Annotated in this window: 49 protein-coding genes and 1 pseudogene (1 of these 50 cut by a window edge); 17 read left to right on the plus strand and 33 right to left on the minus strand. The window is 72.0% G+C overall.

Annotation, left to right across the window (positions count from 1 at the left end; genetic code table 11):
• A protein-coding gene (locus tag ACGFR7_RS24865; RefSeq protein ID WP_393323230.1) for an FGGY family carbohydrate kinase crosses the window boundary here: on the minus strand, nt 1–33 show its 5' end (the start). Its footprint begins 1,530 nt before the window's first position; the window shows 33 of its 1,563 coding nt (coding positions 1–33); it begins with the start codon at nt 31–33; its stop codon lies off the left edge, out of view.
• Nucleotides 34–46: 13 nt separating this feature from the next.
• The gene (locus ACGFR7_RS24870; protein ID WP_393323233.1) at nt 47–1,372 is read right to left on the minus strand and encodes an MFS transporter; all 1,326 of its coding nucleotides are present in this window, start codon (nt 1,370–1,372) and stop codon (nt 47–49) included.
• 320 nt (nt 1,373–1,692) lie between these two features.
• Here ACGFR7_RS24870 and ACGFR7_RS24875 point away from each other — a divergent pair, with 320 nt between their 5' ends.
• Nucleotides 1,693–2,475 (plus strand): DeoR/GlpR family DNA-binding transcription regulator, encoded by a 783-nt coding sequence (locus ACGFR7_RS24875; protein WP_393323235.1) that lies wholly within the window; start codon nt 1,693–1,695, stop codon nt 2,473–2,475.
• A gap of 94 nt (nt 2,476–2,569) precedes the next feature.
• Here ACGFR7_RS24875 and ACGFR7_RS24880 read toward each other — a convergent pair whose 3' ends face one another.
• From ACGFR7_RS24880 to ACGFR7_RS24930, 11 genes are all read right to left on the minus strand, one after another.
• Complete coding sequence (locus tag ACGFR7_RS24880) at nt 2,570–3,289, minus strand: hypothetical protein (protein WP_393323238.1); 720 nt, start codon at nt 3,287–3,289, stop codon at nt 2,570–2,572.
• Nucleotides 3,286–4,434: an NAD(P)/FAD-dependent oxidoreductase gene (locus tag ACGFR7_RS24885; RefSeq protein ID WP_393323241.1), complete on the minus strand. Its 1,149-nt coding sequence runs from the start codon at nt 4,432–4,434 to the stop codon at nt 3,286–3,288. The genes ACGFR7_RS24880 and ACGFR7_RS24885 overlap by 4 nt, the downstream gene beginning before the upstream one ends.
• A complete protein-coding gene (locus ACGFR7_RS24890) occupies nt 4,431–6,452 on the minus strand; it encodes a LodA/GoxA family CTQ-dependent oxidase (RefSeq protein WP_393323244.1) in 2,022 nt (673 codons plus the stop codon). The genes ACGFR7_RS24885 and ACGFR7_RS24890 overlap by 4 nt, the downstream gene beginning before the upstream one ends.
• Before the next feature lie 327 nt (nt 6,453–6,779).
• Nucleotides 6,780–8,150, minus strand: coding sequence for an acyl-CoA dehydrogenase family protein (locus ACGFR7_RS24895; RefSeq protein ID WP_393323248.1), 1,371 nt, complete (start codon nt 8,148–8,150; stop codon nt 6,780–6,782).
• Nucleotides 8,147–9,118 carry a 3-hydroxyacyl-CoA dehydrogenase NAD-binding domain-containing protein gene (locus tag ACGFR7_RS24900; protein ID WP_393323250.1) on the minus strand — a complete coding sequence of 324 codons (972 nt, stop codon included), beginning with the start codon at nt 9,116–9,118 and terminating at the stop codon, nt 8,147–8,149. Before ACGFR7_RS24900 ends, ACGFR7_RS24895 begins: the two co-directional genes overlap by 4 nt.
• A 27-nt stretch (nt 9,119–9,145) precedes the next feature.
• Nucleotides 9,146–9,883, minus strand: a complete 738-nt coding sequence (locus tag ACGFR7_RS24905; protein ID WP_393323252.1) for an acetoacetate decarboxylase — start codon at nt 9,881–9,883, stop codon at nt 9,146–9,148.
• Nucleotides 9,884–9,894: 11 nt separating this feature from the next.
• Nucleotides 9,895–10,761 carry a crotonase/enoyl-CoA hydratase family protein gene (locus tag ACGFR7_RS24910; protein WP_393323254.1) on the minus strand — a complete coding sequence of 289 codons (867 nt, stop codon included), beginning with the start codon at nt 10,759–10,761 and terminating at the stop codon, nt 9,895–9,897.
• A 69-nt stretch (nt 10,762–10,830) separates the two neighbouring features.
• Complete coding sequence (locus ACGFR7_RS24915; protein ID WP_393323257.1) at nt 10,831–12,000, minus strand: CaiB/BaiF CoA transferase family protein; 1,170 nt, start codon at nt 11,998–12,000, stop codon at nt 10,831–10,833.
• A gap of 146 nt (nt 12,001–12,146) precedes the next feature.
• Nucleotides 12,147–13,052 carry a LysR family transcriptional regulator gene (locus ACGFR7_RS24920; protein WP_393323536.1) on the minus strand — a complete coding sequence of 302 codons (906 nt, stop codon included), beginning with the start codon at nt 13,050–13,052 and terminating at the stop codon, nt 12,147–12,149.
• A gap of 103 nt (nt 13,053–13,155) precedes the next feature.
• Entirely contained in the window at nt 13,156–13,581 is a 426-nt protein-coding gene (locus ACGFR7_RS24925) for an acyl-CoA thioesterase (protein ID WP_393323539.1), read from the minus strand.
• Nucleotides 13,582–13,888: 307 nt separating this feature from the next.
• Nucleotides 13,889–15,118: a S1 family peptidase gene (locus ACGFR7_RS24930; protein ID WP_393323259.1), complete on the minus strand. Its 1,230-nt coding sequence runs from the start codon at nt 15,116–15,118 to the stop codon at nt 13,889–13,891.
• Between the two features lie 102 nt (nt 15,119–15,220).
• Between ACGFR7_RS24930 and ACGFR7_RS24935 the strand changes: the two genes are divergently transcribed.
• Nucleotides 15,221–15,763, plus strand: coding sequence for a cell wall hydrolase (locus ACGFR7_RS24935; protein WP_393323262.1), 543 nt, complete (start codon nt 15,221–15,223; stop codon nt 15,761–15,763).
• 64 nt (nt 15,764–15,827) lie between these two features.
• Here the strand turns inward: ACGFR7_RS24935 and ACGFR7_RS24940 are convergent, their stop codons facing one another.
• Complete coding sequence (locus ACGFR7_RS24940) at nt 15,828–17,195, minus strand: hypothetical protein (protein WP_393323265.1); 1,368 nt, start codon at nt 17,193–17,195, stop codon at nt 15,828–15,830.
• Nucleotides 17,196–17,398: 203 nt separating this feature from the next.
• On the opposite strand from ACGFR7_RS24940, the gene ACGFR7_RS24945 reads away from it, so the two are divergent.
• Nucleotides 17,399–17,959 carry a hypothetical protein gene (locus ACGFR7_RS24945; protein WP_393323268.1) on the plus strand — a complete coding sequence of 187 codons (561 nt, stop codon included), beginning with the start codon at nt 17,399–17,401 and terminating at the stop codon, nt 17,957–17,959.
• Between the two features lie 37 nt (nt 17,960–17,996).
• Here the strand turns inward: ACGFR7_RS24945 and ACGFR7_RS24950 are convergent, their stop codons facing one another.
• From ACGFR7_RS24950 to ACGFR7_RS24970, 5 genes are all read right to left on the minus strand, one after another.
• Nucleotides 17,997–19,157 carry an acyl-CoA dehydrogenase family protein gene (locus ACGFR7_RS24950; RefSeq protein ID WP_393323271.1) on the minus strand — a complete coding sequence of 387 codons (1,161 nt, stop codon included), beginning with the start codon at nt 19,155–19,157 and terminating at the stop codon, nt 17,997–17,999.
• The gene (locus tag ACGFR7_RS24955; protein ID WP_393323273.1) at nt 19,154–20,356 is read right to left on the minus strand and encodes an acyl-CoA dehydrogenase family protein; all 1,203 of its coding nucleotides are present in this window, start codon (nt 20,354–20,356) and stop codon (nt 19,154–19,156) included. Before ACGFR7_RS24955 ends, ACGFR7_RS24950 begins: the two co-directional genes overlap by 4 nt.
• A complete protein-coding gene (locus ACGFR7_RS24960; RefSeq protein WP_393323276.1) occupies nt 20,353–21,351 on the minus strand; it encodes an NADPH:quinone oxidoreductase family protein in 999 nt (332 codons plus the stop codon). The genes ACGFR7_RS24955 and ACGFR7_RS24960 overlap by 4 nt, the downstream gene beginning before the upstream one ends.
• Before the next feature lie 309 nt (nt 21,352–21,660).
• Nucleotides 21,661–22,143 carry a hypothetical protein gene (locus ACGFR7_RS24965; protein WP_393323279.1) on the minus strand — a complete coding sequence of 161 codons (483 nt, stop codon included), beginning with the start codon at nt 22,141–22,143 and terminating at the stop codon, nt 21,661–21,663.
• The gene (locus ACGFR7_RS24970) at nt 22,140–22,850 is read right to left on the minus strand and encodes a winged helix-turn-helix transcriptional regulator (RefSeq protein ID WP_393323281.1); all 711 of its coding nucleotides are present in this window, start codon (nt 22,848–22,850) and stop codon (nt 22,140–22,142) included. Before ACGFR7_RS24970 ends, ACGFR7_RS24965 begins: the two co-directional genes overlap by 4 nt.
• 115 nt (nt 22,851–22,965) lie before the next feature.
• On the opposite strand from ACGFR7_RS24970, the gene ACGFR7_RS24975 reads away from it, so the two are divergent.
• The 7 genes from ACGFR7_RS24975 (at nt 22,966) to ACGFR7_RS25005 (ending at nt 31,423) form a co-directional block, all read left to right on the plus strand.
• Entirely contained in the window at nt 22,966–24,177 is a 1,212-nt protein-coding gene (locus ACGFR7_RS24975; protein WP_393323284.1) for a pyridoxal phosphate-dependent aminotransferase, read from the plus strand.
• 342 nt (nt 24,178–24,519) lie between these two features.
• Complete coding sequence (egtA, locus tag ACGFR7_RS24980; protein WP_393323287.1) at nt 24,520–25,797, plus strand: ergothioneine biosynthesis glutamate--cysteine ligase EgtA; 1,278 nt, start codon at nt 24,520–24,522, stop codon at nt 25,795–25,797.
• Complete coding sequence (gene egtB / locus ACGFR7_RS24985) at nt 25,794–27,113, plus strand: ergothioneine biosynthesis protein EgtB (protein WP_393323289.1); 1,320 nt, start codon at nt 25,794–25,796, stop codon at nt 27,111–27,113. Before egtA ends, egtB begins: the two co-directional genes overlap by 4 nt.
• A 37-nt stretch (nt 27,114–27,150) precedes the next feature.
• Nucleotides 27,151–27,906: an ergothioneine biosynthesis protein EgtC gene (egtC, locus tag ACGFR7_RS24990; protein WP_393323292.1), complete on the plus strand. Its 756-nt coding sequence runs from the start codon at nt 27,151–27,153 to the stop codon at nt 27,904–27,906.
• On the plus strand, nt 27,903–28,865 hold the full coding sequence (gene egtD, locus ACGFR7_RS24995; protein ID WP_393323295.1) for an L-histidine N(alpha)-methyltransferase: 963 nt from the start codon (nt 27,903–27,905) through the stop codon (nt 28,863–28,865). The genes egtC and egtD overlap by 4 nt, the downstream gene beginning before the upstream one ends.
• A gap of 145 nt (nt 28,866–29,010) precedes the next feature.
• Nucleotides 29,011–29,940 (plus strand): phosphatidylinositol-specific phospholipase C, encoded by a 930-nt coding sequence (locus ACGFR7_RS25000; protein WP_393323298.1) that lies wholly within the window; start codon nt 29,011–29,013, stop codon nt 29,938–29,940.
• 343 nt (nt 29,941–30,283) lie between these two features.
• Nucleotides 30,284–31,423: a trypsin-like serine peptidase gene (locus ACGFR7_RS25005; protein WP_393323301.1), complete on the plus strand. Its 1,140-nt coding sequence runs from the start codon at nt 30,284–30,286 to the stop codon at nt 31,421–31,423.
• Here the strand turns inward: ACGFR7_RS25005 and ACGFR7_RS25010 are convergent.
• Nucleotides 31,395–32,429 carry a phosphatidylinositol-specific phospholipase C domain-containing protein gene (locus ACGFR7_RS25010; RefSeq protein WP_393323304.1) on the minus strand — a complete coding sequence of 345 codons (1,035 nt, stop codon included), beginning with the start codon at nt 32,427–32,429 and terminating at the stop codon, nt 31,395–31,397. The genes ACGFR7_RS25005 and ACGFR7_RS25010 overlap by 29 nt on opposite strands.
• 174 nt (nt 32,430–32,603) lie before the next feature.
• Here ACGFR7_RS25010 and ACGFR7_RS25015 point away from each other — a divergent pair, with 174 nt between their 5' ends.
• Nucleotides 32,604–33,143 carry a DUF2165 domain-containing protein gene (locus ACGFR7_RS25015; protein WP_393323307.1) on the plus strand — a complete coding sequence of 180 codons (540 nt, stop codon included), beginning with the start codon at nt 32,604–32,606 and terminating at the stop codon, nt 33,141–33,143.
• 152 nt (nt 33,144–33,295) lie between these two features.
• Here the strand turns inward: ACGFR7_RS25015 and ACGFR7_RS25020 are convergent, their stop codons facing one another.
• Nucleotides 33,296–36,472 (minus strand): bifunctional cytochrome P450/NADPH--P450 reductase, encoded by a 3,177-nt coding sequence (locus tag ACGFR7_RS25020; RefSeq protein WP_393323310.1) that lies wholly within the window; start codon nt 36,470–36,472, stop codon nt 33,296–33,298.
• Nucleotides 36,473–36,578: 106 nt separating this feature from the next.
• Here ACGFR7_RS25020 and ACGFR7_RS25025 point away from each other — a divergent pair, with 106 nt between their 5' ends.
• The 4 genes from ACGFR7_RS25025 (at nt 36,579) to ACGFR7_RS25040 (ending at nt 39,813) form a co-directional block, all read left to right on the plus strand.
• Nucleotides 36,579–37,304 (plus strand): PAS domain-containing protein, encoded by a 726-nt coding sequence (locus ACGFR7_RS25025; protein WP_393323312.1) that lies wholly within the window; start codon nt 36,579–36,581, stop codon nt 37,302–37,304.
• 64 nt (nt 37,305–37,368) lie between these two features.
• Complete coding sequence (locus ACGFR7_RS25030; RefSeq protein ID WP_393323314.1) at nt 37,369–37,830, plus strand: universal stress protein; 462 nt, start codon at nt 37,369–37,371, stop codon at nt 37,828–37,830.
• Between the two features lie 175 nt (nt 37,831–38,005).
• Nucleotides 38,006–38,221 carry a dodecin gene (locus ACGFR7_RS25035; RefSeq protein ID WP_350255780.1) on the plus strand — a complete coding sequence of 72 codons (216 nt, stop codon included), beginning with the start codon at nt 38,006–38,008 and terminating at the stop codon, nt 38,219–38,221.
• A 125-nt stretch (nt 38,222–38,346) separates the two neighbouring features.
• The gene (locus ACGFR7_RS25040; RefSeq protein ID WP_393323317.1) at nt 38,347–39,813 is read left to right on the plus strand and encodes an amino acid permease; all 1,467 of its coding nucleotides are present in this window, start codon (nt 38,347–38,349) and stop codon (nt 39,811–39,813) included.
• A gap of 109 nt (nt 39,814–39,922) precedes the next feature.
• Here the strand turns inward: ACGFR7_RS25040 and ACGFR7_RS25045 are convergent, their stop codons facing one another.
• The 5 genes and pseudogenes from ACGFR7_RS25045 to ACGFR7_RS25065 all read right to left on the minus strand — a co-directional run.
• Nucleotides 39,923–40,399 (minus strand): hypothetical protein, encoded by a 477-nt coding sequence (locus ACGFR7_RS25045; RefSeq protein ID WP_393323320.1) that lies wholly within the window; start codon nt 40,397–40,399, stop codon nt 39,923–39,925.
• 508 nt (nt 40,400–40,907) lie between these two features.
• Nucleotides 40,908–41,300 (minus strand): VOC family protein, encoded by a 393-nt coding sequence (locus ACGFR7_RS25050; protein ID WP_393323323.1) that lies wholly within the window; start codon nt 41,298–41,300, stop codon nt 40,908–40,910.
• A 281-nt stretch (nt 41,301–41,581) separates the two neighbouring features.
• A complete protein-coding gene (locus tag ACGFR7_RS25055) occupies nt 41,582–42,490 on the minus strand; it encodes an alpha/beta hydrolase (protein WP_393323326.1) in 909 nt (302 codons plus the stop codon).
• A gap of 416 nt (nt 42,491–42,906) precedes the next feature.
• Entirely contained in the window at nt 42,907–43,467 is a 561-nt protein-coding gene (locus ACGFR7_RS25060; protein WP_393323328.1) for a GNAT family N-acetyltransferase, read from the minus strand.
• 480 nt (nt 43,468–43,947) lie between these two features.
• A pseudogene (locus ACGFR7_RS25065) lies at nt 43,948–44,205 on the minus strand (GNAT family N-acetyltransferase); the annotation flags it as partial.
• Between the two features lie 260 nt (nt 44,206–44,465).
• On the opposite strand from ACGFR7_RS25065, the gene ACGFR7_RS25070 reads away from it, so the two are divergent.
• Entirely contained in the window at nt 44,466–46,850 is a 2,385-nt protein-coding gene (locus ACGFR7_RS25070) for a GH92 family glycosyl hydrolase (protein ID WP_393323331.1), read from the plus strand.
• Here the strand turns inward: ACGFR7_RS25070 and ACGFR7_RS25075 are convergent.
• The gene (locus tag ACGFR7_RS25075; RefSeq protein ID WP_393323334.1) at nt 46,815–47,462 is read right to left on the minus strand and encodes a LysE family transporter; all 648 of its coding nucleotides are present in this window, start codon (nt 47,460–47,462) and stop codon (nt 46,815–46,817) included. The genes ACGFR7_RS25070 and ACGFR7_RS25075 overlap by 36 nt on opposite strands.
• A gap of 97 nt (nt 47,463–47,559) precedes the next feature.
• On the opposite strand from ACGFR7_RS25075, the gene ACGFR7_RS25080 reads away from it, so the two are divergent.
• Nucleotides 47,560–48,483, plus strand: a complete 924-nt coding sequence (locus ACGFR7_RS25080) for a LysR family transcriptional regulator (RefSeq protein ID WP_393323337.1) — start codon at nt 47,560–47,562, stop codon at nt 48,481–48,483.
• A 19-nt stretch (nt 48,484–48,502) separates the two neighbouring features.
• On the opposite strand, the gene ACGFR7_RS25085 is transcribed toward ACGFR7_RS25080, so the two are convergent.
• The 6 genes from ACGFR7_RS25085 to ACGFR7_RS25110 all read right to left on the minus strand — a co-directional run bounded on the left by ACGFR7_RS25085 (nt 48,503) and on the right by ACGFR7_RS25110 (nt 56,313).
• The gene (locus tag ACGFR7_RS25085; protein WP_393323339.1) at nt 48,503–48,715 is read right to left on the minus strand and encodes an EF-hand domain-containing protein; all 213 of its coding nucleotides are present in this window, start codon (nt 48,713–48,715) and stop codon (nt 48,503–48,505) included.
• 82 nt (nt 48,716–48,797) lie between these two features.
• On the minus strand, nt 48,798–51,254 hold the full coding sequence (gene uvrA / locus ACGFR7_RS25090) for an excinuclease ABC subunit UvrA (RefSeq protein ID WP_393323342.1): 2,457 nt from the start codon (nt 51,252–51,254) through the stop codon (nt 48,798–48,800).
• Between the two features lie 34 nt (nt 51,255–51,288).
• Nucleotides 51,289–52,782 carry an NAD(P)/FAD-dependent oxidoreductase gene (locus tag ACGFR7_RS25095; protein ID WP_393323344.1) on the minus strand — a complete coding sequence of 498 codons (1,494 nt, stop codon included), beginning with the start codon at nt 52,780–52,782 and terminating at the stop codon, nt 51,289–51,291.
• Entirely contained in the window at nt 52,779–52,973 is a 195-nt protein-coding gene (locus tag ACGFR7_RS25100) for a ferredoxin (protein ID WP_152104349.1), read from the minus strand. Before ACGFR7_RS25100 ends, ACGFR7_RS25095 begins: the two co-directional genes overlap by 4 nt.
• Nucleotides 52,974–53,101: 128 nt before the next feature.
• Entirely contained in the window at nt 53,102–54,181 is a 1,080-nt protein-coding gene (locus ACGFR7_RS25105) for a protein kinase family protein (protein WP_393323346.1), read from the minus strand.
• A gap of 77 nt (nt 54,182–54,258) precedes the next feature.
• Entirely contained in the window at nt 54,259–56,313 is a 2,055-nt protein-coding gene (locus tag ACGFR7_RS25110; protein ID WP_393323348.1) for a restriction endonuclease, read from the minus strand.
• Between the last annotated feature and the right edge of the window lie 159 nt (nt 56,314–56,472).

Genomic DNA, 56,472 nt, shown 5'->3' on the forward strand with positions numbered 1-56,472 from the left:
CGTGGTGCCGACATCGATGGTCAGTACGGACATCAGTGGGGTCCTCTCACGCCGGGGAGGGGGCGGCGCCGGCCGCGGTGTCCTCCGGCGCATCGCCGCGCAGTACGGCGGCGTCGCGCGCCTTGGCCGCACCCGGCTCGTCCGGCAGCTTCAGGAAATGAGCGAGCACACAGCTCACGGCGTACATCCCCGCGAAGATCCAGACCACCCCTTCGACGCCGAGCGGTCCGACGAAGGCCGCGACGACGGCCGGGCCGACGAAGGTGCTGGCTCCCGCGCCCAGGTTGAGGGCGGCCAGCGCCTGCCCCTGGCGCTTCGGCTCCAGGGTGGGCACCAGCGCCGAAAGCGGTACATAACCTGCCAGCGTAGCGCCGTAGAAGGCGGCTACCAGGAGGGCGAGCGGAAAGTTCGGGCCCGCCGCGTCCGGGACGTAGAAGAGCAGCAGGGTGCTGAGCGTGCAGCCCGCACCGCCGAACCAGGCGATGGTGCGCCGCCAGCCGAACCGGTCGCCGACCACACCGAACAGCAGGTTGGCGAAGATGTTGGTGGCGAACATGGCGCTGAGCAGATGCAGCCACTGGGTGAGGCTGAAGCCGACGGTCCGGGTGAAATGGATCGGCATGATCACGAAGAAGCCGAACTGCGAGGCCGTATTGATCACCCGGACCACCGAGCCGGCCCCGACCCGGGGGTCGCGCCACAGGATCGTCACGCTGCCGACCAGGGTGGCCACCGGTCCCTCCCCCGCCCCGCGGGGCCGCCGTGCGCCGTGGTCGTCCCGTACCAGCAGCAGCGCGATCAGCCCGCCCACGGCCACCAGCACCAGCGCGGCCCACAGCGTGGCGTAGGCACCGATGTGCGGGATGAGCCCGCCGGCCACCAGCGAGCCGAGCGTGGGCAGGCCGCCGGTGAAGGCGAACCAGAACCACCCCATCGCCGTACCGAGCCGGGCGCGCGGCGTCACTCCGGCGACCCAGACGAGGAACCCGTAGGCGAACAGCGGATACCCCAGTCCGCGCAGCCCGTAGGCGAGCATCATCATCGGGTAGCTGGTCAGCGGAATGGCTGCCAGCAGGAAGAGCAGCTGGAAGGCGCCCCAGATGCCCAGGCCGGCCCACATGACGCGGCGCGGCCCCCACAGCTCGGAGAGCACGCCGGAGAGCCAGGCGGCGAGGCCCGCCGCGATCCCGTAGACGGTGAACAGCAGCGCGACCCGGGGCTCGGGGATGCCCTGGCCGGCGAGGTAGGGCGACAGATAGCCGGACTCGACCCCGTCTCCGATCATGAAGAGGAGGAGTCCGAGGTATCCCCGGGCGAGGGTCGGCGGGATACCCATGCGTGTGATCAGCGAACGCGGAGGAGAGTTCGTCATCGAAGCTCCCTTTCTGCGGCGGCGGGGCAGGAGGGGTGAACGCAGCGATGGAACCGCCGGGCGCAAACGGGCGTCAATGGCCGCCGGAATCTTCGCATCGGGGCCGCGACCTGCCATGTTGTGTCGTAGCGGAACCCGCATGTGGCCGCTGCCTTCGCCGCGCGCGCCATGTGAAGTCCGTGCGAACATAACGCGGCGAATTCACGCGGCGGAGCCGGTGCGGGTGAAGCCCGGTGCGGCGCGGTGGCGGCGCGGCGCAGGGGCGGCCCCCACCCCGCCGTACGGGCTCCGCCGCAAGGAATCCGGAAGGGAGCGGAGCGATGGACCGGGCCGAGGCCCAGGAGGAACGGCGCCGCCGGATGCGGGACGCCGTCATCGCCCGCGGTTTCGTCCGCACCGCGGACCTCGCCGAACAGTTCGGCGTCAGCCTGATGACCGCACACCGCGATCTGGACGCCCTGCAGGCGCAGGGCTGGCTGCGCAAGGTCCGCGGGGGCGCGACGGGGCTGCCGTCGGCGCAGTTCCACGGCAGCGTCGCGGAGCGGATGGCCACCATGGCGCAGACCAAGCAGCAACTGGCGCGGGCCGCCGCCACCCTGCTGGTCCCCGGGCAGTCGGTGCTGCTCGACGACAGCACGACATGTCTGCTGCTGGCCCACCAGGTCGCCGGGCACACCCCGCTGACGGTGATCACCAACTCCCTGCCCGCCGTCACCACCCTCGCCAAGGAGCCCGGCATCTCACTGATCACACTGGGCGGTGCGTACTTCCCGGCGTATGACGCCTTCATGGGCCCGCACACCGCGGAGGCGGTACGGGCCTTCCGCGCCGATGTGCTGTTCATGTCCACCACGGCCGTCACCAACGGCCGCTGCTACCACACCTCACCGGAGACCGTGCAGGTCAAGCGAGCCATGATGGAAAGCGCCGGCCGCCGCATCCTGGTCGCCGACCACACCAAGTTCACCAAGGGCGGCCTCTACGCACTGGCCCCCCTGACCGACTTCGACCTCCTGATCGTCGACGACGGACTCCCGCCGGACCAGGTACGGGACGTACGGACGGCCGGCACCGAGGTGTTGGTGGTGCCGGCCCGGGGCTGATACGGGAGTTGCCACCGGCCCCGACGGCCCGGGCCACGACGTCGTCGCGGCCCGGGCCGGGGGAGGCGAGGACGAACGAAAGGGTGCCGGGGGGTCAGCTGTTGAGGCTGGTGTGGTTCCACCAGGCCTGGCGGCCGACGGTGAAGTCGACCGTCGGACCGGTTCCGTCGATCTTGCCCTGGTACTGCTGGCCCTTCTTCAGGGGGCTCTCGATCAGCTTGTCGTGAGCGTCCTGGATCGAGTCGATGACGAGGGTCGGGACCTTCTTGAGCGTCGCCCGGTCGATCGGTGTCGCGGTGCTGATGGTCACGGCCTCGTCCCAGTGCGGGCGTTCCGCGAGCTGGTGGGCGAGGTGGATCTCGTCGTCCTCACCGAAGATCAGGTAGGTGAGGTATTCCGGGTAGGGCAGCTGTCCGAGCTTGCGGAAGGAGAGGACGTCTTCCCTCTTGCACTCCACCGGGGTCTCGGTGGTCGTCATCTGCTGGAAGTCGCGGCTGCCGTCCGGCTTCACGACGACCCGCTCCAGGTGGACGCGGAACTCCTTGCCCTGCTGCAGCTCCGGGAGCTCGAAGTGGTGCGGACAGCGCAGGGAGTAGAAGACCCGCTCGCTCTCGTGCTGCGCCAGATCCTTCAGGTACATCTCCCGCAGTTCACCGTTGTCCTTGATGGTGAAGGTGAACACCGCCTGGTAGTTGTGGCCGGACTGGGGGTTGTACAGCGCCAGGTGGTAGAAGAACAGCTTCTTCTTGCCCAGCAGCAGGAAGCGGTGGATGTGCTCGTGTCCGTCGTGGTCGGGTCCGGGTGTGGTGTTCATGCTGGGGTTTCGCCTTTCGTCGGGTGGGGGTTCGGTCGGGTGTGCCGCTGTCGCCGGGCCCAGAAGGGGCGGTCGGCCCAGCGGGTTTCCAGTGCGTGCACGGCCCGGTGGCCGTGCTGGTAGGCGGCGCGGGCCGTGGCGACCTTCGCCGCGTAGTCGGGCAGCGCCGCCGGGTCGCCGTGCAGCCGGCCGTGGACCGCCCGGCCCGCGCTCAGCCCGCTGTAGAGGGCGGTGAGGATGCCCTGGGAGCTGAGCGGGTCGAAAGCGGCCGCCGCGTCTCCGGCGGCGGTCCAGCCGTCGCCGTGCACCCGGTCCAGATGTGCGCTGTGCGCGGGGGCTCGGCGGGGCGGCTGCAGGACGGTGAGGCCGTGCGGGCGGGCCCGGCGGGAGATGTGCCGGGTGGCCAGCAGGCGGTCGTGAAACCGCTCGGCGCCGCGCGCGGCGGCGGCGGGCAGGTCGGGGTCGGTGAAGTAGGCGACCAGCCGGTGCCGGGAGGGCAGCAGGGCGGTGTACCACCAGCCGTCCTGGTCGGACTCGACCAGCGAACGGCCGTCGGTGGTGGCCTGCGGGGCCGGGTCGAGGGTGAGGTGGAAGGCGGTGAGCCGGTCCCCGGTGCGCCGCCGGGCACCGGAGCGGACGGCGATCGCGGCGCCCCGTCCGGTGGCGTCCACCACCCAGCGGCAGCGGACCGTCCGCTCCCGGCCGCCGGCACGATCGCGCAGGGCGAGCCGCCAGGTGCCGTCCGGCTGCCGGGAGGGGCACCGTACGCCGGTGTGCTCGGCGACCTCGGCACCCCCCGCGCGGGCGGCATCGCGCAGCCGCCCGTCGAAGAGCGGCCGGTCGAGGTGCCAGCCGTGGCCGTACGGGTCGTCGATGGAGTCCACGGCGTGCAGTTCGGCCGAGCCCCAGGCGGACAGGTTGCCGTGGCAGGGCAGATGGCCGCTGCCGAGGACCGGCTCCTCGATGCCGAGGTCGGCCAGGAGCAGCCGCCCCACGGACACCAGTGCCTCACCCGCCTTGGGCGGGCCGGTGCCCGCGTCGGCCAGCAGGACGCTGCGGCCGGCCTGTACGAGGGCGAGCGCGGCGGCGCAGCCGGCCGGGCCGCCGCCGGCGACCACCACGTCGTAGCCCGGGACGGGGCTCACTGCGCGCCGTGGAAGGGATCGAGCTTCTCCAGGTACCCGGCGGCGATCTCCACCTCGTCCCGGCCGGTCGCCTCCTTGATCTCCTGGACCGCCTGGTCCACGAGCATGGACTCGACGGTCTCGGCCGGGACCTCCCCGGTCCAGGCATCGGCCGCGCCGGCCCGTTGGGGCACACCCGCCTCGGGCACCTGGATGTTGATGAGGTTGGCGTGGTCGGCGGCCGGCGGATATCCGGGCTCGGACTCCACCTGGAGGTAGCGGGGGAACTTTGCGTCGCCGACGGTGTATTCGTGCGGCTCGATGATGCCGAACTTGAACCAGTCGTCGATCATCTGCCGGCGCTGAACATTGAAGTTGGTGTCCTTCAGGCCGCGCAGCCACACCGCGCGGTTCTCGAAGGCCTTCTCCCTGGCGCTGTCGTCGGAGCCGGTCGGCGGGGTGTTGACGACGGCGAAGTCCGACTGCTTGAGCACATGGTTGGGTATCTGGGCGGGCCAGAAGGTGGGCAGATAGGGGCTGTAGCGGGGGCCGAGACCCGACTGCACCTGGTAGCCGGAACGGCAGCTGGCCGTGTCGCACTGCCAGGGGGCGGCCATCCAGCGGGTGAGGTCACCCGGTCCCTGCGCGAAGAGCGGGCCGTTCTTGCCCAGGGCGTCCTGGAGGGTGAGTACCTCGCCGTAGTCGCGTTCCGGGTTCTCCGGGCCGCGGTGCAGGATGCGGAACGGCTCGGAGTACAGGGTCTTGTGCCGCATCGGCCAGGTGACCTCGCAGCCGGGGTGGAAGGCGTCGGCGGCGCAGTTCTCCAGCGCGGCCCGGTCCAGCAGGTGCGGCTGGTCGGCGGGCGGAGCCTGGTCCACGTCCGGGAAGCCGGTGCGGGGCGGGCCGGTGGTGAAGCGGCCGTCGGCCCACAGGGCCAGCATCCGGTCCTGGGCGGCGGAGAGCGTGATGTGCTGCCGGACGGAGGTGGGCTTGCCGCCGGACATGGCATCGCCGTAGAGCCAGGGCCAGGGCAGCGGGGACGTGCCGTCCCGGTCGTAGTCACGCATCTGGACGTAGACCTGGCGGCGGAGTTCCCGACTGGCCTCGCCCGGGTCGGCGAGCCGCTTGCGCAGGGCCGGGTCGAGGAAGTGGTTCGGGCCGTCCCAGCCGAACTGGGTGGCGAAGCCGTGGTTGACCCACTGCAGGTCGCAGAACCGCCGCAGGATCGGTTCGATGTGGTCGGGATAGGACACCTGCTGCTCGACCGGGAGTGTGTGCTCGGTGACGAACACGTCGTGGAGCACGTCGTAGAGGGTGCGGACGGTCTTCACGCCGGGCGCGTAGTGCGGCGGGGCGACCACGGCCCAGGCCGGGGTCGCGGTCTTCGTGACGCCCCCGATGGTGACCTCCGCCGTCACCGGGCCGTCGGAGACGTCGTCGTACCAGGTGTCGTTGTTGGCGACGCCCGAGATCGGCTGTTCGGGGGTGGCGTAGGAGGCGGACTTCCCGGCACCGCCGACGACCAGCAGGCGTCCGTCCGTCTGGGTGGCGATCGAGCCCAGGGCGACCGCCCTGGTCATGATCTTTCCGGCGAAGGTGGCGGTCTCGTGCCGGGAGGCGCGGACGGTCTGGCGGCCGGGGTCGATGACGAGCTTCTTGCGCTCCGCTCCCCTGACGCCGGGGTTGCGCCGGGTCCGCTGGCTGTCCGGCAGTCCGGTGGCCTCGGGGATGTCGAGCGGGATGTGGAACTGGTACCAGGCGGCCTTCTTGTTGGCCAGGTGCACCGACCACGTGATCTCGGTGACGTCCTCGTCGTCCAGCGTCAGCTCCCGGACGGCCTCGCCCGCCTGGTTGTAGCCGTAGATCCGGAAGCGGGCGGCCTGCCGGATGATCTTCCCCGAGCCGTCCTTGTAGGAGCCGGGCGGCAGCGGGGGCTGGTCGGGGGATTCCGGGCCGATGAAGGGCTGTCTGTCGCTGTTGCCGACCCGGGCTATGCCTATAGCAGGGTGGATCTTCACCTGTGCGATCCGTGTGTCCATCGAGGAGCCTTTCACTGGGCGGGCGAGGATGGCCCCCAAGGCCTCAAACGTAGGATCGCCGTCGTTCGTGCGGTGCCGTCGAGGCGTCGCAATGGGTGCACGAATTCACCCTTTCGAGAGGCCGGCACGCCGAGCAGCTTCCGGCTTGCTCACGGACCGCGGCGCCGGTCGCCGGACGGGCGGGAAGGGCGCACCCGGCCGAAAGCCGCGCCCGGTGGTGCCGGAGCACCGGGCGCGGCAGGGGGATCGCCGCCCGCAGCCGCGTGGCGCGGCAAGGGCCGGGGGCGGTCAGGGCGGTGACGGCGGTCAGCGACGGCCAGGGAACGGTCAGACGAAGGCGCTCTCGCCGGTGATGGCCTTGCCCACGATGAGGGTGTTCATCTCGCGGGTGCCCTCGAAGGAGTAGATGGCCTCGGCGTCGGCGAAGAAGCGGGCCACGTCGTAGTCCAGAACGATGCCGTTGCCCCCGAATATCTCCCGGCTCCAGGCGACGACTTCCCGCATCCGGGCGGTGACGAAGGCCTTGGCCAGCGAGGAGTGTTCGTCGCGGAAGATGCCGGCGTCCTGGAGGCGGGCCAGCTGGACCAGCATCCCCCAGCAGGCGGTGATGTTGCCGAGGCTCTTGACGAGGAGGTCCTGCACCAACTGGGAGCGGGCGATCGGGCGGCCGAACTGCCGGCGCTCCTTGGCGTAGGCGAGCGCGAGCTCATAGGCGCCGATCATGACGCCGAGGGCCTGCCAGGCGACGCCGCTGCGGGTGGCGCGCAGGATCTCCGCGACATCGCGGAAGGAGTCGACCCGCTGGAGACGGTTGGCCTCCGGGACCCGGACGTCGGTCAGGGTGAGGTCCGCGTTCTCGACGATCCGGAAGGCGGTCTTGTTCTCGATCCTGGTGGCCGAGAAGCCGGGGGTGCCCCGCTCCACGACGAAGCCCTTGACCTTGTCGTCGGCCTCGTCGCGGGCCCAGACGATGACCAGGTCGGCGAAGGTTCCGTTGCCGATCCAGCGCTTGGCGCCGTTGAGGATCCAGTGGTCGCCGGCCCGCCGGGCGGTGGTGCGCATACCACCCGCCACATCGGAGCCGCCGAGGGGTTCGGTCATGGCGAAGGCACCGATCGCGTCGAGGGCGGCCATCGCCGGCAGCCAGCGGTCGCGCTGCTCCTGGTCGCCACCGCGGTAGATGCTGTACATGGCCAGTCCGTTGTGGACGCCGAAGAAGGTCGCGGACGAGGCGTCGGTGCGGGTGTACTCCATCGCGAGCATGCCGACCAGCAGGTTGCTCCCGGCGGGCAGCGGATCGCCGTACCCCTCGTACGGGACGCCGGCGAGGCCCAGCCCGCGGAACCTGTCGATCAGTTCGCGGGGGAACTCCCCCTTGGCCCAGGCATTGTTGACCAGCGGCTTCACCTCGGTCCGCATGAAGTCGCGGGCCTGGAGGAGGAGTTTGCGCTCGTCGTCGGGCAGCAGGTTCTCGTAGCCGTAGAAGTCGGCGGTGAGGCCGTCGGTCAGGGCGGGCCCGGGGTGGCCGTCGGACAGGGCGGGCCCGGGGTGGCCGTCGGACAGGGCGGTCTCGGGGTGGCCGTCGGACAGGGCGGTCTCGGGGTGGCCGTCGGACAGGGCGGTCTCGGGGTGGCCGTCGGACAGGGCGGTCTCGGGGCGAGTGGCGGTCGGTGCGGTCTCGGCGTCGGTGGCGGTCATGACCGGGTCTCCTCGTTCTGCTCGTGGGCGGTGGCGTTCTCCAGGGCGCCGAGGACCGCGAGCTGCTTGCGGTCGCGCTCCTGGCTGAGGTCGCGGTACGAGCGGGAGCCGTACGCGTCCTCCACGGCCCTGATGAGCCGTTCGGTCTGTTCGGGGCCGTGCTCGGGGCGGCCGAGGGAGTCCCACATCCGCTGCATCGACGGGCCGATGTGCTCGGCCATGTGCCGGTAGCCGCCGGGGCCGCCGCCCAGGTGGGCGCCGAGGAAGGGACCCACCGTCGACCAGCGCAGCCCCAGCGAGTTCACCATGATCGCGTCGAGCTCGGCGGGGCCGACCACGCCCTGTTCCACCAGGTGGATCGCCTCGCGGCTGAGGGCGTTCTGCAGGCGGTTGCCGACGAAGCCGGGGATCTCCTTGCGCTCCACCACCGGGACCCGGCCGACCGAGCGGTAGAACTCCACCGCCCGGGTGACGGAGTCCTCGCGGGTGCGCCGGCCGGGCACCACCTCCACCAGCGGCACGAGGTGCGGCGGATTGAACGGATGGCCGATCAGGATGCGCCCGGCGTCGTCGAGCCCGTCGGTGAACGCGGTGGAGGGGATCGCCGACGAGGAGCTCAACAGGAGTGCGTGGCACGGGGATTCACGGACCAGTTGCGCGAAGAGCTCCCGCTTGAAGGCGGTGTTCTCCGGGCCGTTCTCCTGGACCACATCGGCGTGCCGCACGGCCTCGGTGACATCGCCGGCCAGGTGGACACGGCCGGCCAGGCCGTCGGCGTCCAGGCCCTGCCGGGCCAGTTGCGGGGCGGCCTCGGCCAGCGCCGCGTCCACGGCCTCGGCGAGGTCGGGCCGCGGGTCGGTGACCTGCACCTGCAGTCCGTGCCCGGCGAACAGGGCGGCCCAGGAGAGTCCGATGGTCCCGGCGCCGATCACGGCCACGGTGTGCGCGGTGGGGTGGGTGGTGCTCATGGCAGCTGCTTCCTTCGGTGCGCGGTTTCAGCGCGCGAGGTAGTCGTGCACCGGCTCGACCGGTGCCAGGGTGAGGTCGGTGAGGAGATGGCTCGCCGAGACGATCTCGCGGACCGGGAGATCGGCCAGCGGGGCCAGCGCATGCGCCTGCAGCTGCAGCCGGGCGGGGCCGGTCCAGGCGCCCTTGACCACCACGTCGCTGATCTCGGTGCGGACCAACTGGGCCACCTGCGGCGCTCCGTCGTAGCCCGGGACCAGCTTGAGCATGAAGGTGGGCACGGTGATCTGTGCGGCCGCCTCGCCGGGGTCCAGCTCGTGGTGCTTGTAGCCCATGGTGGCGGTCGCCACCCGGACCGTGCCGTAGTCGAGGACGCCGACGAGCGCGCCGTGGTCCACGTAGAGGGCGGGCGATCCGATCGTCTTGGGGTAGGCGCTCGCCTCGCGCCCGGAGGCCGTCGCCGCGAAGTTGTCGAGGTACATGGCGTGCAGGTACTCGCCCCGTTCGCCGTGGAGGCGCACCGGGATGGCCTGCCCGGATTCGGTGTACGGCCCGTATCCGGTGACATCGCCCATCCGCATCACCTCGAAGCGGACCAGCGGCTCGTCGATCTCCAACGGCTCGGGTACCACCGCCCGTAGGGCGTCGTGGTCCGTGCGGTAGACGATGTTGAGGTACTCGCGGTGGGTGAAGCGGGGGATGACGGGCGGATAGGCCGGGTTGAGCAGGGGGGTGGCATGGTGCCGGAGAACGTCGCTCTGCTTCATGGGTGCTGCTCCTACTTTCCCTGCCATACGGGGGCACGGCGCTCGGCGAAGGCCGTCATGCCTTCCCTTACGTCGGCCGATGCGGCGAGCGCGGCCATCTCGTCGCGCTGGGCGGCGAACGCGGCCTGCTGGGGCCTGCCGTCGGCGGCGTGGACGATCTTCTTCACGGCGGCGAGGGCGAGGGGCGCGTTCGCCGCGAGCAGTGCGGCCAACTCCAGTGCGGTGGTGACCGTTTCACCTGCGGGTACCACCCGGTTGGCGATACCGAGCAGCCCGGCCCGCTCGCCGGAGACCGGCTCTCCGGTCAGCAGCAGTTCCATGGCCAGGTGGTAGGGGATCCGCTTCGGCAGCCGGATCGCCCCGCCGCCGGCCGCGATGAGGCCGCGCTTGACCTCCGGCAGACCGAACCGGGCGTCGTCGGCGGTGACGATGAGGTCGCAGGCCAGGGCGAGTTCGAAGCCGCCGCCCATGGCCCAGCCCTCGACGGCGGCGATCAGCGGCTTGGCCGTCACGGTCTCGGTCAGTCCGCCGAAGCCACGTCCCGGGATCTCGGGTGATTCACCGGCCAGCGCGGCCTTGAGGTCCATTCCGGCACTGAAGGTGCCCCCCGCGCCGGTGAGGACACCGGTCCGCAGGGCGGGATCGCCCTCCAACTCATCGATTGCATGGGCAAGTTGGAGAGCTACGTTGGCGTTGACCGCGTTACGGGCGCGGGGCCGGTCGAGGGTGATGAGGAGGGTGGTGCCGATCCTCTCGGTGCGGACATCGGGAGTGGGGTCCGAGGGGCCGGCGGGAGCAGGGGTGGAAGCGGAGGCAGGAGTAGCGGCGGCGGCAGGGGTGGAAGCGGAGGCAGGAGTGGTGTCCGGTGTGCTGGGCATGACCCGGGTCCTTCGGTGGTCGTCGGGGTGTGGCGCGGGGAGGGTGCGGCGTGACGTACTGACGAATCGTCAGTGCCGGTTCGCGGCGAGCTCGTCGAAGACCTCGCCGGTGTGCTGCCCGGGCAGCGGGGCGAGCCGCCGGACCGAGCCCGGCGTGGCGGAGTAGCGCACGGGGATGCCGACCGAACGGATCGGGCCCTCACTCGGGTGCTCGACCAGGTCGAGGAGGTGACCGTCACGGACGTACGGATCGTCGGCCGCGTGATCCAGTTCCAGCACGGGCGCCATGGGGATGCTGTGCTTGGCGCAGATCTCCTCCCACTCCTGGGTGGTCAGGACCGGCGCGCACCCGGCCACCAGTTCCAGCAGCGGGTCGACGTCGTCGTCCTCGATGGCCGGGCCCGCCACCCGGGGGTCCTCGGCGAGGTCGGGGCGGCCGGCCGCGGCGAAGAAGTCGCGGTAGTTCTGCGGGGAGTACGGCACGATGCAGGCGAGCCCGTCGGCCGTGGGGACGGCCCGGTGGCCGCGCTTCATCGACAGCGAGAAGCCGGTGGAGCCTTCCGCCGGCTCGTAGACGTGGCCGGACAGGTGCTCGACGAGGTTGAAGGCGAGGAGGGTGTCCGTCATGGGGACCTCGACGTGCTGGCCGCGCCCCGTGCGGTCGCGGTGCACCAGCGCGGCGAGCACCGCGTAGACGATGGTCAGCGCGGCGACCTTGTCGCCGATGATCGTCGGCAGGTAGACGGGCCGGCCCAGCGCGCGGTGGGCCACGTCCACCAGCCCGGAGGACGCCTGCACCGTTTCGTCGTACGCGGCGTGACCGGCCCGGTCGGAGTCGCTGCGGAAGCCCTGGGCGTGGGCGTAGACCAGGCCGGGGTGGCGCTCGGCGAGGTCGGCGTAGGTCAGGCCGAGCCGGGTCAGGGCGCCGGGGCGCATATTGGTGATCAGCACGTCGGCCGTGCCGATGAGCGCCACGGCGCGCTCGCGGTCGGCTTCGTCCTTGAGGTTCAGGGAGACGCTGCGCTTGTTGCGGTTGACGTTCAGATTGAGCGGTGTCATCCCGGGCGTGGTCCGGTACCGGCCCGACCGTACGGTGTCCGACGGCGACTCGATCTTGATGACGTCGGCGCCGAGGTCCCCGAGAATCTGGGCGGCGTAGGGACCCATCACCACCGTGGACAGATCGATCACCCGTACGCCGTCCAGCGGGCCGTTGGCGCTTTCGGTCGTGGCGTCCATTGTCGCTCCTGCGGAAGTAGCTGTACTGCGAATGTTTCCGCTTTCGACGTTAGGCGAGATGCCGCAGAATGAGAACGATCAAGAAACGAAGAAGGGTATGACCACAGCGGTCATACCCTTCTCGTCGGATTGCCGGTGCCCGCGGATCAGGCGAAAAGCTCCTCGGCGAAGATGCGCCGGGCCGCGGTGACGAGCTCTTCGAGGTCGCCGCCGGGTTCGGCCCGGTCCGTACGGAAGAGCAGGCCGGTGACCAGTTCGGGCTGGAAGTCCAGCACCGGCAGCACCTTCACGTTCTCCAGCCGGTAAAGATGCATCGGGCTTTCCGGAGAAAGCATCGTCATCGAGAACGCCAGGCCGCCGGATACCAGTTCAGAGGTTCCGGCATAATCGGAGCTATTGATGCGAATTCTTTTCTTCAGCCCCGCGGAATTCAGCCGGGCATCGATTTCATCGAAATACGCGGGCCTGGACTCGGGGGCCGTGGCCACATAGGGGAATTGCTTCAGCTCGTCCAGGGTGACCGACTCCCGGCCCTCGAACCGGTCGGCGGGAACCGCCGCCCCGAGCCGTTCGCGCATGACCTCGATGATCCCGAGCGCGGGGTCCGCGACCGGCAGCCGGGCCAGCGCGAGAGCCAGCCGCCCGTCGCGGACCGCCTCGGCGAGGCTGTTGGAGCGGCCGGGCCAGCGCTTGAGCTCGTAGGTCTCCCCGCAGGCCTCCTCCAGTTCCCGGACCCGGGCACGGAGGCCGGGGTGCACCCCGGAGGGCATCCCGATGAGCAGGGTGGCGCGCTGCGGACGGACCGCCTCACGCAGCCGCCAGGGAATGGAGTTGACGCGGTCGAGCACATCGCGCGCCATCGGCAGCAACGCGGCACCGGCGGGTGTCAGCTCGACGTGATGGGTGGTGCGGTCGAAGAGCGTCTGGTGCAGCTCACGCTCGAGGTCCTTGATCCGCTGACTCAGCGGAGACGCCGCCATGTGCAGCTTGCGTGCCGCCTGGGAGAAATTCAACTCTTCGGCGACCGCCACGAAGTAGCGCAAGTGCAGCATGTCCACACGCCCACACTACCCGGGGGTAAAGCGCCGCACTTCGCGGACCGCGGCGGCATCCCCGAGCACCCCGGAGCACCCTCGGCCGGCCCGGCAGCGCTCGTCAGCCGTCGGCGAGACCGAGCAGCGAGGGGTCGTCGGCCAGGTCACGGAAGGCCGCGCGCGGATCCTTGAGGAGCTTGCGCTCGGTGAGGTCGAGCAGCCCGCAGACCGCGCTCACCTCGGCGGCGACCGTGCCGTCCGCCTTGCGGACGGTCTGCTCGATCCGGAAGGTCTTGCCCTCGCCCCAGACGAAGGCGCAGCTCACCTCGACCTCGTCACCGGCCCGCAGCTCGCGCCGATAGCGGATGGTGGTCTCGACGGTCACCGGGCCGACCCGCCGCTCCACCATCGTGCTCTGGCGGATGCCGCTCGCCTGCAGCAGCGACCAGCGGGCGTGCTCGGCGTACTGCAGATAGACGCTCTGGTTGAGATGGCCCTGGGTGTCCGTTTCGTAGCCGCGCACGGTGACCGGGACGGCGAACGGCACGACCGCGTCCGCACCGGCGGTTTCCGCATCCGTACGGGTTGCCGCGTCCGCACCGGTCTCCGTGCCCGTACCGGATCCCGCGTCCGTACCGGTTCCCCTGTCCGACGCCTGTGCCGCTCCCACCACGATCTCTCCCGTCCCCGTACCCGTACCTGCGATCCGCCGCTCGGGCGCACCCGGGCCTCCTGGCCACCGGCCTCTCATCGTAGGCGCCGGGGGCCGGCGGACACCGAGCGCGTCGGGCACCGGCCGTCAAGAGCTGTCGTCACGGGCCGTCCGTCACGGGCCGTCCGTCACGGGCCGTCCGTCACGGGCTGCCTGTCTTCAGTCTCAGGTTCCACTTGGCCAGCGGCTCCCCGACAGGCTGGAAGATGGTGACGGTGGCACCGCCGAAGTTGCCGCAGGTGGCGGCGCCGCCGCCGGAGTGCATGCCGATCGCCATCGGGGCATTGGGCTGGGTGACGTATGAACCGCCCGAATCGCCGGGCGCCGAGCAGGCGTTGGTGAACGAAAGGCCGTCGATGACCGTATTGCCGTAGTCCACGGTCTGGTCGGTCCGGGTGATCTCCCCGCAGTGCCAGCCGCTGCTCTGCCCGGAGCGGCAGATCGACATGCCCACCAGTCCCTCCTGGGAACCGGTGACGGCGACCGGCGTACCGCCCTGGCCCGCCACGTACGAGCTGACGAGCCAGCCCGGCTGGTCGACCCCCACCAGCCCGAAGTCGCCCTCACGGTCATTGACGCTGTGATTGCCGCCCTCATTGGAGATCCCCATGCGGGTGCCGTCCTTGCCGTACGCGGCCTGGTCGGCGCTGAGGGTGCAGTGACCGGCCGTCAGGAATCCCTGGAAGCCGTCCGGCCCGGTCACCGAGAAGCCGATCGAGCAGATGCCCTCGCTGCCGGGCATCCACCGCTCGCCGCCCACCACCGAGCCGCCCTGCTGGCGTGGTCTGCGGTCGCCGCGTTCGAAGGTGACGGGGATCTTCGCGCGCGCCCCGAGACCGCGGACGTCCTCCTCGAAGGCATCGGTGCGGGCGGTGCGCTTGGTGTGGTCGACACGGACCACGACGCCGTTGGCGCGCTCGTCCACGCCCCACCCCGTGACGCCCGGTACGTTCTTGCCGGCCTTCCGGTTGATCTGCTGCACCAGTGCGGTGAGCGTGGCCCGGCTGTGCGGCACCGTTTTGGGCACCGCCCCGACGGCACGTACCCGCTGCGCATCGGCGGCACCGGTGACCGCGACGACGAGCTTGCCGTTCGTCTTGTCGAACCACATCCCGGCGGGCGGTGCGGTGAGCGCCTGGCGCACGGTGGCCGCGGCACGGTGCGCCTCGGACTCCTGGGCGAGCCGGGTGCGCACCTGCTGTGCCGTCAGCCCGAGGTCCCGGCGCATCGCATCGAGCATGGCGCGCGGCGAGGGCCGGGGCGACGGGTCGGGCCGCGGCACGGCATGCGCCGGGCCGAGCGGGCCGGCGGCCGCCATGACGGCGGCGACGGTCGCGCCCCAGAGAGCTGCCTTGCGAAAGCGGCGTTCCATCGGGGTCTCCTCGCGGTGTCGAGTGCACGTCGGATCCGATTCGTCGAGCCTGCTCGACACCGGGGCGTGCGGCACGAGGGAGATCCCCTGCATCATGACCGGGTGAGGTACGACCCCGGCCGTCAAATCCCCGCCTCCGGTGGCACGGTAGCGCTCCGGCAGCTTCCCCGGGCCCTGCGGAAGGTGACCTACTCGGGCGCCCGCCATCCGGGAGCGCCGACACCTGAATGCCCGTCATACGCTCCGGCGAGGGCGGCCGACGCACCTGGCGGCGCCGCCCCCGAGCCCTTCGCCGACCTGGCCGGGGGCGCGAACTGCCAGCGCTACGCCTATGCCGTGCTGCGCCACTTCGGCCTGCCGGTACCGCCGTTACGCTCGGCGGAACTCTGGGCGGACGAGCACGCAACACGGCGGGCCGCCCCTCCGCAACCGCTGGATCTGGTGCTGTTCGACTCCGGTCCGCTCGACGGCCGGCCACCGGGGTACGGCGCGCATGTGGGCGTACACCTGGGGCCCGACCAGGTCCTGCACCTGTGCCGGGAGGTCGGCGAACCCGCCGTATGGCGCTATGCGGACTTCGCGGCGCGCCCGCGCTACGGACGGTTCCTCGGCGCCAAGCGGGCGGTGAGCACGACAGAGCACTGAGCGCCCGGCGGGTGCGGCGGGGCGGTGAGCGCCTTGAGGCGGCGGCGCGGGAGGCGCCCCGGGCTCAGAAACCGCCGCCGAAGCCCCCGTCGCCTCCGCCGCCGAAGCCTCCGCCGTCACCGAAACCGCCGCCGTCACCGAAGCCGCCGCCGAAGTCGTCGGAGTTGAAGTCGGCTCCGGAGGAGTCGCCGCCCTCGGCACCCGTGGGGCCGCCGAAGCCGGCGCCATAGGCGTCGGTCGACCACATCATGTTGCCCAGCAGCGTGCCCACCAGGAGTCCGGGCAGCAGGCCGCCACCGAAGTAGCCGCCCGCCCAGGGGCCGTAGGCCGGGCCCGCGTCCCAGTAGGGGCGGTCGCCGTTCGGGGTCCGGACCGTACGGGCCAGCGGCTCCCGGCCGTCGTCCAGGCGGCTCTTGTCCGCGGCGCAGACCGGCACGGTGCGCTCGGCACCGCCCGCGGGGGCCCAGGCGACGTCGACGACGGACGGGCCGTGGCGCGGATCGAAGAAGCAGGGCAGCCGGCGCTCGGGCAGCGGCTTGCCCTCGCGTCGCGCGGCAAGGGTGGCCAGCGAGAACCGGCCGTCCTCCAGGGCCTTGGTCACGGCCTGTACCTCGCCGGGGTGCCCGGCTGCCGCCATCGACGACTTGGCGTTCTCGTACGCGTCCAGCGCATGGCTGTAGTCCGCGCGCATCGCGTCGTCGGCACCGGGCTCGCCGGGGTGGAAGTCGAGCCGGTCCAGCTCCTCGCCGAAGGCGGTGATGTCCTCGTCGACGACGACCCGCAGGTCCTCCAGCGCCGCCCGCTCCTCCTCCGCCCGCCTCCTGCGGTTGCGGCGGGCGAGGGCGTACGCGCCGCCACCGCCGACGACCACCAACACACCGAGGCCGATCGCGGTGCCGGTGTCGAAGCCGGTGCCGCCGGAGTCGCCCCAGGAGGCGGGCGCCTGGCCGTGCGCCGAGGTGATCGCGGTGTCGACGAAGCTGTTCAGCCGGGCGTTGACGCTCGGGTAGTGGGAGCGCTTGACGGACCCGACGAGGTTCTGCACCGCGCTGTGCGGCATCACCCGCGGGTCGGCACCGGCGTTGAAGCCGTCGCCGAGCTCGACGGCGTAGACGCCGCTGATGCCGGTCTTGGTGCGGAGGTCCCTCAGCAGCGTGCTGGGCTGGTACTCGGCGGCCCGTGGCAGCACGGCGACGAAGACCGGCTTGTTCGCGTCCTTGATCTTCTTGGCCAGCGCATCCGCCTGGGCCGAGGAGAACTGACCCGAAGCACGGGGATCCACGTAGACCGGGCCCTTCTTGAGGGCTGCCGCGGCCTCGTCGAGCCCGCCGGCGGCACGGGCTCCCGGTGCCAGTGCGGCGGCCACCACCAGCAGTGCGGCCATCAGCAGCAGAACCGGTCCGATCAGCGCACGACGTGTTGCGGTCTTCATGAACTCGACGCTACCTGAACCGCACTTTCCAGACATCACCGGTGCCGGGGTCGATTCGGCCCGCACCGGGGGATTCTCCGCCGTCCACCGACGGCTGTCGCGCCGGGGATGTCCATCCAGGTGATCGCTCCGCGCGTCGTTTTTGATGATCAAAGTGCCGGGGATGTTCCGGCTCGCCACTCCCCCGAGGAAACGAGGAGACGATGTGCAGGGCCACCTCGATGGCCACCAATCTGGCCGTCGCCGTCGCCGCCACCGCCGTCGGATGCATGCTGGTGATCTCGCTGACGCCGTCGCGGCCGGAAGCCGGCAAGAGCCGGCCCCCGGCCGGCAGCCGGGCGGCCGCCGCGTCCGGCCATGCGGGCTCGGCCGCGCGGGCCGCCACCTCCGCCCTCAACACCACCGCCGCCGGCGCCGGACCCGAAGCCCCCGAGGAGTCCGAGGACTTCGCCTCGCCGCCGACGGGGCGGATCGAGGTGACCGCACCGGAGCCCGGTGTCGACTTCAAGGCGAACGGCAGCTTCACGGCGGCCTGGAAGAACAGCACGGGCGAGGAGGTGGACGTCTGGCTGCGGGCGGCGACGGGGCACGGCCGGTCGCAGCGGGTGGCCCTGGTGGTGCCCCGGGCGGAAGCCGGACCGACCGGTGAGGCGCTCGTGACACTGCCCAAGGTGCCGCCGGGCCCCCGCTACGTCCTGGAGGTGTCCACCGCCGGTGACGGCGCGGTAGGCGCCGTCAGCCGGACCTTCGCCATCACCGAATGACCGGCCGCCGGCGGCCGGTCATTCGACAGGAGATGGCTTACGGGGCGTCGAGAGCGACCAGCCCCGCCAGGGCCTCCCGGTGCCGCCCCGGCGATCCCAGGGCGAGCTCATCGCTCTTGGCCCGCTTGAGGAACAGATGGGCCGGGTGTTCCCAGGTCATACCGATGCCGCCGTGCAGCTGGATGCACTCCTGGGCGGCGCGCACCGCCACTGGCGCGCAGTACGCCTGGGCCACGGCCACCGCCACCGGAGCATCGGCGCTGCCGGTGGCCAGTGCGTCCGCGGCATTGCGGGCGGCGGCACGGGCCGACGCCACCTCCAGCCAGAGCGCGGCCATCCGGTGCTTGAGCGCCTGGAACGAGCCTACGGGGCGGCCGAACTGGGTGCGCTCGGCGGTGTGGCGCACGGTTTCGGCCAGGCACCACTCGGCGACGCCCAGTTGTTCCGAGGCCAGCAGCCCGGCACCGGTGAGCAGGGCGCCTGCGACGGCGGTGCGGGCCCGGTCCCCGGTCGCCAGGAGCCGTCCGTGGGCACCGTCGAAGGTGAGGTGCCCCAGGGGGCGGGTGAGGTCGAGCGGGGTGACGGGATCGGTGCGGACGCCGTCCGCCGCGGCCTCGACCGCGTAGAGGGCCGGGCCGTCGGGGCCCTCGGCCGGGACCAGGAGGAGTGAGGCGCCCGCGGCGTCGGCGACCGAGGTCACCCGGCCGGTCAGGGCACCGTCCGCCGTGGCCCGTACGGCGGGTGTGGCCGGCCCGCCCGGAGCGGTGGGCAGCGGGACGGCGAGCACACCGACGGTGCCGCCCCCGGCGAGCGCGGCGAGCGGCGCGGCCACTGCCTCCTGGCCGTGGTCGCAGCCGAGCAGGGCGGTCACCGCGATGACCGCGCTGGTCAGATACGGGACGGGCGCGACACAGCGGCCGATCTCCTCCAGCACCACGGCGGCCTCGCGGGCGCTCGCGCCCGCTCCGCCGAGCTTTTCGGGCACCAGCAGCCCCGCGGCGCCGATGTCCGTGGCGAGCGCCCGCCACAGGCCGGTGTCGTAGGGGGCCTTCGACTCCAGGCCGGCGAGCACGGTGGCCGGATCGCTGCGGTCGGCGAACAGCGACCGCACGGCATCGCGCAGCGCGTCCTCCTCCTGGGAGTAGAGGAGGTCGGGGTCGGGCGCCGGGGTGCCGGTCAGGGGTGTCCCGTCGTTCATCGGGGGAGGTCCTTCCACGCGACGTCCTTGTCGGTGCGCGGCTCGGGCGGCAGCCCCAGCACACGTTCGGCGACGATGTTGAGCAGCACTTCCGAGGTGCCTCCTTCGATGGAGTTGCCCTTGGCGCGCAGATAGCGGTAGCCGGCCTCGCGGCCGGTGAAGTCGACCCCGTCGGGGCGGCGCATCGTCCAGTCGTCGTAGGTCAGCCCGTCCTCGGCGAGGAATTCCACCTCCCAGCCGCTGATCTCCTGGGCGAGCCGGGCGAAGGCCAGCTTCATTCCGCTGCCCTCGGGGCCGGGCTGGCCCTTGGTCAGCTGCTGGCGCAGCCGTTCGCCCGTAAGCCGGGCGACCTCGGCCTCGACCCACAGCGTCAGCAGCCGCTGGTGCAGATCGTGGGTGCGCAGGGCGGGCCGCGCGCGCCAGTCGGCGGCGGCCACGCCGATCATGCCGCCCTCGCGGGGGATGCGGGAGCCGCCGATGGCGACCCGCTCGTTCATCAGCGTGGTCTGGGCGACCTTCCAGCCCTCGCCGACCTCGCCGAGGCGGTGGGCGTCGGGAATGCGGACGCCGGTGAGGAAGACCTCGTTGAACTCGGCCTCGCCGGTGATCTGCCGCAGCGGACGCACCTCGACCCCGGGGTCGGTCATGTCGCAGATGAAGTAGCTGATGCCGCGGTGCTTGGGCAGGCCGGGGTCGGTGCGGGCGATCAGGATCGCCCAGCGGGCCAGGTGGGCGCTGGAGGTCCAGACCTTCTGGCCGTCCACGATCCAGTCGCCCGGGCTCCCGGCGTCGCCCCCGCCGTCCCGGACCGCGCGGGTCGCCAGGGCCGCGAGGTCGGAGCCGGCGCCGGGCTCGCTGAACAGCTGGCACCACACCTCCTCGCCGGTCCACAGCGGGCGCAGCAGACGCCTCTTCTGCTCGTCGGTGCCGAAGCGCAGGATGGTGGGCGCGGCCATGCCGAGGCCGATGCCGATGCGGCCGGGGTCGTTGTCGGGGGCGCCGGCGGCCGCCAGCTCCGCGTCCACGACCGCCTGCAGGGAGCGTGGCGCGTCCAGCCCGCCAAGGCCCTCGGGGTAGTGGACCCAGGCCAGTCCGGCGTCGAAGCGGGCGCGCAGGAAGTCCAGCCGTCCGGTCCCGGCGGGCGGGTGTGCGGCAAGCAGCTCGGCGGTGCGCCGGCGCAGGTCTTCGGCGTCGGTCATCGGGTCTCCTCGGACGCGGGCAGGATGACGAGCCGGCCGGTGGACGTACCGTCGGCGACCCGCTGGACGGCTTCGGCGGCGTCCTCCAGGAGGAACCTGCCGCCGATGAGCGGCTTGACGGCGCCCTGCGCGGCGAGCTTGGCCAGCTCCTCGTGGCAGGCGTCGACCGCGGCCGGGTCCTTGGTGTTGTAGAGGCCCCAGTGCAGGCCCAGGATCGCGTAGTTCTTCACCAGCGCGTGGTTGAGGGCCGGGGTGGGGATGGCGCCGCCGGCGAAGCCGACGACGATGATCCGGCCCTCGAAGGCGATGCACTTGACGGACTTGGCGTAGGCCTCGCCGCCCACCGGGTCGTAGACCACATCCGCGCCGCGGCCGCCGGTGGCTTCCTTCACGGCGCCGATGATGTCGTCGTGGCGCCGGTCGAGGACGACATCGCAGCCCAGCTCGCGGGCGGTGCGGGCCTTGTCCTCGCCGCCCACGACACCGATGACCCGCGCGCCGGCGGCCTTGCCGAGCTGTACCGCGGCGCTGCCGACGCCCCCGGCGGCGGCGTGCACGAGCAGGGTCTCGCCCGCCTGGAGCCGGGCCCGGCGGTGCAGCCCGAACCAGCCGGTCTGGTAGCCGATGTGCAGTGCGGCGGCCTCGGCGTCGTCCAGCGCCTCGGGGGCCGGGCGGACCGCCGCCGCGTCGACGACGGCGAGTTCGGCGAAGCCGCCGTCGGGCAGCGGCGGCTGGGCCAGCACCCGCGTCCCCACCTCACCGGTCGCCCCCTCCCCCGCGGCGATCACCTCGCCGCAGATCTCCACGCCGGGGGTGAACGGCAGCGGCGGCCGGACCTGGTACTGGCCGCGGCACAGCAGGGCGTCGGGGAAGTTGACGTTGGCGGCCCGCACCCGCAGCAGCAGCTGACCCGGCCCCGGCTGCGGGTCCGGCACCTCCTCCAGCCGCATCACTTCACGCGGCTCGCCGTTCGCGTGTACGCGCCATGCCTTCACCTGGTGCCTCCACAGACCTTGGATACGCGGGTGGGGCGGAGGGCGCGCCGGCGCCCTCGCCAGCGACATACTAAGCGGTCGGTATCCTCCTGGGAACAGTCTCCGCCACATCGCGGCGACGGTCCCCGGCGCCCCCGGTGCCTCCCCCGGCATGCCGACGTTTCCGGGCAGCGCAGGGCTCGACGGCCCGAGGCGGCCTGCGGCCACCCGCCTCCTCGCCGCGGCGCTGGGGCGCGGGGGCAGGCCGGTCCGCCCGGGCCCGGCACACGAAGAGGCTCAGCTCCGACCGGGCCCGGCGCCCGAGGAAGCTCAGGTCCGCCCGGCCCGCTGCTGGGCGTCGCGCAGGGTCTCGGACGGGGTGGCCCACCGGGCGCGTACCACCGGGAAGCCGGCCTTCTCGCAGGCGTCGCAGACGAGCTCGTCATCGTCGACGACGTGGCGGACCTCGCGGCCGCGGGCGATCCGGCGCAGGATCTCCAGCTTGGTGTGCCGGGCCGGGCGCCGGTCGCTTTCGGGGCGCATCCACAACCGGCCCTCGGGCAGCCCGTGCCGGGCGAGCCAGGCCAGCGTGTCGCGGCGGCAGCGCTCCGGACGGCCGGTCAGATAGACGACCTCGCAGTCCTCGGTGCTGCGCAGGGCCAGGGCCACCCCTTCGGCGAGCGGAGGGTCCTCGGTGGCGGCCGCGAAGAAGGCCTTCCAATCGCGCGGGGTGCGCTGCAGCAGATGCTGCCGGTGCCCGGCGTCGGCGAGCGTGCCGTCCAGGTCGAAGACCGCCAGGGGGCGCGTCGTCATGCCGTTGCCGTCCTCTTCCGCCGCCGCCGTTCGCCGGACCTCTCGGGCCACGTGACCACGATCCGGCCGGAGTCGATTCCCTGCGCGAGGGAGAGGCGATCGTACGCGATCTCGGCGCAGGTCGCGGTGTCCATCCGCAGCCGGACATCGGGGCGCTCGGCGGGACCTTCCGCATAGCCGGGACCGCCGTCCGCGGAGCCGGACCCGCCGTCCGGACCGCCGCGACGCGGGCCGCCGGCCCCCGCTCCCCCGCCCCCGAGGACGACATGGAACTCGCCCTCGTCGAGGGCGATACCGACCACCTCGACGCCCTCCGCGAAGTGCCGGGCGAGCCGGGCGACCAGGGGCACCGCGAACCAGTGGGCCCGCACCGCGTCCGTCGGGCGCTTCTCGTCGAGGGCGGGAGCGCCCCAGTCGGCGAGGGCGGTCAGCGCGGGCAGCAGCGCGCGGCCGCGGAGGGTGAGTTCGTAGACGAAGGCGGCGCCGGGCGGGGCGAGCCGGCGGCGGGTGACCAGGCCGTCCCGCTCCATGTCCTTGAGGCGGGAGGCGAGCATGTCGGTGCTGACGCCCGGCAGATCGGCGTGCAGATCGGTGTAGCGCCGGGAGCCGCCCAGCAGCTCCCGGACGATCAGGAGCGTCCAGCGGTCGCCCACGGCGTCCAGGGCTCGGGCAACGGCGCAGTACTGGTCATAACTTCGGCGCGGCATGACACCCAGCATAGACAGAGGTTGGACTTTCCAAGTCCCCACTTGGTAAAACCAAGTACGGTGTATCGAAGTGCTGCCGCGCCGCGCGGTGAGCGAGGGACCGGGAGGCCACCGCATGCAGTTCAAGCAGTCCAGCAAGATGGCCGACGTCTGCTACGAGATCCGCGGGCCGGTGATCGAGCACGCGGACGCACTGGAGGAGGCCGGCCACAGCGTGCTGCGGCTGAACACCGGAAATCCGGCGCTGTTCGGCTTCGAGTGCCCGGACGAGATCCTGCAGGACATGGTGCGCAACCTCTCCCGCGCGCACGGCTACACGGAGTCCCAGGGCATCCTCTCCGCCCGCCGCGCGGTGGCCCAGCGCTACCAGCGAAGCGGGCTGCCGGACGTCGACGTGGACGACGTCTACCTCGGCAACGGCGTCTCCGAACTCGTCTCGATGGCGGTGCAGGCGCTGCTCGACGACGGCGACGAAGTCCTCATCCCGGCCCCCGACTTCCCGCTGTGGACGGCGGTCACCACCCTCGCGGGCGGCAAGGCCGTGCACTACCTCTGCGACGAGTCGGCGGACTGGCTGCCGGACCTCGACGACCTCGCCTCGAAGATCACCGACCGGACCCGGGCCCTGGTCATCATCAACCCGAACAACCCGACCGGCGCGGTCTACCCCCGTGAGCTGCTGGAGGGCATGCTCGACCTCGCCCGCCGCCACGGCCTGATGGTCTTCGCCGATGAGATCTACGACCGGATCCTGTACGACGGCGAGGTCCACCACCACGCCGCGGTGCTCGCCCCCGACCTGGTCTGCCTCACCTTCAGCGGGCTGTCCAAGTCCTACCGCGTGGCCGGCTTCCGCTCCGGCTGGCTGGTGGTCTCCGGCCCCAAGCAGCACGCCGCCGACTACCTGGAGGGCCTGGGCACCCTCGCGTCCATGCGGCTGTGCCCGAACGCGCCCGCCCAGTACGCCATCCAGGCCGCACTCGGCGGACGGCAGAGCATCGAGGACCTGGTACTGCCGGGCGGCCGGCTGCGCGAGCAGCGCGACCGGGCCTGGGAGCGGCTGAACGAGATCCCGGGCGTCTCCTGCGTCAAGCCCAAGGGCGCGCTCTACGCCTTCCCCCGCCTCGATCCCGCCGTCCACAAGATCCACGACGACGAGAAGTTCGTCCTCGACCTCCTTCTGCGGGAGAAGATCCAGGTCGTCCAGGGAACCGGTTTCAACTGGCCCTACCCCGACCACTTCCGCATCCTCACCCTCCCGCACGCCGATGACCTCGACGCCGCGATCAGCCGGATCGGGCGCTTCCTGGCGGGCTATCGCCAGTGACAGCGGGCCGTGGCCGGTGACACCGGGCGGCGGACGTGCCGGACCGCCGTCACGGCAGAACACCCCCCTCCCGGCACTCACTCGAACGGCCGTACGCCCCTGGCGCCCCCGTCCTGCGTCCGCCGGTCCGGTCACCGGCCGCCGCGGCGGGCCAGGAGGCCGCCCTGGCGCCGGGAGGGCGCCGCGGCTCCGTCCGGGGGTCTCCCGGCCCGGACGACCCGCTCGCCCCGTGAAAGCCCGTCCCGCCGACCGCGGCGCGAACGCGCCCTTGAGCGCATCGCCCGCAGCGGATTAGGTGGAGGGCGGCAATCCTGCCGCCACCCCACCAGGGAGAGGGATTCCATGCCCGTACGGCCTGCGGAAACAGAAGCGGAGCTGGAAGCTCACCTGCGCGGAATATGCTTCAAGACGGGGCCGCCGCGCCGCATCGGCGTCGAGATCGAATGGCTGGTCCACGACGCGCGCAACCCCCGATGTCCCATCGAACCTGCCCGGCTGCACAGCGCGGCAACGACGTTGCGCGCCCTTCCCCTCAGCTCCCTGCTGACCTTCGAGCCCGGCGGCCAGCTGGAGCTCAGCTCACTCCCCGCCCGCACCCTCAGCGAGTGCATCGAGGCGGTCACCGCCGATCTCGCGCTGGTCCGCCCCGCCATGCTGGCCATGGGCCTGGGCATGGCCGGCCACGGTCACAATCCGTGGCACCGCCCGCAGCGGGTGCTGACCGAGCCGCGCTACGACGCCATGGAGACGTACTTCGACCGCTGGGGCTCCGCCGGGCGGTCCATGATGTGCGCCACCGCGTCCGTGCAGGTGTGTGTGGACGCCGGCTACGAGGAGCCGGGGCCGCTCGGGCACGGCCGGCGCTGGCTGCTGGCGCATCTGCTGGGCGCGGTGCTGGCCGCGGCCTTCGCCAATTCGCCCACCAGCGAGGGCTGCCCGACCGGCTACCGCACCACCCGCCAGGTCGTCTGGTCGCAGCTCGACCCGGGCCGTACGCTCGCCCCGCCGCAGGGGGCCGACCCGCGCACCGCCTGGGTGGCGTATGTCCTGGACGCTCCGGTGATGTGCATCCGCGCCGAGGACGGGCCCTGGGACGCGCCGGAGGGGCTCACCTTCCGCGAGTGGATCCGTACCGGCGTGCCCAGACCGCCCACCCGGGAGGATCTGGACTACCACCTCACCACCCTCTTCCCGCCGGTACGGCCGCGCGGCCATCTGGAACTGCGGATGATCGACGCGCAGTCGGGCGACGCCGGGTGGGTCGTACCGCTGGCCGTCACGGCCGCGCTGTTCGACGACCCGGAGGCCGCGGAGCGGGCGTACCGCATCGTCAAACCCCTTGCGGAGACGGCGGGCTCCCGGCCGGCCCCGCGCAATCCGCTGTGGCGGCGCGCCGCCCGCGCGGCGTTGACCGACCCGGAACTGCACGCGGCGGCGGTGGCCTGTTTCGCCGCCGCGCAGGAAGCCCTGCCACGGCTCGGAGCCTCCCCCGAGGTGCTGGCGGCGGTCGCGGAGTTCACCGAACGGTATGTGGCACGCGGCCGCTGCCCCGCGGACGATCATCTCGACGCCCTGTACGCCGCGGAGGGCGATCTCATCGTTGGGAAGGACAGCCAGTGACCCTCGATCCCGAGCTCCTTCGTGAGCGCGCGGCCTCGGCGCTGCTCGCCGCCCGTGACCGCACCCGCCTGCTGACCACCTGTGTCGAGGATCCCGACCTCATCGCGCAGCACTCCCCGCTGATGTCCCCGCTGGTGTGGGACCTGGCGCACATAGGCAACCAGGAGGAGCAGTGGCTGCTGCGCACGGTGGGCGGCCGGGACGCGCTGCGCCCGGACATCGACTCCGTCTACGACGCCTTCGAACACCCCCGTGCCCGGCGCCCCTCGCTTCCGCTGCTCGCGCCCGACGAGGCGCACGGCTATGTCGCCGAGGTCCGCGGCCGGGTGCTGGACATCCTGGAGCGCGCCGAGCTGCACGGTGGTCCGCTGCTCGACTCCGGCTTCGCCTTCGGCATGATCGCGCAGCATGAGCAGCAGCACGACGAGACCATGCTCATCACACACCAGCTCCGCCGCGGCCCGGCCGTCCTCACCGCGCCCGAGCCACCGCCCGCCCCCGACGACATCTTTCCCGCTGAAGTCCTCGTGCCCGGCGGGCCGTTCTCCATGGGCACCTCCACCGAGCCCTGGGCGCTGGACAACGAGCGGCCCGCACACCACCGGCTGGTGCCCTCCTTCCTGATCGACACCACCCCCGTCAGCAACGGCGCCTACCAGCGGTTCATCGAGGCCGGCGGCTACGAGGAGCCGCGTTGGTGGGCGGCGGAGGGCTGGGCCCAGGTGCAGGAGCACTCGCTGCGGGCACCGCTGTTCTGGAAGCGCGACGGGGGCCAGTGGCTGCGCCGGAGGTTCGGGGTGACCGAGCCGGTGCCGCCGGACGAGCCCGTGCTGCATGTGAGCTGGTACGAGGCGGACGCCTATGCGCGCTGGGCAGGCCGGCGGCTGCCGACCGAGGCCGAGTGGGAGAAGGCCGCCCGGCACGATCCGGCGAGCGGGCGGGCCAGGCGCTACCCCTGGGGCGACGAGGACCCCACACCGGCGCATGCCAACCTCGGCCAGCGGCATCTGCGGCCGGCGCCCATCGGCAGCTACCCGGAGGGCGGGTCGCCGCTCGGCGTACGCCAGCTGATCGGCGATGTGTGGGAGTGGACGGCGAGCGACTTCCTGCCGTATCCGGGCTTCGCCGCCTTCCCCTACCGGGAGTACTCGGAGGTGTTCTTCGGCGACGAGTACAAGGTGCTGCGCGGCGGCTCGTTCGCCGTCGACCCGGTCGCCTGCCGGGGCACCTTCCGCAACTGGGACCTGCCGGTCCGCCGGCAGATCTTCTCCGGGTTCCGTACCGCCCGGGACGCCGACCCGGCGGCGGACGCATGACGGCCGCTGCGCTGCCGACCCGGGAGGCCGGTGCCTGATGTGCCGACACCTCGCTTATCTGGGACCGGAGATCCCCTTCGGGGAGATGGTGCTGGCCCCGCCGCACAGCCTCCTCCGGCAGTCGTGGGAACCGCGCCGGCAGCGGTACGGGACGGTCAACGCCGACGGGTTCGGCGTCGGCTGGTACGCGGCGGGCGACCCGGTGCCCGCCCGCTACCGGCGGGCCGGGCCGATCTGGGGCGACGATCTGCTGCCCGACCTGGGGCGGGTGGTGCGCACCGGCGCGCTGCTGGCCGCGGTGCGCGACGCCACCGTGGCCGGTGCGGACGCCGAGGCCGCGGCCGCGCCGTACGCCGAGGGGCGCTATCTGTTCAGCCACAACGGCGCGGTGTCCGGCTGGCCGAACTCGCTCGCCCCGCTGGCGGCCGAGCTGCCGCCGGGAGAGCTGCTGCGGCTGCCGGCCCGCTGCGATGCGGCGTTCCTGTGGGCGCTGGTCCGCCACCGGCTGGCCCGCGGCGACGAACTCGGCGAGGCGCTGGCCGGGACGGTGGCTGCGGTCGCCGCGGCCGCGCCCGCTTCCCGGCTCAACCTGCTGCTGACCGACGGCACCGCCATCGCCGCCACCACCTGGGGCGACACGCTGTGCCACCTGGCCGTTCCCCGAGGCGGCACGGTGGTCGCCTCCGAACCGTACGACGATTCCCCCCACTGGAGAGAGGTCCCGGACCGCACCCTGCTGCGCGCCACCGGGACCGAGGTCCACCTCACCCCGCTCAAGGAGCCCGCCACGTGAGCCCGCTCAGCATCACCCGCACCCTCCCTGCCGACGCCACCGCTGCCGCGCTGCGCGCCGATGTCACCCAGGGCCTGTCCCGTACCCCCAAACAGCTGCCGCCCAAGTGGTTCTACGACGCCCGCGGGAGCGAGCTGTTCGAGGACATCACCAAGCTGCCCGACTACTACCCGACCCGCGCCGAGCGGGAGATCCTGCTCACCCGTGCCGATCACATCGCCGCGGCCACCGGGGCCCGCACCCTGATCGAGCTGGGGTCGGGCTCGTCCGACAAGACCCGCCATCTCCTGGGCGCGCTGACCGGACTGCACTCCTACGTGCCCATCGACGTCAGCGAATCCGCGCTGGCCGTGGCGGGTGAGACGCTGCTCGCCGAGCATCCCGGGCTCACCGTCCATGCCCTGGTCGCCGACTTCCAGCAGGGCATCGAACTCCCCGACACCCCCGGCCCGCGGCTGCTCGCCTTCCTCGGCGGCACCATCGGCAATCTGCTCCCCGAGGAGCGCGCCGCGTTCCTGCGCTCCGTGCACGCCATGCTCTCCCCGGGCGATGCGCTGCTGCTCGGCACCGACCTGGTCAAGGACGAGGCCACGCTCGTCGCCGCCTACGACGACCCGCAGGGCGTGACGGCCGCGTTCAACAAGAACGTCCTGGAGGTCATCAACCGCGAACTGGGCGGCGACTTCGACCCGGCGGACTTCGAGCATGTCGCCCTGTGGAACACCGAGCGCGAGTGGATCGAGATGCGCCTGCGGGCCCGTAAGGACCTGACCGTCAAGATTCCCGGGGTGGATCTGGCGGTGAGCTTCACCGCGGGCGAGGATCTGCGGACCGAGGTCTCGGCCAAGTTCCGCCAGGAAGGCGTACGGGCCGAACTCGCGGCGGCCGGACTGAAGTTGAGCAGCTGGTGGACGGACAGCACGGACCGCTTCGCGCTGTCGCTGTCCTTCCGCGTCTGATTTCCGCCCCTTCCCGGCCGGTGTGACCCTCGGGTCCGCCGGCCGGGTGCCGCTCGTACGCTCCCTGTGGTTCGATGCCCCGTCACCGGTGCGCTCCGGGCTGCCGCCGCGCACCCACGCAGACTCGACGGACAGGGGAAGCGGCATGGGGCTGGGACTGGATCGACGGGGTTTCCTCCGGGGCGCGGCCGGGCTGTCGGCCGCCGGAGTGCTGGCGGGTGCCGGCAGCGGGCAGTACACGGCGAACGCGGCCCAGCGCCGGGCGCCCCGGCTGTCCGTGCAGGACTGGATGTCGGCGCTCGGCGACGCCACCCCCGTCCAGCGGCTGACGATCCCCGGCACCCATGACTCGGGTGCCCGGGTGGGCGGCCCCTGGGTCGCCTGCCAGAACACCCCCGTCGACGCCCAGCTCGACAGCGGCATCCGCTTCCTGGACGTCCGCTGCCGGGCCGTCGACAACGTCTTCGCCATCCATCACGGCGCCTTCTACCAGGAGTTGATGTTCGGTGATGTGCTCAACGCCTGCCGGGCGTTCCTGCAGGCGCATCCCTCCGAGACGGTGCTGATGCGGGTCAAGCAGGAGTACTCGGAGGTCAGCGCGGAGGACTTCCGCCGGATCTTCGGCATCTACCTGGACGACAAGGGCTACCGGTCGCTGTTCCGGCTGGACGCCGGGCTGCCGGCGCTGGGCCAGGCCCGCGGCCGGGTGGTCCTGCTGGCGGACTCCGACGGCCTGGGCGGCGTCCGTTACGCCGATCCACAGCTGTTCGACATCCAGGACGACTACATGGCGGAGCCGTTCGGCAAGTACCCCAAGATCGAGGCCCAGTTCCGCAAGGCCGTCACCCAGCCCGGCAAGCTCTTCGTCAATTACGTCAGCACCGCCGCGCTGCTTCCGCCCCGCTCCAACGCGGACCGTCTCAACCCGCAGGTCAAGCGGCTGCTGGAGGGCCCGGAAGGCAGCGGCTGGGCGGGCCTGGGCATCGTCCCGATGGACTTCCCGAACGAGGCCGGCCTGGCGGAAACGCTGATCCGGCACCAGCTCGCGGGGCAGGGGGTGCGGCTCGCGGCGTGAGCGGGTCAGCCGTCGGACACGCGCGGGACGGGGCGCCGCCAAGGCTGCGGACCGGGCCCGGGCGGGGCGCTGCGCGCGTCACCCGACCGGCCCAGCGAGGCCGGTTCCGGCGGCGCGGCCGGCTGACCCGGCACGCCCGGCCCGCAGGGCCCCTCGGAGGGCGGGTGCGCCGGGGTTCCGATGCCGGTTTCTGTCCGTGATCTTCGCTGCCTGAGCGGAAAGTTGCGCCAACTGACCGAACCACGGCACGCGTCCCTGCATCAGACTGGGTGAAATGTCTGGTTCCGGTGTCACCCCAGCATCCGACGGGGTAATACCGGCTGATGCGGCGAGGCGGCTGCTGGTGGAGACGAGCGCACGCGGGACCGAGCCGGCGGACAGCGCCGGCGGGGCGGACCGGCACGCCGGGGCACCGGCGGCCGAGGACTGCCTCGGTCCCGGCGGCCCGGCCTGCACGGGCCGCGGCCGGGCCGGCGTTCCACTGCGGGCGACCCTGGCGCTCGGGGTGCTGACCGTGGTCGTGGGCAGCACCGCGCTGGCCCTGGGGCCCCCGTCGCGCGATCCGTTCCTCGCCGCCGGGGACACCGCCACCGGCTCCTATCTCGCGACCCGGGCCGACGGCGAGCAGGCCGCCGCCGCGGTGCTCGCCGGCCCCTACGAGGAGCGGCCGGGACCGCCGGTGACGGCCCGGTACGGCGATGGGACCGCGGCCCCGCGGGCACCGGTCCCGCTGACGGCGTCCCGGCCCCTGCGGGCGGCCCCGGCCGCGCCCGCACCGGCGATCGGTGCGCTCTTCTCCCCCGGCGACGACGGCGCCCCGGTCCACCACTGCACGGCCGGCGTGGTGCACGCCCCCGGGGGTGACCTCATCGTCACCGCGGCGCACTGTGTGCACGACGGCGGCTTCCGTACCCGGCTGGTGTTCGCGCCCGGCCTGCACGACGGGATCGCGCCCTACGGACTGTGGGTGCCCACCCGGATTCATGTCGACCCGCGCTGGATCAGCGACCGGGACCCCGACCACGACGTGGCGTTCCTGCGGGTGCGCCGGGCAGGGCGGCCCGGCGGCCGGATCGAGGACGTCACCGGCGCCGAACGGATCCGGTTCGGCGCACCGGCCGGGCGCCCGGCGCAGCTGACCGGTTACCCCGAGGACCAGGACTCCCCGGTCAGCTGCCGGCACACGGCGGACGCCCAAGGTCCGACCCAACTCCGGTTCATCTGCCCGGGTTTCCCGAACGGGACGAGCGGCGGGCCGATGCTCACCGACCTCGACCCGGCCACCGGCACCGGGTCTCTGATCGGCGTGATAGGAGGTCTCGACGAGGGCGGTGACGACTTCGTCTCGTACAGCAGCCGGTTCGGCGCGGACGTGGCCGCGCTCTACCGGCGGGCGACCACGGAGCCGGACCCGCGGGCCGCCCAGCCCGGCGCCCGGGCCGCCGCGTCCGGTGTCATGCCCCGCGCGGCACCACGGTCTTGAGGACGGACGGCAGCGGGTACCAGTCGGCGGTGGCGAAGCTGGCGTGTGCCGCGGCGAGTTGCCGGACCCGGGCCAGTGCCTGCGCCTCGGTCGGGTGGGTGCCGTCGATGACCGGCGGCACGTTGTGGGCGTCGGTCATGATGAGCAGGTAGTTGCGGGTGTCGTACCAGGAGGTGTCGATACTGCCGTTCAGATACGTCGCGGCGTCGCCGTCGAAGACCACGAACCAGGGACGCAGCGCCGGGTCGGTGTAGCGCTCACGGGGGTCGCCGGGCGCGGCCCCGTGCACCGCGGGGAACGCCGTCGACTGCGCCAGCTTCCCCTGCGCCGCAAGATCCTTGAGGTGGCCGGCGTACTCGACGTCCGTCCACAGCTTGTCGAACGGGTTCTTCTCCTCGACCGTGCCGGGTATCAGCTCGAACAGGAACTTGCCCGCCAGGTCGGCCCGGGAGGGCCAGCCGCCGGCCCGCACGGCTTCGTCGGCGGTGGCGTGCCGGCCGGTGAGGTCTCCGGGGCCGTAGACCGCATCGCCCAGCTTCTGCCGAACCAGCGCATCGAACTCGGCGGGCCCGCGGCCGCCCTTGGCGTTGAAGCCGTCCTTCATCTCGACCTTGAGCAGGATCGGGCGGTGTCCTGGGTGGGCGTCGTGCCAGGCCTTCATGTCGGCCAGGCAGCCGGCGAAGTCCTGATCGCGGTTCTTGGTGCGCAGTTCCGAGGCGTTCGCGGCGCCTTCGCAGTTGCTGTTGTTCCCGAGCGGGTTGCTGTGCGAGACCCGCCAGGACCGGCCCAGCCCGTTGGACCAGAGGTCGAGTTCGAGCAGTGCGGCGCCGGAGTCCAGGGCGTCCGCGAAGTAGTGGTACTTCTCCTTGTCATAAGCGTTGTGGACGCCCACGGACGTGCTGGTGCCGTATGTCGTGGCGGTCGGCTCGGCGACCGCAGGTCCGCTCACCGCGACCACTGCCGCCGCCGCGACGGCTACCGTTCCCACACACCGCTTCCCGTTCATGTGCCCCGCTTTCCTCTAGGTCTTCGGCCGCCGGCACTGCTCCCGAACGCCCCTTCGACCGGCGCGTCCCCCGGTCGACCGGGGAGCAGCGTACGGGAGTTCGACGGATGAGGGACCATAAGGGTCTCGACAGACAAGGAAACAGCAGATGACAGGAACCGCCGTGGAGGGCGCATGACCGACAGACACCCCACCGAACTCGCACCACGTACCGGATTGCCGCTCGCCGCGGCCGTGCTCACCGGGACGGTCGCGCTCTACATCTCACTCGTCGCCTTCGGCAACATCACCGACTTCGACACGAACCGGGACTTCGTCCGCCATGTGCTGGCCATGGACACCACGTTCAAGGACCCGGACCTGATGTGGCGGGCCCTCACCTCGCAGGGGCTGCAGGACGCCGCGTATCTGGGGATCATCGTCTGGGAGACGGTGGCCGCGGTGGTGCTGCTCGCGGCCACCGCGCTGTGGGTCGTCGGCGCCCGGCGCGGCAGCATCGTCCGGGCCCGGCGGATGAGCACGTTCGGGCTGCTGATGATGGTGCTGCTGTTCGGGGTGGGCTTCCTCGCGATAGGCGGCGAGTGGTTCGCGATGTGGCAGTCCAAGCAGTGGAACGGGCTGGAGGCCGCGACCCGCAACTTCACGGTCGCCGGGATCGCGCTGGTGGTGGTCCATCTGCCGGGTGCGGCCGGGAAACAGGGAAGCGGGGAGTAGCGGGCACCCCGGCCCACCGCTCCCCGCCACGCCCTCTTGCCCCCACCCCGCGGCCCCGGCGGGCCGGAAGATCCGGCCCGCCGGGTGATCCGGCCCGGCGGGTGATCCGGCCCGGCGGGTGATCCGGCCCGCCGGGAGCAGAGCCCCGGGCCTCAGCCCGCCGCGTACACGTCCTCGATGTAGCGGCCTGAGGCGGTCAGTTCGCGCAGCCAGGCCTCGGACTCCTGGGGCGAGGCGCCGGTGCTCGCGGCGTGCAGCTCGCGGAAGGCGGCCCGTACGCCCGGTGCCATCCGGTTGCCGTCACCGCAGACGTACACCCGCGCGCCGGACTGCAGCAGCTCCCACACCTCGGCCCCCTCGGCGGCGATCCGGTGCTGGACGAAGCGGTGGCCCCGCTCGGGACGCTCGCTGAAGACGGGGCGCATCGAGAGGACACCGGCGGCCTCGGCGGCGGCGAACTCCGCGGCGTGCAGGAAGTCCCCTTCCGGGTCGTCGCAGCCGAAGTAGAGCCGGGCGGGGGCCTTCTGGCCCGCGGCGAGGCGGTCGGCGACGGCGCCGCGGAACGGCGCGAGACCGGTACCCGCCGCGATGAGGATGACAGGGGTGTCATCGTCCGCATCGAGGCGGAAGGCCTCGCGGCAGGGCTGGACACGGGCCAGGACGGTGTCGCCGGGCCGCAGGGCGTGCAGATGGGTCGAGCCGGTACCGCCGGGCAGCAGCGAGACCATCAGATCGGCGTGCCGGGGGTCGGCGGCGGGTGAGGACGACAGGGAGTAGTGCCGGATGCGCAGGGCCGGCAGCAGCTCCAGGACCGTCGGCCAGGGCAGCGCGCCGCGCAGCGCCGGGTGGGCCTCGATCAGGTCGATCACGCTGCGCGGATCGTCCTCGGCAAGGTTCTCCAGGGCGTGGCGCTCGGGCGGGCAGGGGTTGAGCGCGGCGAGCACGGCTACCTGCTCCGGTGTGGGCCGCATGCCCAGCTCAAGGTGGTGGGTGAGCAGTTCGCGCACCGTCAGGGGCCGGTCGACGGGCAGGGTGTCGCGGCTCGGGCGGCGGCCGGAGTACAGGGCGAGGACGGTGTCCGGGTCGGCGCCGAGGGCGTGAGCGGCCCGTTCGACGGCGGCCGGGGCGTTGGCCGGCAGCACGGCGAGGTGGTCGGCGGTGCGGTAGCCGACGCCGTCCGGCAGGGCGATCCGCAGGAAGCGCTTGGGCCGCGGCCAGCCCTCGGCGGTCAGGTCGCGGGCCTCGGTGACGGTCATCGGGACGAGGTCGTGGCGGGCGGCGAGCGCGTCCAGCGGGCCGCCGGTGATCTCGGTGACGGTGTAGCCGGTGTCCTCGGCGTCCGGTGCGCTCGCGCCGATGCTCGCCGGGTCGCCGTAGCGCGTCAGCAGCCGGGTGCGCAGCGCCGCGGTGAACTCCTTGACGGTGCCGCCCAAGTCGCCGGAGGCATCCGCCTCGGCCCGCGGCAGCAGCCGGTCGCCGCCGAGCGCGTCGAGCCGGTCGTCGATGAGGGTCGGTATGTGCTGGTAGGTGGCGGCCCAGTTGCGGTCGCCGACGCCGAGGACGGCGAACGGGATACCCGTGGCGGCGCCGTCCTGCGCGGTGTTCAGCCAGCTCACGAAGGCGGCCGCGTCGTCGGTGGGCCGGCCGTTGTAGGAGGCGGCGACGATGACGACGGGCCGGTCGGCGGGCAGCGCACCGGCGTATGCGTCCAGCGGCGCCACGTCGGCGGCGAAGCCGAGCCCGGTGGCCTCGTCGGCGAGCCGTTCGGCGAACTCCCGGCAGGTGCCGTAGTTGCTGCCGTGCAACAGCAGCAGGCCGGTGCCCTGGACGGCGCGGGTGGGCAGCCCGTCGTCGGTCGCGGGGTCGTCCGCGGTGCCGGCGCCGCCGCCGGGGAGCACGGCCAGCGCGGCGCGGACCGCGGCCCGGTCGGCGGGCGTACGGGCGGCCAGGGTGAGGGTGAACTCCTCGGGCTTGAGGGTCAGCGTCTCCTTGATGCGCAGCCGGTAGTCGCCGTGGTCGATCAGGCGGTAGCGGTGCGCGAGGAGGGCGAGCAGCATGGTCGCCTCGTGGAGCGCGAACTGCCGCCCGATGCAGGCGCGTTCACCGGTCCCGAACGGCTTGTAGGCATGCGGCGAGCGGGCCGCCTCGGCCTCCGGGCTGAAGCGGGACGGGTCGAACAGCTCGGGGTTGTCGCCCCAGGCGGGGTCGCGGTGCAGCATCGGGGTCAGCACGGTGACCAGCTCCCCCGCCTTCACCGGGTAGCGGCCGCCGAGCAGTGTGTCCTCGCGGGCCTGCCGGGTGAAGGCGGCCGCGGTGGGCCACAGCCGCAGCGCCTCGTTGAGGACCTGGCGGGTGAAGGGCAGCCGGCCGATGTCCTCGAACGAGGGGTCGGGGTCACTCCGGTCGCCCCACAGCTCATCGGCCTCGCGCTGGACCATGCGCAGCGCGAGCGGGTCCTTGAGCAGGTGGTAGAGGGCGAAGGAGAGCGCGCCCGAGGTGGTCTCGTGGCCGGCGATCAGGAAGGTGATGACCTGGTTGCGGATGTTGGCGAGGTCAAGGGCCGGCGTGCCGTCGCCCTGGGCGCCGGCGCCGAGCATCAGGCCCAGCAGGTCGTCGTCCCCGGTCTCGCCGCTCTCCGTCCGGGCGGCGATGACCTCGTCGACGACCGACGCGAGATAGTCGGCGTCGGCCTGGAACGCCGTGTCCGCCGCGGAGTGGTCCGCGCCGGGGTCGCGGGAGAACTTCGTCATGCTCCATTCGAGGCAGCGCACCATCGCCTCGACGAACGGATGCGCGCTGTCACCGCGGGAGAACGACTCGAAGTCGAAGCCGAAGCCGGCGAGCCCGATGGTGTCCAGCGTCATCCGGGTCATGTCCTCGGCGACCTGGACGGGCGTGCCGTCGGCCACCCGCCGGTCCCAGGACGCCATGACCCGGCGGGCCACCTTGAGCATCGCCGGGTGGTAGGTGCGCATCGAGCCGAGCGCGAACGCCGGCATCAGGACCTCGTGTGCCTTGGCCCAGTTCGGCTCGTCGTTGTAAGCGGTGAACAGACCGTCACCGGCGAACTCTCTGACGTTCTCCAGGACGACCGACACGCCCTTGGCGAAGCGGGACTCGTCGGCCACCTCGGTGACCAGGTCCAGCGAGGAGAGGAACAGCGTCTCGCGCTCGCCGAACTTGCGCTTGAAGACCGGGCCGTGAAGCCGGGCGAGGTCCATGGACTGCTGGATGGGCGTGTGGGTGAGCCCGGACGCCGTGAGGTCGGCCACCGGAATGCCGTCATCGGCGGCGCGTTCGTCGCTGTGGAGCGCGATGGTGTCGGTCATGTCTCCAAGCGTGCAGGCCCCCACGTGCAGGTCACGCCCGGACAACTGCATGATTGTGCAGTGGTTTTTCGGTGCTCGCTCTTGCGCACGGACCTGAGAAGGGGCAATGGACAACGGGACTGCCGACCGAACGCCGGACGCGGCTGCGGATGCGGGTACGGATGCGGACGGAGGGGACAAGGCGCCCTGTGAGCGCACATACATCGATCCGGCCGGGCCGTACGCGGGCGGCCCGTGGCGCAACTACTTCCTGATCCTGCTGGACCGCATCCCCACGCCGATCGCGGTGTGCCGGGCCCACGGCGAGGTCCTGATCGCCAATCCGGCGATGGCCGAGCAGTGGGGCACGGCCCCGGGACAGCTGCGTGGCCGCAACCTGCTGGACCTGTTCGAACCCCGCGCGATGGCCCAGCTCGACCGGCTCACCGAGGCCCTGCGCCTGGGACGCCGTTCCCGCTATCCGGTCGAGGTGCGCTGGCGCGCCGGGACGGACGGGGCCGAGCGGGAAGGGGAGCTGACCATCGACCCGGTGGGTGACCCCTCGGTGAACCCGCCCGCGCTGCTGGCGCTGCTGCGGGTGCGTGACAGCGCCCCGCAGCCGGCAGCGCGCGGTGCGGCGAGCCCGGTGGAGGCCCGGATCCTGGCGCTGGCCGCGGGCGGCGCGACCACGGCGTCGATCGGTACGGCACTGGGGCTGACGGTCGACGGGGTGAACTACCACCTCACCCGGCTGGCCCGTCGCTGGCGGGTGCAGGGTCGTACCGCGCTGGTCGCCAGGGCGTATGTGCTGGGCGTGCTCTCCCCGGACAGCTGGCCCCCGGCCCCCGCCTGACCGGGCCGCAGTCTGTGCGGGCCCGGCACTCCGCCAGCACACCTGTGCGGATAACCTCCCTGGTGTGGAGGAGAACGCAGCCGCGCCGTTCGAGCGCGGAACGGACGGCCCGAAGGTCATCGTCGTCGGCATCGACGGCTCCGACTCGTCGTGGCGTGCCGCCTCGTACGCGGCGGGCCTGGCCAGGCGCCAGTCCTCGAAGCTGGTGCTGGTCTACGTCCAGCCGGTGCTGCCGGCCGGCGCCGCGATGGGTGCCCCGGTCGCGGATGCGACCGACGAGGTCGCCGAGGAGCTGATGGCCGAGATCCGCAAGGCGACCGAGCGGCTGGCGGGGATATACAGCCTGCGCTGGGAGTTCCACACCCTGCGCGGCGACCCGTACAACGGCATGGTGCAGATGGCCGACGAGCTCAAGGCCGACGCCGTGGTGGTCGGCGCCTCGGAGCAGGCCGGGCACCGCATCATGGGCTCGGTCGCGGTGCGCCTGGTCAAGGCCGGGCGCTGGCCGGTCACCGTCGTCCCCTGAGCCGGACGCCGGCCGGTCACCGTCGGCCCCTGAGCCGGACGCCGGCCGGGTCACCGTCGGCCCCTGAGCCGGGCGCCCCCAGGGCCCGCCCCGACGCTCCGCTGGTGGGGCGGGCCGCCCTGAGGCACGGTGGACAGTGCACGGGCGGAGCGCCGCCCCGGCGAGGGAGACCACCGTGACCGACCGCACGTATCGCGTGACCGAGATCGTCGGTACGTCCCAGGAGAGCGTGGACGCCGCGATCGAGAATGGCATCAAGCGCGCCTCGCAGACCCTGCGCAACCTCGACTGGTTCGAGATCAGCCAGGTACGCGGGCATATCGTCGACGGCGAGATCGACCATTACCAAGTCGGCCTGAAGGTCGGATTCCGGCTTGAGGACGCCGATTGACTCCTCTCCCGTGTACGTCTCCCGGCGAGTCCCGGCAGTACTAGGGAGTCGCCTTCCCTCCTCGCCCCCGAGGGTCCATGATGATCCGCCGTCGGACCACGACGGAGCGTACGGAGGAATGACGTATGGGTCTGCGCGCGGGACAGGGCATTTTGCGCCGTAAACCGATCGAACACATTGAAGAAGCGGAAGGCACCGCGAGCGAACAGCTCACCCGTGCGCTCGGCCTGTGGCAGCTGACGGCCATCGGCGTGGGCGGCATCATCGGCGCGGGAATCTTCACGCTGGCCGGCACCGTCGCGAACGGGAAGGCCGGACCCGCGGTCCTGATCTCCTTCCTCATCGCGGGCATCGCGAGCGCTGCGGCCGCGTTCTCGTACGCGGAATTCGCCGGCCTGATCCCGAAGGCGGGCTCGGCCTACACCTACGGTTACGCGGTCCTCGGCGAGGTGGCGGGCTGGTTCATCGGCTGGGACCTGCTGCTGGAGTACACCGCGATCGTGGCGGTGGTCGCGATCGGCATCTCCGGCTACTTCGGCTTCCTGCTCGGCGAAATGGGCCTCGATCTGCCCGCCTGGATGCTGGGCGCGCCGGGAACGGGGCCGGGACACCAGGTGGACCTCTTCGCCGCGGTGCTCTGCCTCCTGATCGCCTATCTGCTGACCCTGGGCATCAAGAACGCCGCACGCTTCGAGACGATCGTGGTGGCCCTGAAGGTCCTGGTGGTCATCGTGGTGATCGCGGTCGGCTTCTTCCACATCAAGACCGCGAACTACACGCCGTTCTTCCCGTTCGGCGTGAGCGGGGCCTTCACCGGCGCGGCCACCGTCTTCTTCGCGGTCTTCGGCTATGACGCGATGAGCACCGCGGCCGAGGAGTCCAAGGACGCCCAGCGCCATATGCCCAAGGCGATCATGTATTCGCTGGCCATCTCGATGGTGCTGTACGTCCTGGCCTGCCTGGTCCTGACGGGTATGCAGAACTACAAGCAGATCGACCCGGAGAGCGGCTTCTCCACGGCGTTCAAGTCGGTGGGCCTGAGCGGTCTGGCGGATGTCATCGCGGTCGGCGCGATCATCGGCATCCTGACCGTCATGTTCACCTTCATGCTCGGCGTGACCCGGGTGTGGTTCTCGATGAGCCGGGACGGACTGCTGCCGAAGTGGTTCGCCAAGACCAGCCCCAAGCACCATGTGCCGACCCGGGTGACCTGGATCGTCGGCTTCGCCTCCGCGGCCATCGCGGGCTTCCTCCCGATCGGCGAGGCCGCCGAGCTGACCAATATCGGCATCCTGCTCGCGTTCGTGGTGGTCTGCATCGCGGTGATCGTGCTCCGCTACAAGCGTCCCGAACTGCCGCGGACGTTCCGTACACCGGGGATGCCGGTGGTGCCGGCCATCGGGGTGTGCTTCTCGATCTGGCTGATCACGTTCCTGGAATGGCAGACCTGGGTGCGGTTCGTGGTCTGGTTCCTGATCGGCATGGTCATCTACTTCACCTACTCCTACCGCCGCTCGAACCTGGCACGGGCGGAGCGGGCCAGCGCCGGCGGCGGGAGCGGGGGCGGGACGAGCGGCGGAGCGCGGCCGTGAGCCGCGGTCACTGACCGCGCAACGGTGAAGCACGCAGCGGTGAAGCACGCGGCGGTGAACCGCGGGGACCGGCGGACGACATCCCGCCGGCCCCCGCCTGCCCTCGGTATCAGAAGACGAACGGCCCCGGGGACTGCGGAGACGTGGCGTTGCAGGTGGCCGTGATGCCGAAGACCACGACCTTCAAAGAGGTGGCCTCCAGGCTGTCGCCCGCGGCGACCGTGCCGGTGAGGGGGCCGGTGGAGACCTCACTGCCGGCCGGGATCGCCGGATTGGAGCTGCCGGTGAACTCCGTGCTCTGGGAACCGTTCTTGGTGAGGGTCAGCGTGGAGCTGACCGAGTTCGCGCCGACGTCTATCGGTGAGGTGATCGCCGACGTGGAAAGACTGATGGTCGCGGCCGTACCGTCCTGGGTCGCGGTGAGCGTCGCCGTGCCGGACCCGAAGCTTCCGCAGTCGAACGAAACGGTGGCGGTATCGGGGGTGACTGCCGAGGCGGCCGGCGCCATCGCGAGCGTGCCCGCGGCGGCGACGGCAACGAGGAGTGCCGTACCGAATCTGTACGTGCCTGATCCGAGGTGTCTCATGGGGGTACCGCCTTCTTGAGGGGGGTGCAGGCCCATGGCCCCGGCCGTCGGGGGGACGCGCGGGAACGGCCGGCAGCCACGCGGGAGCCCGCGGTCGGACCCCCGTGCCGACCACCGTCCAGATCTGACGGATGGTCAGCGACCTGAATCGCTGACCATTGAGGCACGCCCCCCTGAAGAGAGCAAGGCAGCCGCCCCATGATTTTTGACATGCCTACACCAAAACAAGCCATGGCCCGCACCCGGCGGGCCATGGCATCGAGTCCCTGGTCCCGCAACGAGTGAACGCCTCCCATGAGCGGATCGTGAGCCGAACATGAGCGATGCGGCTCATTCTCATGGTGTGCCGATCGCAGCGGCAATCCGTGCGTGCTGCGTAACCGGCAGCCCCCTTGAGGCTGCCGGCGACACACCCCACCGCCCGCCACTCCCCTCCCGTGGCGGGCGGCACGGGGTTCTTGGCCCGGTGTGAACTGCGAGATCCGCCACCGGCGACCGGGAGGCCCGCTCAGTCAGAGGTCAGGCCGCCGTACGGCACGGTGATCAGTTCCATGGCGTGCCCGGCCGGGTCCATGAAATACACGCCGCAGCCGCCGTCATTGTGGTTGATCGCGCCGGGATGCTGCCGCTGCGGGTCGGCGTAGTGCTCGATGCCGCGCTGCGTGATCCGCGCGTATGCCGCACCGAACTCCGCCTGCGAGACGAGGAAGGCGTAGTGCTGCGGTGTGATGCTTTCCGCGGGGACCGTGGCGAAGTCCAGCGTGACGCCGTTGCTCAGGCCGACGGCGATGAAGGGACCCCACTCCGCGGTGATCTCAATATCCAGCAGGTCCACGAAGAACTCGGCGGACTCCCGGTTGTTCCGGGCGTGGATGATCGTGTGGTTCAACTCAACTGACAAGGAATGCCTCCAGAGGCATCTCCCGGACACCTCCATGCCTCACCCAGCCGGTGACCGGCACGCGATGTCGCTGCGCATCCTAGCCGTTCGCCGAGTTCCGCACCCGCGTCCGCCCCCAACCCTCGGACGCCCGGCGCCGGGAATCGCGCAGGGAGCCTGGACCCTGCAGTCGCCACAACCCACGCACGGATCCACCAGCCGAAGCCACATCCAGTCACCCAGCCCCCCATGGACACGTGGGCACCCTCACCGCCACCGCACGCCGTCTCAACGGACTCCGGTCACGCCCCGTCAGGCACTTCAGACATGTCAGGCACGTCAGGCACCTCCAGAAGTGTGGTGAGTTCACCCAGAACTTGGGCCGCCGGCGCCGGGTCGATCAGCCACTTCAGATGGCTGCTGTCGAGGGTGCGGACGTCGTACGGGTTCTTTGGCGTCAGCTCGTTGCCCTCGCGGATCAGCCGGTCCTGTAGGGCGAGCGGCATACTCGCATCGCGGGTCAGGCGGACAAAGGTCTTGGGTATACGGCCCCAGGTAGCGGCCTGCGCCCGGTCGGCGGAGGTACCGACGTCCAGGTTCTCGTCGGGCTGGAAGGTGTTCAGGAAGGTCAGGAACTCCTCGTCGGTGCTGTCGGCGAGGAAAGCCGCCTTGAGCGCCCCGAGGACGTCCGCGTCCGCGGTGCGGAAGTTGGTGCGGAGCAGGCCGAGTTCAGCCGGGTTGCCGGCCATCGCGGGGGCCAGGGAAGCGACGTCGACCGTGGCCATCTCCGGCTCGGCGTAGTAGTCGCCGGCGTCGAGCTCGACCGGGCACCAAGCCGAGACGTAAACGATGCGGTCGATCAGGTCCGGCCGTGCGTTGGCCGCGACCGTGGCCGTCATGCCGCCGCGGCTGTGCGAAACAAGGATCACGGGGCCGTTCCGCTTGGCCCGTTCGAGGATCCCGATCAGGTGCGCGGCGTTGTCGGCGAGCGTCACACCCTTGATCGAGCCGGGCTCGCTGGCGAGCCCTTCGAGGTCCTGCGGTGCCTGATAAGCACGCGAGTAGGACGCCCCGAATCCGTGGCCGGGCAGATCGACGGCGACCGAACGGTGCCCGAGGAGGCCGAGTTCGGCCTGGAGCGGTGCGAAGGAGAAGGAGTTCGCGAAGGCTCCGTGAACCAGTACGAACGTCGGCTGCAGCTGTCTACTCACTTCTATTACTCACTTTCTGGCCTCCGCGGCGTCGGCGGCACGCGTGGCGCCGGTCCCGGCACCACGCGCCACCTTGCGGCCGAGGAACGAACCGTCGTCACGCGGCGCGCATCGATCCCGCCACAGGGACATCTTCGTGCGCGACGCTTGCCACGCGGTCAGGCTCGGAATCTTGAGGACGGCGTACGGACAGTCGTCCGGTGCCGGATACCCGGTGACCGGTCAACCAGTGAGCGGTGGCCAGTCTCCGATGGCCCACACTATCCAGCGGTAGATCATCCGCACTACCGGTACAAGTCCTTCCGCTTGCGCACCGCGCCACCCCAGTGGCACCGCGGACAAGCGCGCCTCGGATATGAAGCCGTGCCTGCGCGGCGCCCGCGCCGGCGGGGTGGGGTGCTCGTGCCGCCTGCCGTTCAGGCTTTGAACGAGTGCAGGTGGGCCGCGGCGAGGGTTTGCTCCGCGTCGTATGCCTCGAAGGTGCTCATGCGCTGGAAACCGAGGCGGGCGGCGAGCTTGAGTGAACGCTCGTTGGCAGTCTGGGTCACTACCAGGACCGGCTGGTCAGGCAGCTCGTCCGCGGCGGCGCGCAACGCTGCCGTGGCAGCCTCGAACGCCAGCCCCGCGCCCCAAGCCTTGCGTCGTAGCAGGTAGGTCAGTTCCAGTTCCCCTCCCTCCTCGGTGACGTGCCCAGGAAGATCGGCGGAGCGTCGGTCGAGCGTGAGCGTCCCGAAGAGCCGGTCGGTCATCTTGTCGGCGATGACATACGTGCCGGGCTTGTTGGTGATGCTCGTGGTACCGATCCCATCGAGATGCTGTTCGACAGCGCTGCGGGGCCTCGGGCCGCCGAGATATAGCCGGATCTGTGGATCGGTCTGAAGTTCGACGATCCCGTGGCGGTCGGTGTCGCGTGCTTTGCGCAGCCGGAGTCGATCCGAGGTGATCTCCGTGACGGACAGCGTGAGTGACGGGTTCATGGGATCCATCCTGACCGAGGACCTGCCGTTCAGCCACGGCACTCCCCGATTCCCGTTCCCTTCAGGCCGATACGGTTCAAAGGTGGCGCCTGCGGCAGCCATGGCACAGCCGGAATTGCGATACGCGAATCACCGGCTCGTCCCGCACCGGCCCCGCGGAGCTCTGGCGACTTCAGCTCGCCAGGACATTCCTCGCTGAACTTGCCGATTCTGACGGAGAATTGGCGGCGGTCCGTGGCGTGTGAGGCAGGCGGACGGGGACGGATTGACACCGGTGGCACGCCGACGCCGGCAGCCGGTTCGCCCAGTCCGCGGAACCATTCGCCCACGGCATCAGGCCACCGGAGGTCACACGGCGACTACGGGTGAGCCGGAATCCGGCGCTCCAGCGGCACAAGGCGTGGTGAGAGGGAGGCGGTTCGGCCGTGCCGGCTTCCGGCTGCTGCGGAGGCGAGTCCTTCTGACTCCGTGAGTACCGGCTCATTGCGCCGGTTGCAAGATCATCAAGTTTTCGGGGTGGGGGAAGGGAACGAAGCCGGCCTTGGAGTAGACCTCGTGGGCGTCGAGGGTGGACAGCAGGACGCGCTGGAGCCTGTAGGGCGCCAGGTGGTCGCGAACAGCCTCGGCCATCCACGTTCCGAGACCTTTGCCGCGATGCGCCGGAACGACGTAGACGTCGCAAAGCCAGGCGAAGGTTGCCCAGTCAGTAACGACACGCGCATAAGCGACCTGAGAGCCGGCGGCGTCGCACGCACGGCGAGGTGTTTCCCCTCGGTCCTCCGGTGCGCCGCCGGGCCGCCGTACGGCGCCTCCTAAGTCCGAGGCCGCCCCGCAGCAGGCGCCAGGCGTGCCGGAGTCGGCGCCGCGGACCCTCTTGACGCGGACCTGACCGGTGCCAAGAATGAGCGCGTTCTGACAACGTTGTCGACGCAGGGGTCGCAGGTGGCTTCCGCTCATCCCGCGAGGCCGCCGTGACCCGGTCCCGGAGGTCTGGAACCATGCCATGGCTCAGTCGCACCCGGCTGCGCGCCGCAGGGGCGGTGCTGGCGGCCGCGCTCATCGGGGGCGCGCTCGCGGCCCCCGCCGCGCAGGCCGAGCCGCCCGGTGGCCCGCTCACCGGCCTGGTCAACCCGTTCATCGGCAGCCGGAACGACGGCAATACCTACCCGGGTGCGGCCGTCCCGTTCGGGATGGTCCAGCTGTCCCCGGACACCGGGCATGACACCGGCTACAGCTACGACGACGACCACATCCGGGGCTTCAGTTCGGTGCACCTCTCCGGCGTCGGCTGCGGACTCGGCGGAGATCTGCCGGTGCTGCCCACCACCGGCGAGATCACCGAGACCGACTATGCGAAGTACGCGGCCGGCTACGACCATGACGACGAGTCGGCCCGGCCTGGCTACTACCGCGTCGGCCTGACGTCCTACGGCGGGATCACCGCCGAACTGACCGCCACCGCCCGCACCGGCCGGCAGCGCTACACCTTCCCGGCCACCGACAAGGCGAATGTGCTGCTCAACGCGGGCCAGTCGCTGCACAAGACGGTCTCGACGCGGGTCGAGGTGCTGGATTCCCGCACCATCCGGACCGCCCTCACCGGCCGCGGCTTCTGCCAGGACACCAAGCCGTACACCGTCTACACCATCACCCGCTTCGACCGTCCTTTCGCGTCGTACGGGACCTGGGACGGCGACAAGGTGACGGCCGGCTCCAAGGGCTCCACCGCGACCGGCCGGCACGGCGCCTATGCCCGGTTCGACACCCGCAAGGACCGGACCGTCGAGGCGACCACGGCCCTCAGCTATGTGGACGCGGCGGGCGCGGCAGCCAATCTGCGGGCGGAGGGCGGCGGTTGTTTCGACCGCACGAGGGCGGCGGCCGACGCCGCATGGGAGCGGCGACTGGGGCTGGTACGGGCCCGGGGCGGTGACACGACGCTGCGCCGCACCTTCTACTCCGCCCTCTACCGGTCCTTCCTCGCGCCGAACATCGGCAGTGATGTGGACGGCCGCTATACGGGCTGGGACCAGCGGACCCATCGCGCCAAGGGGTTCACGTACTACCAGAACTGGTCGCTGTGGGACACCTACCGCACCCAGGCGCAGTTGCTGACGCTGCTGGCGCCACAGGAGTCCCGCGATATGGCGCTGTCGGTCCTGCGGATCGGCAAGGAGAGCGGCTGGCTGCCCAAGTGGGGCTACGGAACGGTCGAGACGAACATCATGACCGGCGATCCGGTCACGCCGTTCCTCACCAACGCCTACCAGCAGGGGCTGCTCGGGGGCCATGAGGAGGAGGCGTACGCGGCGCTGAAGAAGAATGCCGACGGGGTGCCGCCTGCCGGTTCGCCGGCCGTCGGGCGGGAGGCCAACGCGCAGTACCTGAAGGACGGTTTCGCCCCGTACCTCAAGGGCCGTCCGCACACCAAGCCCGGTGACTCGGACTTCGACCACGGCGCCTCGGCCACCCTCGAATACGCCCTGTCGGACGCGATGCTGGCGCAGATGGCGCGCGATCTGGGACACGGCGAGGACGCGGACCGTTATGCGGCCCGCGCCCAGAACTACCGGGAGATCTTTGACGGTTCGACCGGTTTCTTCCGGGCCCGTGACGCGAAGGGCATCTTCACCGGGCCCGCCGATCCGGCCAAGAGCGAGGGCTTTCACGAGGGCACGTCCTGGCAGTACCAGTGGCTGGTGCCGCAGGACCTTCCGGGGATGGTGCGGCTGATCGGCGGCAAGGAGAAGGCCGAGGAGCGACTGGACGCGTTCTTCGCCTACCGGAAGCTGCTGCGGGATCCGGCGAAGACGGCCCGGGAGGTGTGGGTCAACGGCCCGTACGACTACTACAACGCGGACAAGTACAACCCGCAGAACGAGCCCGACCTCATCGCGCCGTACACCTATCTCTCCACCGGCCACCCCTGGAAGACCACGGACGTGGTGCATGCGGCGCTGACGTTGTTCACCGACACCCCCACCGGTATGACAGGGAACGACGATCTGGGGACGATGTCGGCGTGGATGGTGCTCTCCTCGATCGGGGTGTTCCCGGTGCAGCCGGGCACCGACACCTGGGGACTGAGCACCCCCGTCTTCGACCGGGTGGAGCTGACGCTGGACCGGCGCCACTACCCGGCCGGGCACTTCACCGTCACCGCGCCCGGCACGTCCGACACCCGCCGTTATGTGCAGTCGGTGCGTCTGGACGGCACCGGCCACGACCGGACGTACCTCACCACCGAGGAGCTGCGATCGGGCCGTGAACTGGCCTTCGCCGTGGGCACGGAGCCATCCGGCTGGGGCACCGGCGACCGTGCCGCGCCGCCGCCGGTGGGCACGTCCTCAGCCGCGCAGCAGCAGCCCGGTCGCCAACGCTGAGATCACCACGGCGGAGAGCAGGGCGGTGGCCACCCGCCCCCGTGGGCCGGTGAGCGCCCTGCCCAGGACGGTCCCGCCGGCGGCCAGGCACAGTTGCCAGCTGAGAGAGGCAAGGGTCACCGCCGCCACGAAGGCGGTGGGGCCGGCGACGCCGGATCCGGGGGCCCCGGGGGCGCCCGCACCCCCGGCGAGCACCAGCGCAGAGAAGTAGAGGACCGCCCAGGGGTTGAGCAACGTCAGCCCCAGGAAGGCGAGATAGGCCCGGGCGGGGCGTCGCAGGACGTCCCGCTCCGGGCCGTGGTACGTGCGGCGGTGGCGCAGTGCCTGGACGGCGGTCCGTAACGCCGTGCCGAGCAGGAAGAGGGTGGCGAGCACGCGCAGTGGGCCCGCGATCGGCGCGACGGCACGGGAGAGGGCGGCGCCGCCGGCCACCGCGGCCAGCGCGTAGAGGCCGTCGGCGGTCGCCACCCCGAGCGCCGCCGAGGCGCCGACCCGGAAGGAGGTCCGGGCGGTCACGCTCACCAGCAGCACGGCCAGCGCGCCGACGGGGACGGCCAGGGCGTAGCCCGCCCACAGTCCCGGCAGAAAGGCATCGGTCAGGATCTCGGTCATGCCGTCCAGCGTCGGGCGCGGCAACCGTACGGGTCCATCGCAAGTTTCCGCAGGGAATCGTGTGGCGTCTCCACACGGTTGTCCCTACGCTGCGCGCATGATCGATCCCAGGCTCCAGACCCTGCGCGTCCTGCACACCCAGGGCACCGTCACCGCGACCGCCGCGGCGCTGCATCTGACGCCGTCGACGGTCTCCCAGCAACTGCGCCAGCTCTCGGCCCGGCTCGGGCTGGAAATCCTGGAGCCGGACGGCCGCAAGGTGCGCCTGACGCCGGCGGCGTTGGCACTGGTCGAGCACGCCGATGCGCTGTTCCTGCGCTGGGAGGAGGCCCGGGCGGATCTCGCGGAGTACGCGGACGGGGTGGCGGGGCGGCTGCGGATCACGGGCGTGGCGACGGCGATCACGGGGGTGATCGCGCCGGCGGCGGCGCGGCTGCGCGAGGAGCTGCCGCGGCTGGCGGTGGAGATCGGGGAGGATCCGGACGTGAACCGGTTCGAACTGCTGCTGGCCGGGCGGGCGGACATCGCCGTGGTGATCGTGGCGGAGGGCGCCCCGGCACCTGACGATGCGCGGTTCGTCCAGCGGCCGGTCCTGGCGGAGCCGCAGGATCTGCTGGTGCCGGCCGGGCACCGGTTCGCCGGGCGCGCGGCACGGGGCGTGGCACTGGCCGAGGCGGGCGGGGAGAGCTGGATCCGCGCCGGTGATCCGGCCGATCAGCACCGGCTGCTGCTGACCGCCTGCGCCTCGGCGGGCTTCACCCCTCGGGTGCGCCATCACGCGGTCGACTGGTCCGCGATCGCGGCGCTGGTCGCGCACGGCTTCGGGATCTGTCTGGTGCCGCGGCTGGCGCCGGTGCCGGAGCGGTGCCCGGTCGTCAGGGTGCCGCTGCGCGGGGAGCCCCTTCCCGTACGGCGGTTCGTGGCTGCCGTCCGTCGCGGGAGCGAGCGGCAGCCCGCGGTCGCCCGCGGGCTGGCGGCGCTGCGCGGGGCCGCGGGCGACCGGGAGGCGAAGGGGGTGTGAGAAAAGGCGGGTGCGGACGTCAGTCCTGCAGGGCCTGCCAGAACTCGTCGAAGGACATCCGGCCGTCGCTGTCGGTGTCCTTGGACCTGATGACCGCCTCGGCGACCGGGCCGGTGACGAACGGGTCGCCCATCTCGGCCATCGCGTGCTTGAACTCCTCCGGTGTGACCTGGCCGTCGCCGTCCGCGTCGAACCGGGCGAACGCCGCCCTGGCCTTCTCGATGTCTGCCATGAGAGGTGCCCCCTTCGTGGTGCTGCGCAGTGCTGCGCGGTGCTGTTGCCTGCTGATCTGACCTGCGTACATTAGCGGACCGTCAAGAGGCGTCCGGCCGCGCCCTCCGCCGGGCCAGGTAGAGCGCGGTACGGCTCTTCGGTTCCGCCGCGACCTCGGCCGGGGTTCCGGCCGCCACGATCCGGCCCCCGTCCGCGCCGCCGCCGGGGCCGAGGTCGATGACATGGTCGGCGCCCGCGACCACCCCCATGTCGTGCTCGACGACCACGACGGTGTGCCCGGCGTCGACCAGGCCGTGCAGCTGGCGCAGCAGCACCTCGGTGTCGGCGGGGTGCAGCCCGGTGGTGGGCTCGTCGAGGAGGTAGAGGGTGTGGCCGCGGCGGGTGCGCTGGAGTTCGGAGGCGAGCTTGATGCGCTGCGCCTCGCCGCCGGACAGCTCGGTGGCGGGCTGGCCGAGCCGCAGATACCCCAGGCCCACGTCCTGGAGGGTGCGCAGGCTGCGGGCCGCCGCGGGGAGATCGGCCAGGAAGCCGGCGGCGGCGTCGACGGTCATCGCCAGGACGTCGGCGACGGTCCGGTCCCGGTAGGTGATCTCCAGGGTTTCGGGGCGGTAGCGGGCGCCGTGGCAGTCGGTGCAAGGGGCGTACGTACCGGGCAGGAAGAGGAGTTCGACGGCGACGAAGCCTTCGCCCTGGCAGGTCTCGCAGCGGCCGCCGGCGACGTTGAAGGAGAACCGTCCGGGCGTGTAGCCGCGGGCGCGGGCCTCGTCGGTGGCGGCGAAGACCTTGCGCACCGCGTCGAAGAGCCCGGTGTAGGTGGCGAGGTTGGAGCGCGGGGTCCGGCCGATCGGCTTCTGGTCGACGCGGACCAGCCGGTCGATCGTCTCCAGGCCCTCGGCCGCGGTGAGCCGGGCGCGGGCCATCGGTCCGGCGGAGTCAGCGTCGGCGGCGTCCTGCTGCTCCTCGCCCGCACCGAGGTGGTCCCGTACGGCCTCCGCGAGCACGCGGGTGACCAGCGTCGATTTACCCGATCCCGAGACGCCGGTGACGGCGGTGAAGACGCCGAGCGGGAAGGTCGCGTCCAGACCGCGCAGATTGTGCAGGGTGACGCCGCGCAGCGTGAGGGTGCCCGAGGGGCTGCGCACCCTGCGTGCGTCGGGTGGTGCGGGCTCGAAGAGGAACCGGCGGGTGGCGGAGGCGGGGGCGTCCGCGAGGGCGGCGACGGGGCCGCTGTGCAGGACCTGCCCGCCGTGTTCCCCGGCGTGCGGGCCCACGTCCACGATCCAGTCGGCGCGGCGCACCACGTCCATGTCGTGCTCGACGACGAACAGCGAGTTGCCCGCTTCCTTCAGCCGGCCCAGGACCGTGAGCAGGGACTCCGTGTCCGCGGGGTGCAGGCCGGCGGACGGCTCGTCCAGGACGTAGACGACGCCGAAGAGACCGGAGCGCAGCTGGGTGGCCAGCCGCAGCCGCTGGAGTTCGCCGGCCGACAGGGTGGGCGCCGGCCGGTCCATGCTCAGGTACCCCAGGCCGAGTTCGGTGAGGACGTCGATACGGGCCACCAGGTCGCGGGCCAGCACCGGTGCCACCTCGTCGTCGGCCCGCCCGGCGGTGGGCCGCAGCAGCTGGGCGAGGGCGCTCAGCGGCCGGCCCGCGAGGGTGGCGATGTCGTGGCCCTCGAAGGTGACGGCCAGCGCCTGTGGGCGCAGCCGCCGCCCGTGGCACACCGGGCAGGGCTCGGCGACCATGAATCCCTGGACGCGCCTGCGCAGGGTCTCGCTCTTGGAGTCGGCGAAGGTGTGCAGCACATAGCGCTTGGCGCTCATGTACTGGCCCTTGTAGGGGCGTTGGATCCGGCCCACGTCGCGGACCGGGTGCACGGTGACGACGGGCTGTTCGTCGGTGAACAGGATCCAGTCCCGGTCGGCCTGCGGCAGCTCGCGCCAGGGCCGGCCGGTGTCGTATCCGAGGGCGTCGAGGATGTCGCGGAGGTTCTTGCCCTGCCAGGCCCCGGGCCAGGCGGCGATGGCGCCCTCGCGGAGGGTGAGCGAGGGGTCGGGGACGAGGGAGTCCTCGGTGACGCGGTGGACGGTGCCCAGGCCGTGGCACTCCGGGCAGGCACCGGCCGCGGTGTTGGGCGAGAAGGCGTCGGAATCGAGCCGTTCCGCCACCCCCTCCGGGTAGTCGCCGGCGCGGGAGAAGAGCATGCGCAGGGTGTTGGAGAGGGTGGTGACGGTGCCTACCGAGGAGCGGGAGGTGGGCGCGGAGCGGCGCTGTTCCAGGGCGACGGCGGGCGGCAGTCCGGTGATGTCCTCGACCTTGGGCGCACCGACCTGGTGGATCAGCCGCCGGGCGTAGGGGGCCACGGACTCGAAGTAGCGGCGTTGCGCCTCGGCGTAGAGGGTGCCGAAGGCGAGGGAGGACTTGCCCGATCCGGACACCCCGGTGAACGCGACCAGCGCGTCCCTCGGGATGTCCACATCGACGGAGCGGAGATTGTGCTCACGGGCGCCGCGCACCCGTACGTACGAGTCAGCCATACCTCCATGATCGGGCACGGCCGCAGGTGCGCGGTCAGCCGGCCGCCGTGGCGGCGGCGATCCGCTCGCGCGCCTCCTCCCAGGGCAGTGGAGTGGCGACGACCGCGCGCAGCGCCCGGACCTGGCGGGGCGGGAGCCCGGCCATGAGCACGCCGACGGCGCTGCCGTCCCGGCCGTAGAGCGCGAGGGCTCGGCGCGCCGCCCGGTCCAGGACGGTGGTCTCGACCCGGTCGGCGCCCGCCGTCAGCCCGTACGCCTGGATCTTGACGGCGTACTGGTCGGACCAGAAGTACGGCACGGGGGCGAACGGGCGGCGCTCCGGGGCGGGGCCTTCGGGACCAGCGGGGGCGGGGTCCTCGGTCCCTGCGGGGACGGGCGCCTCCGCGGCGAGTTCGGCGAGGAGGTTGCGGGCCGCGGCCATGCCCTGTTCGGTGGCGTTCATCCGGTGCTCGAAGCGCAGCGGGCGGCCGTGGACCGGATGGTCCCAGCGGGCCACGTCGCCCGCCGCGTAGATGCCGGGGGCGGCGGCGCAGTACGCATCGCAGCGCAGCCCGTCGCTGGTGTCCAGGGCCGGGTCGTCCAGCCACTCGACGGCGGGCCGGGAGCCGATCGCCAGCAGCACGAGGTCCGCGGGCAGCCGGCGGCCTCCCTCTCCCGCTCCCCCGGCGGCTGCGCCCCCGCTGCCGGGGAGGCCCCCACTGGCCACGCCCTCACTGGCGGGGGTACCCGCATCGGCCAGTCGTACGGCGGTGACCCGCGGGTCGCCGGCACCAGGCAGGCCGTTGGCCCCGGCCGGGTCCGCGGGCGCCGTCTCGAAGCCGTCCACCGCTCCGGTGAGCAGCCGGACGCCGCGGGCGCGGTGCTCCTCGGCGAGCAGTTCGCCGAAGTCGGTTCCGACGGCGGCGGCCATCGGTGTCGCCTCGATGCCGACGAGGGTGACCTCGTGCCCCAACTCCCGGGCCACCGCGGCAGCTTCACAACCCAGGACGCCGTTTCCGACGATCACCAGGCGAAGGCCGCCTCCCCCTCCCCCGGCGGCTACGCCCTCACTGCCGGGGGCACCCCCACTGGCTACGCCCTCACCGGCGGGGGCACCCCCATTGGCCAGCCGGCTTCGCAGGGCCAGCGCGTCGTCGAGGGTGCGCAGGGTGTGCACGCCGGCGATGCGGTCGGCGCCGGGCAGGGTACGGGCCGAGACGCCGGTCGCGATGATCACGCCCGCGCAGGCGAGTTCCGCGCCGTCGTCGAGGGTGAGGGTACGGGTGGCCACGTCGAGGCCGGTGGCGCGGGTGCCGAGCCGCAGGTCCAGGTCGAGCGGGGCGAGCTGGTCCGTGGTGCGCAGCAGCAGCTTCTCCGGCGCCCATGCGCCGTGCAGCAGCTGTTTGGACAACGGCGGCCGGTCATACGGGAGATGGGGTTCGTCGCCGATGAGGGTGAGCGGGCCGCGCCAGCCGGAGCGGCGCAGCGTCTCGGCCGCCGCGAGACCGGCCGCCGAGGCGCCGACGACGGCGATCGGCAGGCCGGTCATGCGTGCACCTCGATCACGGCGGCGGGGCAGATGGCGGCCGCCTCGTGCACCGCGTCGTGCTGTGCGGCAGGCGGTGCGGCGTCGAGCAGCACGACCACGCCGTCCTCGTCGCGCTGGTCGAAGACCTCGGGGGCGATCAGCACGCACTGGCCGGCGGCGCAGCACTTGTCGGCGTCGAGGGTGATCTTCATGTCGGTGGACTCCATTGCTGTGAGGTGGCGTGGGGAAAACGGCCGGGACGCCCCAGGAGTGCCCGGCGGCGCGCCGGTGTCGGGGGACGGGCGGAAAGCCGCATCCGTGGAATCAGCCCCAAGGGCCGTCAGCCGAGGGACGAGCCGTACCTCCCGCCGGCCACCCGGCGGATCTCCTCCAGCGGGTACGGGGCCTGTCTGCTCTCCTTCTGCACCTTGCGGAAGAACTCCGCCATCACCGCGGCGAGCGGCGCATGCCGGGTGATGAGTTCCGCGGCCACGGCCGGGATCCCCGAGGGAGGCTCGCCGGCGGCGCAGGCGCGCACCCACGCGTCGCGGTCGTCCCTGCCGTACCCGTACAGAGCGGTGACCAGCCAGCGCACCAGGTACGTGACGGTGTAGCAGCGGTCGTAGGTCCGGTGCCGGTCGAAGAAGGCGGCCTCGTCCCGTGCCAGCTCGAACCGGGAGGAGATCGCGAGGCCGTAGTCCGTGAAGAAGAGGCGCCGTCCGTCGGTCAGGATGTTCTCGAAGTGGGCGTCGAAGTGCAGGAGTCCGCGCGCGTTCATGAACGAGGTGCCGGCTTCCAGCTCCCGCTCCACCATGGCGCATGCCCGGCCGGCGGCCTCGTCACCGGATCCGAGCTGCCCGCCCATCCAGTCGTGCAGGTTCTGCGGGATGTACTCCATGAACAGCGCAACGGTCGCCGAGGATCCCTGAAGCCCTTCGATACGGCTGCGGACCTCCGGTCCGCCGCCCCAGTAGGCGACGGCCCGTTCCACGTCCGCCAGTTCCCCGGCAAGCGGCGTCACCGTGTCCGGCAACACCCGCCAGTGATACATCAGGGGGAAGCCCTCGAACTCCCCCGCCAGCACCCAGTTCGTCGTCATGGTGTGCGCGGCCAGCTCCCGCCAGGCCCCGAAGCCCGGGCTGCCGATGCCGTACTGGAGGAAGGGCGGCACGCCGAACACATTTGCCGTGGACCGGATGTTCTCCGGCTGCCTCTCCCGATCGGTGAGGGGCACCTGTTTCACGAAGACCGGGGTTCCGGCGACGTCCAGCAGCGCCGACCTTCCACCGATGCCGGAGCCGAGCGGCGCGGCCGCGTCCACGAGCTCACGCAGTCCGCGATCACTGCACAGGGCCAGGGAGGTGGAGACGGCGCTGTGAGCCGCCAGCCGTGCGCGGCGGGACCTGTCGTGACCTTCCACTCGTACCTCCAGCCTGGTTCGCTTCCCACAGGACACGGTCGCCGCCCCGGCCCAGCCAGGGGGAGCCCTCCGGCGGTCTAGGCGACCTCGATGCCGTACTCCTGCACCAGCGCTTCCAGGCCGCCGGGGAAGCCCTTGCCGCCGATCACGAAGTCCCAGTCGCCCCCTGCCCGTTGACGGAACGAGCCGAGGACCAGAGCGGTCTCCCCGCGCCGCCCGTCCGAGACCTCCAACCGCCCCAGCTCCTCCCCCGACGCGTCCAGCAGCCGGATCCGGGCGTCGGTGAAACCGGAGAGATCGGCGTCGGGGTTGACCTGGGGGTCGATCGCCGCGACCAGGACCAGCCGGTCGGCGGCCGGCGGCAGCGCCTCGAACCGCACCTGCATCGCGGCCCGGTCGGGGGCGAAGCCGGGCAGCATCCGGACCGAACCATCCGGACTGCGCGGGTTGTTGTAGAACACGAAGTGATCGTCGCTGAGCACGTCGGCCCCCTTGCACACCAGGGCACAGACATCGAGGGCGACCTCGCCGGACCAGTTCATCCCGAGGATGTTGTGGTCCGCCGCCTCGTCGGCGGCGGACGGGCCGGACGGGGCGTCCCCGCCGAGCCGTCCGCGCAGCCCGTAACGGCCGAGCAGGTCGACGAGTTCGGGGCCGGCTATGAGGCTGAGCGGTTTGCCGTTGGCGAAGGTGTGGGCGCCGGGACCGAACCGGGAGGTGGTCACCAGCACCCCCTTGTTGGCACCTTCGGACTGGACGGTGCCGTACAGGTCGCGGACGGCGGTCGGCGGGACGGTGTTGCGGTAGCGCTTGACCTGCACGACGATCTTGCCGCCGCGGATCGGGTCGGGGTCCAGCGCATCCACATCGACCCCGCCGTCGCCGGACCGCTGAGTGGTCACGGCCTGCATGCCCATGGCGCGGAACAGCTCGGCGATCAGGTTCTCGAAGGCGATCGGATCCATCTCGTACAGATCCGGTTCGCTCTCCGTGCCGTGCGAGACGACCCCGCCGCCCACGTCTGCGGGCAGGCGCACCGGGCGCACCGCGGTCCGCTGGTCGGGGCGGGCGGCGAGCTGCCCGCGCAGCCCGTCGGTCAGGCACTCCACCGCGCTGACCTGCTCCAGGCGGAAGGTGTCGAAGGAGCTGCGGGGAGCCATGACGGTCGCGAGATACACCTGGGCCGGGCGGCCGGTCACCGGGTCCACATCGTCCACGAAACCGTTCAGCGCCACCGAGTCCAGTGTGCCGTAACCGTCGGCGGCGAAGAGGTCGCGCAGCACCAGCAGCACGCTCTGGGCCAGCACTTCGCGGTAGAGCGCCCGTCGCTGCGCGGCCGGCCGGGCGGTCTCCTTCTCCTGGTCGGCGGTGGGCATATAGCGGACGGACTTGGTCTCCGGGACGATGTCGTAGCCCGGGAGTTCCCAGTCCAGGACGAGCTGACGGGCCGTCGGATCGTAGGCCGCCGCGACCTGCCGGGGAAAGCCTTCCGGCCAGGCCGTGGAGGAGTACAGCGCGGCGGAGAAGTACTCGACGGCCGCGTCCGCGTCGCCGCCGCGCAGGCCCGACAGCAACTCCTCGATGCCCAAGTTGTGCTGCCGGATCCCGTCCAGGGCGCCCGCGGCCCACTGGTCGTACTGCTGCCGGTAGGAGGCGAGTTGGGCCTGTCGCCGGCTCTCCGCGGCCTGCGCCGTGTACCAGTCCTGCTCGTAGCGGGCGCGAGCCTCTTCCTGGGCACGGTCGCGGCGGGCGCCGAGGTGCCAGCCGCCCGTCGGCGCGTGATAGCGGGCCGGGTCGGGCATCGGTACCGGCGCGGCCAGGGCGCCGGGGGCGAACTCCTCGATCCGCTCGGGACGCAACAGCGCTGCGGCGGAGAAGGCGGGGGCGCGGCAGCCGTCGGCGAGCAGGCCGGTCAGGGCGGTGACGCGGGCGTCCAGTTCCTCGGTCCGCCGGCGGGCGTCGGCCTCGCGTTGCTGCCGGTAGGCCGTCTGCCGCTCACGATGCATCCGCGCCATGGCGCGTTCGGCGTCCCGTGCCTGCCGTTCCTGGTCGCGCTGCTGCTGTGCTCGCGCGCGGCGCTGGGCTTCCTGCTGGCGCTGCTGCTGGCGCTGCGCCTCGGCCCAGACGGCCATTAATCCATGGGAACGGCGGCTCATATCGCTGTGTGTCCTCCCCCCGGGGCGGGCTGCCCCCGGAACCCTGTGGAAGCGGTTTCACCTGCGTTGTTGGGTAAGACTTTAGCGGGGGAGCGAGAGGCTGGTCACGACCGGGACGAAGATTCGGCCCCCTTC

This window comes from Streptomyces sp. NPDC048516 (genome assembly GCF_043199875.1).
Taxonomy (GTDB): Bacteria; Actinomycetota; Actinomycetes; order Streptomycetales; family Streptomycetaceae; genus Streptomyces.

Excerpts from the sequence above, each read along its gene's own strand:
- ACGFR7_RS24945 (WP_393323268.1), top strand. The coding sequence starts at position 17,399 with ATGTGCAGGGCCACCTCGATGGCCACCAATCTGGCCGTCGCCGTCGCC.
- ACGFR7_RS24915 (WP_393323257.1), bottom strand. The coding sequence starts at position 12,000 with ATGGACGCCACGACCGAAAGCGCCAACGGCCCGCTGGACGGCGTACGG.
- ACGFR7_RS24880 (WP_393323238.1), bottom strand. The coding sequence starts at position 3,289 with ATGAACACCACACCCGGACCCGACCACGACGGACACGAGCACATCCAC.
- ACGFR7_RS24955 (WP_393323273.1), bottom strand. The coding sequence starts at position 20,356 with ATGACCGACGCCGAAGACCTGCGCCGGCGCACCGCCGAGCTGCTTGCC.
- ACGFR7_RS24900 (WP_393323250.1), bottom strand. The coding sequence starts at position 9,118 with ATGAGCACCACCCACCCCACCGCGCACACCGTGGCCGTGATCGGCGCC.
- ACGFR7_RS24905 (WP_393323252.1), bottom strand. The coding sequence starts at position 9,883 with ATGAAGCAGAGCGACGTTCTCCGGCACCATGCCACCCCCCTGCTCAAC.
- ACGFR7_RS24910 (WP_393323254.1), bottom strand. The coding sequence starts at position 10,761 with ATGCCCAGCACACCGGACACCACTCCTGCCTCCGCTTCCACCCCTGCC.
- ACGFR7_RS24890 (WP_393323244.1), bottom strand. The coding sequence starts at position 6,452 with ATGGACACACGGATCGCACAGGTGAAGATCCACCCTGCTATAGGCATA.
- ACGFR7_RS24975 (WP_393323284.1), top strand. The coding sequence starts at position 22,966 with ATGCAGTTCAAGCAGTCCAGCAAGATGGCCGACGTCTGCTACGAGATC.
- ACGFR7_RS24930 (WP_393323259.1), bottom strand. The coding sequence starts at position 15,118 with ATGGAACGCCGCTTTCGCAAGGCAGCTCTCTGGGGCGCGACCGTCGCC.
- ACGFR7_RS25075 (WP_393323334.1), bottom strand. The coding sequence starts at position 47,462 with ATGACCGAGATCCTGACCGATGCCTTTCTGCCGGGACTGTGGGCGGGC.
- ACGFR7_RS25040 (WP_393323317.1), top strand. The coding sequence starts at position 38,347 with ATGGGTCTGCGCGCGGGACAGGGCATTTTGCGCCGTAAACCGATCGAA.
- ACGFR7_RS24870 (WP_393323233.1), bottom strand. The coding sequence starts at position 1,372 with ATGACGAACTCTCCTCCGCGTTCGCTGATCACACGCATGGGTATCCCG.
- ACGFR7_RS25010 (WP_393323304.1), bottom strand. The coding sequence starts at position 32,429 with ATGAACGGGAAGCGGTGTGTGGGAACGGTAGCCGTCGCGGCGGCGGCA.
- ACGFR7_RS24940 (WP_393323265.1), bottom strand. The coding sequence starts at position 17,195 with ATGAAGACCGCAACACGTCGTGCGCTGATCGGACCGGTTCTGCTGCTG.
- ACGFR7_RS25000 (WP_393323298.1), top strand. The coding sequence starts at position 29,011 with ATGGGGCTGGGACTGGATCGACGGGGTTTCCTCCGGGGCGCGGCCGGG.
- uvrA (WP_393323342.1), bottom strand. The coding sequence starts at position 51,254 with ATGGCTGACTCGTACGTACGGGTGCGCGGCGCCCGTGAGCACAATCTC.
- ACGFR7_RS25020 (WP_393323310.1), bottom strand. The coding sequence starts at position 36,472 with ATGACCGACACCATCGCGCTCCACAGCGACGAACGCGCCGCCGATGAC.
- ACGFR7_RS25025 (WP_393323312.1), top strand. The coding sequence starts at position 36,579 with ATGGACAACGGGACTGCCGACCGAACGCCGGACGCGGCTGCGGATGCG.
- ACGFR7_RS25100 (WP_152104349.1), bottom strand. The coding sequence starts at position 52,973 with ATGAAGATCACCCTCGACGCCGACAAGTGCTGCGCCGCCGGCCAGTGC.
- ACGFR7_RS24875 (WP_393323235.1), top strand. The coding sequence starts at position 1,693 with ATGGACCGGGCCGAGGCCCAGGAGGAACGGCGCCGCCGGATGCGGGAC.
- ACGFR7_RS24895 (WP_393323248.1), bottom strand. The coding sequence starts at position 8,150 with ATGACCGCCACCGACGCCGAGACCGCACCGACCGCCACTCGCCCCGAG.
- ACGFR7_RS24970 (WP_393323281.1), bottom strand. The coding sequence starts at position 22,850 with ATGCCGCGCCGAAGTTATGACCAGTACTGCGCCGTTGCCCGAGCCCTG.
- ACGFR7_RS24965 (WP_393323279.1), bottom strand. The coding sequence starts at position 22,143 with ATGACGACGCGCCCCCTGGCGGTCTTCGACCTGGACGGCACGCTCGCC.
- ACGFR7_RS25070 (WP_393323331.1), top strand. The coding sequence starts at position 44,466 with ATGCCATGGCTCAGTCGCACCCGGCTGCGCGCCGCAGGGGCGGTGCTG.
- ACGFR7_RS25060 (WP_393323328.1), bottom strand. The coding sequence starts at position 43,467 with ATGAACCCGTCACTCACGCTGTCCGTCACGGAGATCACCTCGGATCGA.
- ACGFR7_RS25095 (WP_393323344.1), bottom strand. The coding sequence starts at position 52,782 with ATGACCGGCCTGCCGATCGCCGTCGTCGGCGCCTCGGCGGCCGGTCTC.
- ACGFR7_RS25015 (WP_393323307.1), top strand. The coding sequence starts at position 32,604 with ATGACCGACAGACACCCCACCGAACTCGCACCACGTACCGGATTGCCG.
- egtA (WP_393323287.1), top strand. The coding sequence starts at position 24,520 with ATGCCCGTACGGCCTGCGGAAACAGAAGCGGAGCTGGAAGCTCACCTG.
- ACGFR7_RS25085 (WP_393323339.1), bottom strand. The coding sequence starts at position 48,715 with ATGGCAGACATCGAGAAGGCCAGGGCGGCGTTCGCCCGGTTCGACGCG.
- ACGFR7_RS24950 (WP_393323271.1), bottom strand. The coding sequence starts at position 19,157 with ATGAACGACGGGACACCCCTGACCGGCACCCCGGCGCCCGACCCCGAC.
- ACGFR7_RS25045 (WP_393323320.1), bottom strand. The coding sequence starts at position 40,399 with ATGAGACACCTCGGATCAGGCACGTACAGATTCGGTACGGCACTCCTC.
- egtC (WP_393323292.1), top strand. The coding sequence starts at position 27,151 with ATGTGCCGACACCTCGCTTATCTGGGACCGGAGATCCCCTTCGGGGAG.
- ACGFR7_RS25080 (WP_393323337.1), top strand. The coding sequence starts at position 47,560 with ATGATCGATCCCAGGCTCCAGACCCTGCGCGTCCTGCACACCCAGGGC.
- ACGFR7_RS24920 (WP_393323536.1), bottom strand. The coding sequence starts at position 13,052 with ATGCTGCACTTGCGCTACTTCGTGGCGGTCGCCGAAGAGTTGAATTTC.
- ACGFR7_RS25110 (WP_393323348.1), bottom strand. The coding sequence starts at position 56,313 with ATGGCCGTCTGGGCCGAGGCGCAGCGCCAGCAGCAGCGCCAGCAGGAA.